This is a genomic window from Celeribacter sp. PS-C1 (assembly GCF_019429625.1).
Classification (GTDB): Bacteria; Pseudomonadota; Alphaproteobacteria; order Rhodobacterales; family Rhodobacteraceae; genus Celeribacter.
The window spans coordinates 1-42,721 of sequence record NZ_JAHXRW010000017.1 but is presented as its reverse complement, the minus strand read 5'-3'; the positions used below and the strand labels follow the sequence as shown (position 1 = coordinate 42,721).

The window sequence follows — 42,721 nt, the reverse complement described above, 5'->3', positions numbered from 1 at the left end:
CAAGTCACCCTCTCGAGCACCCCGGCCAGTCCGTCTGGCGTCCCGTGCTGCGCTGTCTGCGCCGCCGGTGAAGGGGGTTCTAAGGCGAACACCCAGAACCCGCAAGCGCTTTTTATAAGAAAAGTGAAAAAACTTGGGGGACCTCTCGGAATTCCCTTATTTCACTGGCTTTGGCGCATATTTTTTCCGCATCTTTTTTGCCCTGAAATCGCGATCAATCGCCTAATAGTCCGAAAACGGACCTCAACGCAGCGAGTCACCTCAGCTGAATCGGCCCAAATATCATCTTTAGCGTGTAAAGATTGAATACAAAAACACGCATAAGAAGATTCTCGATGAGTTTCATGACTGAATCGCCTTGAAAAGTGACTCGCAATTGAATCACGCAAGGCGCGGTAGGTCGCTCCCGCGCCTGACCTCAACCGAGTCACACATAAGAAAAGGGCGAGGTAGCCCCCCGCCCTTTCTTCAAAACACATATCTACGTGACGTCCTAACGCTTACGCGTAGCGCACCTCATCGTCGCTTTCACTCTCCAGAGGCTTCAACGCATTGATCGCATCATCCAAGGACACCGCCCCAAGCGACTCGCCCGTTCGGGAGATCACAGGGCAGGTATGATCCGGCGCCCTGGTCAGTTTCGGCAAGGCCTGCTCAATCGACATGCCACCACGCAAGGTCTCCCCCTGCCCCGTCGCGCCTTTGCGGGCGATCGAACGCAGACGCACAACCTTGGCACGGTTGATGTCGCGAATGAAGTCGGTGATGTAATCGTCCGCCGGTCGCATGATGATGTCCTGCGGATCGCCCGATTGGATGATCTGACCATCGCGCAGGATCGCAATCGAGTCGCCGATGTTGAGCGCCTCGTCGAGATCGTGAGTGATGAAGATGATCGTCTTGTGCAGCTCCTCCTGCAATTCGAGCAGGATCGACTGCATATCGGTCCGGATCAAGGGATCGAGCGCCGAGAAGGCTTCGTCCATCAAGAGAATATCCGCATCCGTCGCCAGAGCACGGGCCAGCCCCACACGCTGTTGCTGACCGCCCGAAAGCTGCGAGGGATATTGCTCCTCGAACCCAGCCAACCCAACGCGCTCAAGCCATTTGCGCGCACGTTCATCTGCTTCACCCTTGGCGACGCCCTGAATCTCCAGACCATACATCGCGTTTTCCAACACGGTGCGGTGCGGCAGCAGGCCGAACTTCTGGAACACCATCGACATCTTGAAGCGCCGCAAATCGCGGAGCTGCTCAGAAGACATCGCCAAGACATCCTCGCCGTCGATCCAGATCTCGCCCGAGGTGGGTTCGATCAGTCGGTTGAGGTGCCGGATCAGAGTCGACTTCCCTGAGCCCGACAGCCCCATGATCACCTGAATGCCCTTCGCGGGAATGTCGAGGTTGATGTTGTTGAGCCCCAAAGCGTGGCTGTGCTGATCCATCAGCTCCGGCTTGCCCATCCCCGCCTTGACTTGTTCCAGCGCACGCGCCGGGTTGTCGCCGAAGATTTTGTAGAGATTGCGGATGGAGACTTTGACCTCTGTCGTGTCCGTCGTATCAGTCATGACCGCTCTCCCGGTAAGCTTGCAGGCGTTTGCCGTAGGTCTGGCTCACCCGGTCGAAAATGATCGCCAGCGCCACGATGGCGAGACCGTTCATCAGGCCCAGCGCCAGATATTGGTTGGAAATGGCGCGCAGCACCGGCGTGCCGAGACCTTTGACCCCGATCATCGAGGCAATCACCACCATGGAGAGCGCCATCATGATCGTCTGGTTCACGCCAGCAAAGATGTTGGGCAGAGCCAGAGGGATTTGAACGCCGAAGAGTTTCTCGCGCGCGGAAGCGCCAAAAGCGTCAGCAGCCTCCATCACGTCCTTATCGACCAGACGAATGCCCAGATTGGTCAAACGCACGATGGGCGGAATGGCGTAAATGCAAACGGCCAGAAGCCCCGGCACCTTGCCGATGCCCAAGAGCATCACCACAGGGATGAGGTAGACGAACGACGGGATGGTTTGCATCACATCGAGGATCGGGGTGACGATGCGCTGCGCGATATTCGAGCGCGCCATCAAAATGCCGATCGGAATGCCGACCGCGATGCAGACGAAGGTCGCGACGGAAATCATCGCGAGCGTCGCCATCGTGTCTTCCCACATGCCGAAATATCCGATCACGAGGAACGCCAGAATGGTGCCAACGGTGATTTTCCAGCTGCGCGAGCCAAGCCAAGCCAAAAGCGCAATCGCTCCGATGACCAAGGGCCACGGCGCATTGGTCAAAAGGTGCTCAAACCAGATCAGAAACTTGAGAAGGGGGGAGAAGAAGGCTTCGAGGCTTTCGCCGAACGCCCGAGAGAAAGTGCGGAAACCGTCATCTACGGTTTGCCGCAAAGTCGAAAGGTCACGCCGCCCAAGCGACGGAAATTCGATGAGCCAGTCCATATAGAATGTCCTTATATAAGGTGAAGCATACGCGAGGGGCCGCATCCTCGGACACGGCCCCTTTGATCTGCGTGACCGCTCTTAGAGCGCGTCCTTCACTTTTTCGGCGACATCAGCCGGAACCCACTGGGTCCAGATGTCTTCCTTGGTCGCGAGGAATTCAAAAGCAGCATCCTCACCCGTCGCCTGGTTTTCATTCATATAGACCAGCATGGCGTTCATCTCGTCACCCGGGAACACACGGTTCTCGATATAGCCCATGGTCACCGCATTCTCTTCGGCGAATTGCGCTGTCACGACGGAGTGCACCACAGATTCCGTCCAGCTCGACGGCTGCGGATCGGCACATTCATCTACGGATTTCACGATGCAGCTGTCCCAATTTTCAGAACCTGCCCATTCGGCTTCGAACGGCAGCATCTGCAGGTCGTATTTGCCGATGATGGCAGTCGGGGACCAGTAATAGCCAAACCACGGTTCATCACGGTTCACCGCCTTGGCGATAGAGCCGTCGAGACCAGCAGCAGAGCCCGGATCGACGAGGACCCAGCCCTTTTCTTCCATATCGAAAGCGCGGAACATATTGGCGTTGGCCAATTGGCAACCCCAACCTGCCGGACAGCCCATAAAGGCGCCTTTGCTTTCGTCTTCGACGTAAGGGACCAGTTCCGGATGCGCGAGCATCTTTTCGACAGTGTCGATTTCCGGGTGGTCTTCCTTGAATTTCTTCGTCACCCACCAACCTTCGCCGAGACCGGTGATCGGACCTTCGAGGGCAGAGACCATGCGGCCCTCTTCAATGGCGGCCGCAAGCGGTTCACGCACTGCGTTCACCCAAAGCTCAGGCGCCAGATCCGGCTCGCCTTTTTCGTTCATCGAGGTAAAGGTCGGCGTGGTGTCACCAGAAATGATGTCCACGTCGCAGCCATAGCCTTCTTCAAGAATGATCGCATCGACATTGGCGAGAAGAGAGGCCGACGCCCAATTCATCTCGGCAATGGTGACGCTACCACATTCATCCGCCGCGAAAGCGCCGCTGGCCATGGTGCCAAGGGCCAGCATGCTGGCCGCAAAAAGTTTTTTATTGTTCATAAGGGGGACTCCCGCTTACTTCGTGTGAGTTTGCCGACCCGTCACTGAGGACACATGGGCCGGTCACCACCCCGAATTGGGCGATTTCTCCGCGCTTGCCGTTCGCTGCCCTGAAACCAAGGCGCCCCGGCCCCTACCCTGTCATGGGCACCGAGGCACGATCCGGCGGAGCGTGGCCGTAAACCAACATATCGATTTCTGGGATGCAACCAGGTAGACAAAATGTCACAAAAGCCGCGTCGCATTTATCCTCTTTAGCATGGCGCAAAAACACCACCCCAAAACAAAACCCGCACATGATCTAGGCAGCCGCGAAACATCCGGCCCGGAATTGTTGCACCCTGCGGGGCAGCACACTATCAGTCATGCACCACAACATTACTCTTTCTATATATAAGGACAGGACATGGCCGCCGACCGCACGCTCACGGATGCCGCCGAACGCGAGAAATCGAAACGGATCGGCGCGCTCGCAGAGCTCTGGCCGTTCATCCATCCCTATAAAGGTCTGATGGCCGCAGCGCTCGTGGCGCTCGTGATCACGGCTTGCATCTCCCTGATCCTGCCCATTGCGGTGCGCCGCGTGGTCGACGGGTTCCAAAACGCGGGTGTGGTCCTCTTGGATCAATACTTCGGCGCAGCGCTGATGATTGCGGGCGCTTTGGCGCTTGGCACCGGGATGCGGTATTACCTTGTGACCCGGTTGGGTGAACGTGTCGTCGCTGACATCCGCAAGGCCGTGTTCGACCGCATGATCCGCATGTCTCCCGCGTTCTACGAGAACATCATGACGGGTGAGGTTTTGTCGCGGATCACCACTGACACCACTCTTATTCTCTCCGTCATCGGCTCGTCTATTTCCGTGGCACTCCGCAACGCTCTCATCATGGTGGGCGGGCTGATCCTGATGCTCTTCACCTCGGCCAAGCTCACCGGGCTTGTTCTGTTGATTGTGCCAGTCGTGATCGTGCCGATCATCGTCTTGGGCCGCCGCCTGCGCAAACTGTCGCGCGAGAACCAGGAATGGATCGCCTCCTCCTCGGGCACCGCCTCCGAAGCCCTCCTCTCCGCCCAGACCGTGCAGGCCTTTACCGGCGAAGCACAACAGGCCGCGCGTTTTGACGAGGTCACCGAGAAGAGCTTTGTCTCCGCCCACACCCGCATCAAAACCCGCGCCGCGATGACCGTCATCGTGATCGCGCTGATTTTTTCGGGTGTCGTCGGCGTCTTGTGGATCGGCGCGCACGATGTGCGCACGGACGTGATGAGCATCGGCGAGCTGGTGCAATTCGTGATCTACGCCATCATGGTCGCGGGCGCGGCGGGCGCGCTCTCCGAGATTTGGGGCGAATTGCAGCGGGCTGCCGGCGCCACCGAACGTCTGGTCGAACTCCTGTCCTCCGAGGACCCGGTCAAAGACCCGGCGCAGCCCCTGCCCTTCCCGGAACCCGCGAAAGGCGCCGTCTCTTTCAACGATGTGCGGTTCTTCTACCCATCGCGGCCAACCACGCCCGCACTTGATGGGGTGTCCTTTGACATCCAACCCGGCGAAACCGTGGCCCTCGTCGGCCCCTCGGGCGCCGGCAAATCCACAATCATCCAACTCCTCCAGCGGTTCTACGATCCGCAGAGTGGCGTGATTTCCATCGACGGCCAGCGCATTTCCGACATGGCGCGCGGTGACTTCCGCCGCCATATCGCGCTTGTGCCGCAAGACCCGGTGATCTTCGCCGCATCCGCCGCGGACAACATCCGCTTTGGCCGCCCCGACGCCTCGATGGAGGATGTCATCAAAGCCGCCAAGGCCGCCGCCGCCGATGAGTTTCTCTCGAAACTGCCCGAAGGCTACGAGTCCTATGTCGGCGAGCGCGGCATCATGTTGTCAGGCGGACAAAAGCAACGTGTCGCCATCGCGCGCGCCATCCTGCGCGATGCGCCGATCCTTTTGTTGGACGAGGCGACCTCTGCCCTCGATTCCGAATCCGAGCAGCTGGTTCAGAAAGCCGTGGACGACATGGCCCGCACGCGTACCACGATCATCGTCGCACACCGCCTCGCCACGGTAAAGAAAGCTGACCGTATCCTTGTCTTTGAGGACGGTCGCATTGTCGCCACCGGTACCCATGAGGAATTGATCGCCGAAGGCGGGCTTTATGCGCGCCTTGCCAAGCTGCAATTCACCAACGGTGTCTAAAGGCTCGGGGAGAGAAAGTCGAAAATTTCCCGTTTTCATTCGGTTACAATCGAGGAATAGTCTCGGGTAACAACTTAAACAGGAGATGAGTGATGGGACTGTTCAGCTTTGTAAAAGACGCCGGCAAAAAGGTGTTTGGCAAAAAAGATGAAGCCGCCGATGCGGATGCCATTCTGGCCGAGATCAAGGCCCTCGGCCTCGAAGCAGAAGGCATCGAAGTCGCTATCGACGGCGACAAGGTGGTGCTCGGCGGCACCGTGGCCGACCAGGTGACCAAAGAAAAGATCATCATGGCGGCGGGCAATGTCGAAGGCGTGGCCTCTGTCGAAGACTCTCTCGAAGGCGCCGATCCGGTGTTCCACGAAGTCAAAAAGGGCGACACGCTTTGGGGGATTTCCAAAGCCGCTCTGGGCGACGGCAATCGCTACATGGAGATCTTTGAAGCCAACAAGCCGATGCTCTCCGATCCCGACAAAATCTACCCGGGCCAGATGCTGATCATCCCGCAGGGCTGATCACAGCAAAGATCGCGAAACAAGGGCGTCACATCATCGTGGCGCCCTTTCTCATGGCGCTTGGAGATGTTCCCTCCCTCAATTATTTCCATTTAGGAAACAGTTGCTTGGAGAAGCGGAAACAAACACAGTAGCATTGGTCGTGTCGTAACGAGTCAGCGGGCTGTTCATTTTGGATATGCATCAGAGGCAGGAAGGGCTCGAAGAGAGGATCACGGAGCGGCTGCTGACCGACCGGCTCAGCCCCTATGCGACGCTTCAAAGCCTGATGACCGACCCCGACTCTCCCGACCCGATGGAGGCGGTGTTTGCCCTGACGACTGTCGCCGCCGATCTATCTGGCTGGCAGGAGACCGGGCTTTACGATCTCTCCAATCACTGCTTCGCGGCGGCCACGCTTTTCATTTGCGAATTATGGTCGGAGGGCTATCGGCTTGATCCGCCAGAGGAATGAGCCATCATAGGCCAGACTTGGGCCTTTTCAGAGGCCCGCCCCAAAACAAGGCGTCGCGATGTTCGATATTCTGAGAAAACCGCTGTTGTTCTTCCGACGCTATTATCGTGCGCTCTGGCTGCGCGTAACGCTCTATGCGCTATTGTCTCTCTTGGTCTCGCTCATCACGCTGGTGCTGCGCAACTATATGCCCGAGGAATTGAGCCAGAGGATCGACACCGACGCGGTGATGCCGGTCTTGACCATTCTCGCCTCTTCGATGCTGGCGGTGTCGACCTTTACCCTCAACGTCATGGTCAGCGCGCATAGTTCGGCGGCCAGTACCGCCACGCCCCGCATCCATCGCCTGCTGCTTCAGGACACGACAACGCAATCAGTGCTCGCCGCCTTCATCGGTGCGTTCATCTTTGCGCTCAGCTCGATCATCCTGTTTCGCACCCATCTCTATGGCGATGACGAGGCCATCGTTGTTATGGCGATCACTATTCTCGCCGTCGTCATCATCATTGTCGCCATGCTGCGCTGGATCGAACATCTGAGCCAACTTGGCAGCATCGACAACAGTCTCGATCTGGCCGAACAGGAAGCCCGGCGCAGTCTGACGACCATGCGCAAGGAACCCGCTTTGGGCGCCAATCTCCTGACGCCTGAAACCCTTTTGCCCGAAGACACAGAACCGCTTCTGGCGCCAAAAACCGGATATATCCAATTCGTCGACACTCGCGCGCTGAATGACTGCGCGGGCGAGACAGGATTGATCTACGTGCTGCAACGCCCCGGACAATTCGTACTGGAAGGCACGCTTTTGGCTCAGGTCGCAGGCCTGCCGCCCAAATCAGACAAGAGCACAATGGCGCGCGCTTTTGTCATCGGCAAAACCCGCACCCATGAGGTCGATGCGGAATTCAGTCTCACCACATTGTCGGAAATCTCCTCGAAAGCGCTCTCCCCCGGCGTCAACGATCCCGGCACCGCGATCGACGCGATCACGCGCATGACTGCACTGTTTTGGGACACAGCTCGGATCGAGGTGACCGAGACGACGCGTGCGCCGCGTGTGTTCTGCCCGCCGCCGTCCTCGCAGGCCCTCATCGACGCAGCCTTCGCGGCCACCGCCCGCGACGGCGCCGGACAGATCGAGGTCACCCGCACCCTGCGCCACAGCCTGCTCGCTCTCTCGGAAGCAAAAGACGAAGCACTGGCCGCCGCTGCGACAGATATGGCAGACCGCGCGCAGGACTATGCCCGCGCCGCCTTGTCACTCGAGAGAGAAAAAGTGGAACTGGAACGCGTGTCAGCTCAGAGCTTTTCCAACACCACAGAGCCCACCGAGTAACCCGCCCCGAAGGAACAGATCAGCCCGAGATCGCCATCGCTCATCCCGTCGTGATGCTGTGCGAAGGCGATAATTGAACCTGCCGACGAGGTGTTGGCGTAGTCTTGCAAAATGTTCGGCTGTTCCTCCGGCTCAGGCGTGCGGCCAAGGACCTTTTTGCCGATGTAATCGTTCATCGACTTGTTCGCCTGATGCAGCCACATGCGTTTGAGCGAGGTCGGGTCCTGCCCCTCTTCTTCCAGATGCTGCGCGATGTGATGCGAGACCAGCGGCAGCACCTCTTTGAACACCTTGCGCCCGTTCTGCATGAACTGCATGTCACGGCGGTCGCCCATTTGGTCATGCGCGCGGCGCAGGAAACCATTGTTGTTGCGGATGTTATTAGAAAACTGCGTGGCGCAGCGGGTGGACAGCACATTGAACTGCGGCTTGGTGGCCACATCGGAGGCTTCTAACAGCACGGCGGTGGCCACATCGCCAAAGATGAAATGACAATCCCGATCGCGCCATTCGAGGTGGCCGGAGGTGATCTCCGGGCACAGAACCAACGCGCGTTTGATCGAGCCTGCGCGGATCATATCCGTCGCGGTCTGGATGCCGAAGGTGGCGGACGAACAGGCGACATTCATGTCGAACGCAAAGCCGCCCGCCCCCAGAAGCGCCTGAATTTCCACGGACATCGCCGGATAGGCGCGCTCCATATTGGAGGCCGCACAGAGGATCAGGTCAACGTCAGAGGCCTCGACGCCCCCCGCGGCCAACGCCTCTCTCGCCGCATCGGCGGCCATCTCCGCCATCATCGACGGCTCATCGTCCGAACGTGGTGCGTAACGCGGACACATGCGGGTCGGGTCCAGAATGCCGTCCTTTTCCATCACATAGCGGCTCTCGATGCCGGATGCGGCAAAGATGAACTCTGAGGACGAATGGGATTTGGCCTCGACCGTCCCCGCCGCGATCTCTTCCGCATGTTCGGCATTATAAAGGTCGACATAGGCGTTGAAGGCCTCGACCAGCTCATCATTGGAAATCGAATAGGGAGGGGTAAAAACACCCGTGCCACTGACCACAACCTCTTTCATCTCACCGCTCTCCTGCCGTATGCGTAAGTCAACGCACCCTAGTCAGACCGTGGCCCCACGTCCACTGTCGGTGCCGGATCGAACATGTGACGTCGCGTCGGGGTGACGCCCGCACAATATGACGCTGCGTTGCGGGGCCATCCCGGTCTCTTGCGTGGGGTCCGCTTTGCCAGCATCATGCTCGCGAGGAGACGGGGCACCGGTACAAACGGCGCCTTGGTAAGGATAAAAGGGAGGAAGCGATGCCGTCCGATTTCAGTTCGCTCAACGCGCGCAATCTGATCGAGGCAGAAATGCCGTGGGAGGCCCGCGATGTGCCCACCACAATCTACGAACGGCTGGTGAAAACCGCCACGACCTTCCCGGATCGCCCGGCTTTTTCCTATCAGATCACCTCCGGTCCAAAGGACAAGGCGGAGACGATGACCTGGCGCGAGACGCTGGCCAAAAGCATCCAGGCCGCAAATATGTTCCGCGCGCTTGGCGTCGGCGAAGAGGACGTCGTCGCCTATATCATGCCCAACGCCAATGAGACGGTGCTGACCTTTCTGGGCGGCATGATCGCGGGGATCGTGAACCCGATCAACCCGCTTCTGGAACCCGAACAGATCGCCGCCATCCTGCGCGAAACAAACGCAAAAGTCGTGGTGACGCTCAAGAGTTTCCCGAAGACGGATGTGGCGCAGAAGGTCGCCGAGGCGGTGCGTCACGCGCCCAATGTCAAATCGGTGCTCGAGGTCGACCTCCTGCATTATCTGACGCCGCCGAAGAAATGGATCGTGCCATTCATTCGCCCGAAGAACGACGACGCGCGGGCGCATCACGCCGATATGCTCGATTTCAACACCGAGCTGGCGAAATACCCCGCTGATCGTCTGACATTCGCAGATTCCACCGGGGACCGCGTCGCGGCCTATTTTCACACCGGCGGCACCACCGGCATGCCCAAGGTCGCGCAGCACAAATATTCCGGCATGATCTACAACGGCTGGATCGGCTCGCGCCTGTTGTTCACCGAAGAAGACAACATCATGTGCCCTCTGCCCCTGTTCCACGTTTTCGCCTGTCAGGTGATCGTGATGAGCCAATTGGCCTCTGGCGCCCATGGTGTCTACCCGACGCCCGCGGGCTATCGCGGCGAGGGCGTGTTCGACAATTTCTGGAAGCTCTGCGAGCGCTGGAAAATCTCTTTCATCATCACAGTTCCGACAGCCGTCGCAGTCCTAATGCAGCGCAAGGTGGACGCCGATATTTCCTCGGTCAAAATGGCCTTCTCCGGCTCCGCCCCCCTGCCCGTCGAGCTCTACAAACGGTTCGAACAGACCGCAGGCGTCGAGGTGGTCGAGGGCTATGGCCTGACCGAGGCAACCTGTCTCGTTTCTGTGAACCCGGTGGGCGGCGTCAAAAAAATCGGCTCCGTCGGCATTCCTTTCCCGCATACAGACGTGAAAATCCTGCGCCACACCTCCGAGGGCCCCGTCGAATGCGGTGTCGACGAAGTGGGCGAGATTTGCATCGACAGTCCCGGCGTCTTTGCCGGTTCGACCTATACCGAGAAAGACAAGAATCACGACCTCTTCCATCATGACGTCTATCTGCGTACGGGCGATTTGGGCCGCATTGATGAAGACGGCTACCTCTGGATCACGGGCCGCGCCAAGGACCTGATCATTCGCGGCGGTCACAACATCGACCCTGCCGAGATTGAAGAGGCTCTGGCCGGGCATGACGCCATCGCCATGGTCGGCGCGATCGGCCAGCCTGATGCGCATTCCGGCGAGTTGCCCTGCGCCTATGTCGAACTTGTCGACGGCGCCACGGTCACCTCGGACGAACTCATGGATTATGCGAAGATCCATATCCACGAGCGTGCCGCGATCCCGAAATATGTCGAAATTCTGGACGAGCTGCCAAAAACCGCCGTGGGCAAAGTGTTCAAACCAGACCTGCGCAAGCGTGCCATCACCCGCATCTATAATGCGGCGCTGGAAAAGGCAGGACTTGAGGCGCGTGTCGTGAGCGTGATCGACGACAAAAAACGCGGCCTCGTCGCGCAGATCGCACCAGAGGCCAAGGCCGAATCTGAACAGGTCAGTCATGTTCTGGGGCAGTTCACCAACCCCTGGGAATGGGCCAAATAAGCCCGACACGCCATCGCAGATTTTAACCTATGTCAAAGCCCCCACGGGGGCTTTGCGTGTATATACAGGCATATACTGCGTCGATTTTCCGAGAATCTGCAGAGATTAAGAGATTTTCAATGTTTGTTGGCCATCTTTATGCCCAATTCGCCACATAGCGTGGCAACAGACGAGAAGACCGCCTTATGGGACAGAGGCCTCGCAACGGTCCCAAACTTGCCTGAAAGACATGCTCGAAAGGACAGACTATGATTGCCGGATTGCTTTTACTCTCGTTCCTCACCGCAACGCTCTCGACAGTTGCAGGGATTGGAATGGTTGGACTGCCGCTTTGGACTGGCCTCATCATTTTCCCGATCGTCGGCTCTGCGACTCTTCTGGCCGCGTCCGTCTTGGTCTACGCCCAGCGCGCTGCAGCACAAAAGCAAGCGACAGAAGCGCATCAGGACGAAGCCGCCCTCGCCTGATCTCATACCGACCATTCCCGAATCTCGGCATTTGCGTGATGAGCTGCTCTCAGGCGTCTGGAAAAATTTCCGTGTGGTATAAGCCACTCGCGGCTCCTGCTGATCGGGTTTGGTTTCGTCTTTTCTCAGCCAATTGACCATAGCAGGTGGGCTGCCGCAAAGCGCCGAGTGTGGTCGTTTACGGTTCTAGACGGTCATCCATTTTCGTACGCCTACCCTCGCATCTGATCCGGTATTCCAAGCCCGTAGGTAGACACATTCGTCTTTGCGCGTCTGCCATAGACGCTCAACGACGATGTTGTCGGGAAATCGGCTCTTCCATCCATTGATATGCGCACACCCGCCGGCGTAGCCTGCCGGTCCAAGCGCAGGACGTGAACTGCGGCCCTCGATCAGTGCTCATGATCTCTTGAGGACCAAAATGCGCTAACGACAACCATTCCCCGTATCGACCCATTCCACCCCAATTCCGTGTCAGGGAAGCTCTGAGAGCATTTGTCTGTTCGACAGCCTCCTAACGAGGCCCGACAAACTACGGTTGCCTTGGTCGTGTGTCTGTACCTGCAACCATGACACCCTTAATTCAAAGGTCAGCCGTGCCGTAGCAACCTATTCGGATTCGTCAATTACGAAGCCACCCATTGCTGGACCTTATACTCTCCCTCTACGGTAGAAAAAGAGCAGAACGCGCAGTTTACGGAGAGACAATGCCGACCTTTGACCGGAACCTAATTTCGGACGTTCGTGGAATTCTCGTGGGCAATGCTGACGACGCAGGCCTCAAATCAGGCGTAACGGTTCTCACCTCCGACGCGCCGTTCACCGCATCCGTCAGCGTTATGGGCGGCTCACCTGGCACGCGCGAAACTGACCTTCTTGCACCCGATAAACTGGTGGAACAGGTAGACGCTTTGGTGCTGTCCGGTGGCTCTGCGTTCGGTCTGGACGCCTGTAGCGGGGTGTCAGAGACGCTGCGACTTCAAAATCGCGGGTACACGGCGGGTCCGGCCATTGTGCCGATTGTTCCCGGGGCGATCCTCTTCGATTTGCTGAACGGGGGCGACAAGAGTTGGTCCGAAAACCCGTATCGCGAATTGGGCCGAAACGCGTATCTCTCTGCTTCAAAGGCCTTTGATCTCGGGACGGAGGGCGCCGGCTACGGTGCCCTGACCGCAACCCTGAAAGGCGGACTTGGCTCCGCTTCGGCCCGTATTGGCGAGATTTCGGTGGGGGCCTTGGTCGCGGTGAACCCGGTCGGCTCAGTGACGCCAGAGAACAGCCGCCATTTTTGGGCGGCAGCCTTTGAGCAGAACGGAGAATTCGGCGCATTGGGGCCCGACCCCAATACAGGTCACAGCGGCGCACCCTTCGGGCACAAGATCGCCCCGCTTGAACAGCGAAATACCACCATCGCAATCGTCGCGACGGATGCGAAGCTGACCAAGGCGGAATGTTATCGCCTCTCGGTTGCGGCACACGATGGGATCGCCCGCGCGATTGTTCCTGCGCACACGCCGTTTGACGGGGATTTGGTGTTCGGAGTGTCTACAGGACATTTCGACTTGCCAGAAGACCGCGCCATCGCTTTGACGCGGATTGGTGCGCTCGCAGCGACCTGTCTTGCCCGCGCCATCGCACGCGGCGTTTATGCGGCGCGTCCAGAGGCGGGAGATCTCTTACCGACCTGGTCTGAAACCTCACCGACCTGACAGATCAGCCATGCCTCCAAGGCGGCTCTTGCTTGGCAAAGAACGCCGCGATCCCGTCCCTTGTTTCCTCGGTCTCCCAGCGGTTTGCGAGAGCGGAGGCGGAGAATTCCGCGGCGTCCTCTGGGTCGACACCTGCCAGAGCCCGACAGAGTGCTTTCGCCTCGGCCACCGCACCGGGCGCACAGTGCAACAGCGCGGCGACCTCGTTTTCGATGGCTGCGTCAAGTTCCTCGGATGGGCAGGAGCGCGCGACGACACCGGCCCGGATCAAGAAATCGACATCAAAGGGCTTCGCATTGAAAAACACCTGACGCGCGAAGGCTTCGCCCAGTCGAGCCACGACGAAGGGCCCTATCGTGGCTGGGATCAGGCCCAGACGCGTTTCCGTCAGAGCAAAGCGGGAGGTGTCTTCGGCGATGACAATGTCACAGACACAGATTAGGCCAAGCCCGCCGCCATAGGCCGCGCCATGTACACGACCGATCACGGGTTTTGGCAGGGCGTTCCAAAGTCCGAGCATACGCGCCAAGGTCATGGCCTCGTCCATCTTTCCCTGTCGGTCCTTCTCGGCCTGATCACGCATCCAGCCAAGATCGCCCCCGGCACAAAAGGTTTTCCCCTCGGCTTCAAGGACGACAACACGGACGCCATCATCCTTCGAAAGACGTTCGGCGGCTGCGGTAAGCTCCGCAATCATGACGGCATCCATTGCATTGTGTTTCTCGGAGCGCGCCAAAGTCACCGTGGCCACCTGGCGGGTATCTATCTCAATCCGGATCGTTTCATACGTCATCGCATTGTCCTCACAGGGTATCTGCCGCGATGGCGGCGACAAAGGTTTCGGCTTTCAAAAGTGCGGAACGGTCAATCCCAGTATGAAATCCGAGCTGATCGAGACGTTCCACAAGCGCGGTGGTGGAAAGATTTCCCTTGGCCCCCGGCGCATAGGGACAGCCACCCAAGCCACCGACGGCACTGTCAAACGTGCGCAGCCCCAGCGCGAGCGAGGCCTCGACATTGCCAAGCGCTTTGTCCCCAGTGTCGTGATAATGGCCCGCAAGTTCGCCTGCGCGCACAGCCTTCAGCACGCTTTCGAGCATGCGCGAAATCGTGTCAGGGGTCCCTGCCCCAATCGTGTCACCGAGAGAGATTTCATAGCATCCCATGTCTTTGAGCGCGGAGGCGACATCACGCACCGCATCGGGCGACACCGCGCCATCATAGGGACAGGCCACAACGCAGGACACATAGCCTCGCACCGGCAGGCCCGCGTCTTTTGCTGCGGCCATCAGCGGTTCGAACCGCGCAAGGCTTTCCGAAATCGAGCAATTGATGTTCTTTTGGCTAAAGCCTTCGGAGGCGGAGGCAAACACCGCCACCTCATCCGCACCAGCCTCCAGTGCGCGTTCGAAGCCTTTCAGGTTGGGCGTCAGCACAGCGTAGTCTGTCCCGCCTCGGCGCGTGATCCCCGCCATAACTTCTGCGGCGTCCGCAAGCTGCGGCACCCATTTCGGAGAGACGAAACTCGTCGCCTCGATCTTTTCGAACCCCGCGTCCGAAAGTAGATTGATCAACTCGATCTTCTGTCTTGCAGGGATGAGGCGCTTTTCATTTTGTAATCCGTCGCGGGGGCCGACCTCGTAAATGCGGACGTGATCCGTCATCTGATCCGTCATGCGGCGACCTCCTCCTCAAGCGTCACAAGGACAGCCCCGCCCTCGACGGTCTGACCCGCGGCACAGAGCACAGTGGCGATGCGTCCGGCCCGCGGTGCGATCAAGGAGGTCTCCATTTTCATCGCTTCCATGACGCCGAGCTTCATACCCGGCTCCACCGTGTCGCCCACGGAAATGTCGAGGGTCACAATCATGCCCGTCATGGGCGCCACCACGACATGACCTTCCTCGGCTGTCATGGCGCTGCCCAGACGCGCATCGAACAAAGAGAAATCGTGGACGACCCCTCCGCTCTGGACAGAGATCAAAAGCCCGTCAGGGCGAGAAGCGTGAACAGCCCGAGCTTCGATCTGCGCATTGTAGGGACCAGTGGTGGCGCGCATGTGCCCTGTCTCGATTCTGACATCACGCAGGGTCAGGTCGCGATCTCCACCGGTCAAAGTGATGGCGCCATCTGGGTGCAAGATCAGCTGACGCTCATACATATCAGTTCCGCACACCAGACCGACCGAATGCCGCGCCTCACCCCAGAGACGCCAACCGAGCCGAGGCGCGTCGGGACGAATGCCGAGACCCGACAAAGCCGCAAAAGCCAGATGTTCCTCAGAAACCTTCGTCGGCATGGTCAAACCCTCCAGTTCACGTTCGATCAGACCGGTGTCGAAAGGCCCGTGTTGAAACGCCTCGTTCAACGCGAGTGTGGCGAGAAATTCGGCGTTGGTCATGGTTCCCGCGACATGGGTGTCACGCAGTGCCGCGACCAAACGCGCGAGCGCGATCTCGCGCGTGTCGCCTGAGGTAATGACCTTTGCGATCATCGGATCATAGTAGGGGCTGATCGTATCGCCCGAGCGCACGCCGGTGTCGTTGCGAGAATTCTCTGAAAACGACAGATGCTCAAGCTTACCAGTGGCGGGGAGAAAGCCGTTCGACGGGTCTTCGGCATAGAGGCGCGCCTCGAACGCGTGACCAGAGATTGTCAGAGCCTCTTGTGCAACGGGCAAGACCTCCCCCGCAGCCACCCGCAATTGCCATGCAACCAGATCAATACCGGTGATTGCCTCGGTGACCGGGTGCTCAACCTGTAAGCGCGTGTTCATTTCCATGAACCAGAAGCCGTCCGGGCGCAAAGGCCCTGAGCCATCGACGATGAACTCAATGGTCCCAGCTCCGGCATAGTTGATGGCCTTCGCGGCCGTGACCGCAGCTTCGGTCATCGCCGCCCGAACGGTATCCGTCATCCCGGGCGCCGGGGCCTCTTCGATGACCTTCTGGTGGCGACGCTGCAAGGAGCAATCGCGTTCGAACAGATGCAGCACGTTGCCATGCGTATCGCCGAAGACCTGCACCTCGATATGGCGCGGCGAGATTATGAATTTCTCGATCAAGACATGTGGATCGCCAAAGGAGGACTGCCCTTCGCGCCAAGCGGACTCGAGGGCGTCGCGAAACTGCGCCGGATTGTCCACTTTGCGCATGCCCTTTCCGCCACCACCGGCGCGGGCCTTTATCAAAACGGGGTAGCCGATCTGCTCGGCCTGAGCCGCCAGGAACGCCGGATCCTGATTTTCGCCCTGATAGCCCGGCACAACCGGAACACCCGCCTCCTGCATCAGATCTTTTGCGGCATCCTTGAGCCCCATGGCACGGATCGCCGTCGCGGATGGGCCAATGAATGTCAGACCAGCGGCTTCCACCGCTTCGACGAAGTCTGGATTTTCGGAGAGAAAGCCATAGCCCGGATGGATCGCCTGCGCGCCGGTTGCGAGGGCTGCGGAAATAATCCGCTCCGCCACGAGATAGCTTTCAGAAACAGGCGAAGGACCGATATGGACCGCTTCATCCGCCAATTCGACATGCAGTGCATCGCGATCAGCATCGGAATAAACGGCGACGGTACGCACGCCCATCTCGCGGGCGGTTTTGATGACGCGACAGGCGATCTCGCCCCGGTTCGCGATCAGAATTTTTTCGAAAGGTGCGGTCATGGTTTACATCCTGAACAAGCCGAATTGCGTCTCTTCGACGGGGGCATTGAGGGTCGCGCGCAGCGACAAGGCGATCACGTCACGGGTTTTTCGCGGGTCGATGATCCCGTCGTCCCAAAGCCGCGACGAGGCATAGAGCGGCCGCGATTGACGGTCGAACATCTCAATGGTCGGGCGTTTGAACTCTGTCTCTTCTTCCTCGGACCAGCTCCCGCCCTTGGCTTCGATGCCGGCACGTTTGACATTGGCCAGAACGCCGGAGGCCTGTGCACCGCCCATCACGGAAATCCGCGCATTGGGCCACATCCAGACGAAGCGCGGCCCGAAAGCACGCCCGCACATGCCGTAATTGCCCGCGCCATAAGAGCCGCCAATGATGACGGTGATCTTTGGAACATTGGCGGTGGAGACGGCAGTGACGAGTTTGGCTCCGTCCTTCGCGATCCCGCCCGCCTCATATTTGGAACCGACCATGAAGCCGGTGATGTTCTGCAAGAACAGGATCGGAATTTTGCGCTGACAGCACAGTTCGATGAAGTGCGCCCCCTTGAGCGAACTCTCAGAAAACAACACGCCGTTGTTGGCAAGGATGCCCACGGGAACGCCGTCGATATGGGCAAACCCGGTGACTAATGTTGTGCCATAGCGCGGTTTGAATTCTGCAAAATCCGATCCGTCCACAATCCGCGCGATGATCTCGCGCACATCAAACGGGGTTTTGTCATTGGCCGGGACGATGCCCATGATGTCCTCTGCGGGATAGAGAGGGGCTTTCGGATCTTTCGTGTCGATATTCGGACGGGGTTTGGGACCGAGATTGGCGACGATTTCGCGCGCCAGCGCCAGCGCATGCCGGTCATCGTCTGCGAGGTAATCTGCAACTCCCGAGAGCCGCGTGTGCGTATCGCCGCCACCCAGTGTTTCGGCATCAACCTCTTCGCCCGTCGCCACTTTCACAAGCGGCGGACCAGCGAGGAAAATCGTCCCCTGTTCGCGCACGATGATGGTTTGATCGCTCATAGACGGCACATAGGCGCCGCCCGCCGTGCAAGACCCCATCACCACCGCGATCTGGGCGATGCCTTTGGCGCTCATCCGGGCCTGATTGTAGAAAATCCGCCCGAAATGGTCGCGATCCGGGAAAACCTCGTCCTGATTGTTCAGATTGGCCCCGCCGCTATCCACAAGATAAATACAAGGCAGCTTGTTTTCCTCCGCAATCTCTTGCGCGCGCAGGTGCTTTTTCACGGTCAGCGGAAAGTATGTGCCGCCTTTCACGGTCGCATCGTTGCACAGGATCATACAGTCGCGCCCCTCGACCCGGCCAATGCCTGCAATCGCTCCCGCTGCGGGAATTTCGTCATTGTAGTGCCCGCTGGCCGCAAACAGTCCGACCTCGAGAAAGGGAGAAGCGGGATCAAGCAAAGCGGCAATCCGGTCGCGAGGCAAAAGTTTGCCGCGGGCAACATGGCGCGCTCTTGAGGATTCAGAGCCGCCCTTCATGACACGGGCCGCTTCATCCGCGATCTCGTCGAATTGTGCCTGCATTGCAATCCGGTTCTCTTCGAACTCGGGGGCGTTTGAGCTGACGTTGCTGTGCAAGATCGTCATGTCATTCTCCAGTCTTATAGGCGCACCTCTCCTGTCCGGTCGCCAAAGGACAACCGGTCGGGGTGAGCTTGTTTTCGTTTTTCAGCGCAGCATCAGGCTTGGCAGCCACAGGGTGATTTGCGGGAAGAAGATGAGCAAAAGCAGAACCAGGATCTCCATGCCAAGAAAGGGCAGGATACCGCGGAAGATTTTACTGAGCGGGACACCGGTCTGGGCCGCTGCAACATAAGCATTAAGGCCAAGCGGGGGCGTGAGCAGGCCGATTTCCACTGTTTTTGTGACGACAATGCCAAACCAAATCGGATCAAAGTCCAAAGCCATGGCGGTCGGAAATGCCAAGGGCATGGCAAGCGAGAGGATCGCGAGCTGATCCATGAACATGCCCATGACAAGAAGCGTGAGGATCATGATGGCCATGATTGTGCCCCGGGACATATCGGTGGTCGCCACGAATTCCAGAAGTGCATGGGTGATCCGTGTAAAGGCCAGATAATTCGAGAAAATCGCGGAACAGGCGACGATCGCGACAATCATCACGGTCGCACGGATCGCGCCTGAGACGCAGCGGTTGAAGTTCATGAAACTCAAGGTCCGCTGAAAGATGACGATGATCAGAGATCCCATAACGCCGAGCGCCGCAGCCTCGGATGGCGAGGTCAGCCCGCCATAGATGGCGCCGATCACGAGCACCATCAGCACAATCATCGGGAACACGTGGCGACTGCTTTTCACGGCGCGCTTGAGTTCGAAAGGGTCGCCCTTCGGGGCCTGATCGGTTGTATGCGCGATGAACTTGATCACGACGGCAAGCCCGGTGGCCGTCAACAGACCGGGGACAATGCCCGCGATAAACAGCTTGCCGATGGAGGTTTCCGTGAGCACGCCGTAGACGACCAGCACGATCGACGGCGGCACAACAACCGCGAGCGTTCCCCCCACAGAGACGACGGCGGCAGCGAGGCGCTGCGAATAGTTGTGATTGCGCATTTCTGGGAAGGCGGATGCGGCCATTGCGGCGGTGGAGGCGGTCGAGCTACCGACCAGAGCGGCCAAGATGACAGAAGCCCCGACAGTGGCCATCGCGAGCCCGCCTTTGACATGCCCGATCCAGGCCTGACAGGAAATGATCGCGCGGCGCGTCACGTCCCCCGCTGTCAGGAGTTCCGCCATCAGAATGAAAAGCGGGATCGCCACAAGGATGAACGAGGCGGAACTGTCAAAGAATGTCCGTTCCAACACGGCCAATGCGGGGCGCACGCCGAGCTGGAGTGAAAGTCCCACGAAACCGGTGATGCCCATGGCGAATGCAATCGGCATTCGAAAAATCATGAGAAACGCCAGAAGGACGAGTATGGCAATGAAAGTCAGCATGAAGGGAACACGAAGTCCTTGAGAGGGCAGCCGGTCGGGTGATCGACCGCCCTGAGGTTTCGGGAAAGGTGCGTGAGGTTATTGGCTGGTGAGCGAGCGATAGGTCGCGAGAACGCCCTGCGCCTGTTCACCGCCCATGCGCGTGACCCAATCGTCCGTCACGGGCGCCATTGCCTCAGTGAGCGCCATGAGTTCCTCGTCAGTAAAGCTGTAGGTGTCGATCCCTTCTGCGGTCCATTGCGCGATGAGCGCCTCGACACTCTGGTCTTGGGCCTGCGCCACATGCAGCGCCGTTTCCTCTCCGAGCGAAATCATGGCCTCCTGCACGTCAGCATCCAGACTGTCGAAGAGCTCGGTGCGGACCACCATGATAAAGCTGTAGCCACCGAAGGAGCCGTTGACAGAAATATGGCTAACCACTTCGTTCAACTTGTATCCCAGCACGGAAGCCAGCGGGAACAGAACCGCGTCGAGGCGACCGCGTTCCACGGCGGTGTAGACTTCGGGTCCAGGGATCGAGATGCCGACGGCGCCAAGATCTCGGGCGGTCATCGCCTGCGTCGCACCGGAGGTCCGGACATCCAAGGCCGCCCAATCCGCCGGCGGACCGAGGCGCTCCTTCGCCAACACCTGATAGGGCGGCAAGGTGAACCCGAAAATCGGCGTTACACCGGCCGCGAGCACTTCGTCACGCAGTGGCCCCTCTTTCAACATCGCCTGCAACGCTTTTGTGCCCTGGACCGCGGAACCATAGTAGCCCGGCAGGCCCACGATCGAATTCAGCGGCAAGGTTTCGGCGTGGTAGGACGCGCCCAAAAGTGCAGCATCCAGAATGCCGCTTTTCACGGCATCGAGCTGTGCCTTGGACTTGGCCGCCTGTTGCGATGGAAAGTGGTTGAATGCGATTTCTCCGCCGGTGGCTTCTTCCACCGCCGCCATCCATTTGACCGTGCCCTCCACCGACACGATATGGCTGGTGGATTGGAAATCACCGAGGCTCAGTGTTTCCGCCTGCGCCGCAAAAGCGCCGAGTGCCATTACACTTGCAAAAGCGGCAAATGCTTTCCTTGCGATAGTCATTTTCAGTCTCCTCCCTGAAAAGTTTCTATGGGGTTGGCTCACGCACTTCTTTTTGAAAAGTGTCATAGAGTAGCCGCAGAGCCAGAACGCCGCATCCCAAGGGGACGACGGAATAGGCCCACCCAAGCGGCCAATCGATCACTCCGAATTCGACATCACCCTGCGAAAACGCATGGAACGCGAATGTGCCGGACATGTAGGTCACCGCGCCAAAGAAGGCGGCAGGAAGCAGCAAGCGCAGTTTCGCGATCGCTTTGCCTAAAAATCCGGGGAGATGCTCGGGCACGAAGTCGAGCGCAAGATGCCCGCCATCGCGGAACACCCGCGAAAGGGACAACGTGGCCAAAGCGGGCATCAGATAGAGTTCAGTGAACTCGAACTGAAACTGCACCGGTTCGTTAAAGAACAGCCGAAGCAGAATGTCCGCATTGACCAGCACGACGACGGTCACGAGGCCGAGGCACCCTGCGAAATGCAGGATGTCCTCAAGTTTCTTTAAGAGTGTTCCTAACACGATCAACCTCTCCTCCCAGTGGTTGACGCCCAAGACAATCGCCGGGGCTCCCTTTAGCGTTTGGGAAGCTCGACGACGGCGGAGCCGATGGCAGACAGTTCCCCGTCCTGTTGTTCGGCACGCTGTTCAATCTCCAAAAGCGCACGACCGTCCTCTTCGAACTTCCGCGTCACTTTTCCGCTGATCAGAATGATGTCGCCTTCCGGATTGTGACGGCGCACCTGCGAGTCCGCCTTGCGAAGGAAGCCGTCATCCCCCATCCAGTTGGTCACATGCTGCGTCAACCAGGAAGAGCGTTCCGGGCCATAGTCATAGGCACCCGGCGCACCAACTTCGAGCGCGAATTCTTCTTCCCAATGCACCCGTTCCGGGCAGTCGGGAATCCCGAAGCGGTTCTTCGGTCCGGCGGAAGGATGTTTCTGCTGAAGTTGCCAGGCCAGTTTGTTGGCGCGGATGTAAAGGCCACCCCAGCCCTGCGCATAGGCAATAAACCCGGTCGCAGTCATCGGTCCCTTGACGATTGTGGGGATCTCATCGCCCTCATTCACATCGTCCCAGTAGCGGGTCTCGGCACCGCGCACGGTCTCGTTTTCGTAGTATTTGTAGTATTCGTTCAGTTCATCCTGGGTCCAGACACGGCGGCCCTTTTCCTTGGCGGCGGTGTATTTGGTACCGTTCTCACGCGCCTGGTCGCGATCCGTGCGGAAGCACCAGCTGTCGGCATCGGCCACGAGATCACCGGTTTTGGCATCGAAAAAATCGACATGGTAAATCTGTTGGATCGCTTTGCCGGCAAAGCGGGTGTCGTGCTCGATCAGATCTTTCAGATAGGCCTCGGTGCGAAACTCGGTGTTGCGCGGAATAACCTTGTGCCAGTTCCAGTTCGCGCCGGACCACATGGCATGGACCCCCGGAAGACCGCCGACATAGCCGGAGATGATCCGGCTGGTAGAGAACAGAAAGCTCGGAAGCGCGATTACATCGCCATACTTTGTCGTCTTAGCATATTCCGGATCGCACCACAGCGGATTGTCGTCGCCGATCCCATGCGCATAATGGCGAATGTTGTCGCGGGTCGCTTCATAGCACCACGGCTCGACCGTTTTCTCGATCTTCACACCGATACGTTTGCGCAGATCGTCGAGACCTTCCTCCGTGATCTTCGGAAACTTTCGTGTCATCTGGTTCATCTTAATCCTCCTTGAAAGATGATTGCGCTCTATCCTTTAGTTGGCAGAGGCAAGTTTTGCGGCCTGCTGATCACGCAGGATTTTGCGGTTCACCTTGCCTGCCGGTGTCTTCGGCAGTTCGGTGACGAATTCGATTTGGCGGGGATATTCGTGACGGGCGAGCTTGGCGCGGACGTGGTCCTGAATGTTCTCTTTGAGACCTTCGCGCTCGTCCGTTTTCAGAATGATATAGGCTTTGACGACGAGGCCACGCACGCTATCAGGTGCGCCGATCACACCGCATTCGGCCACTGCCGGATGGCTCAGGATCGCGTCCTCGACTTCGACGGCACCAATGGTCCAGCCTGCGGAAATGATGACATCGTCGGCGCGCCCGCCGTGGTAGAAATAGCCATCCGCGTCGACACGGCCCAGATCCTTGGTCGGGAACCATTTTCCCGCCTTTTTCACCATCAGTTCCCCTGTCTCGCCGGGATCAGACCGCGAACCGTCATCGCGTTGGACCTCGACCTCGACACCGGGAACGGCCTTGCCCATGGCACCGTCGCGCACCTCAAGATCGTCGGCGCCGGGGTAATTCGCAATGATCACACCGATTTCGGTGGTGCCATACATGGAGCGAACTTTGGTGCCGAACAATTGTTCGACGTAAGCGGCCGTCTCACTGTCAATCGGTTCACCCGTAAAAGAGAGCTTTTCGAAGCAGTAGGAAAAGGCCTCGGCGGCACCGGAATTTCGCATCATGCGGTAGTGCGTGGCGGCGGCCGTCAGGTTGGTGATCTCGAAATCACTGAGCGCTTTCAACAGGCGGACAGGGTCGAATTTTCCCGAGAAGGTGCCTGTCGAGACCCCCATCGCCAAAGGAGCGAGAGTTCCATGCCACAGACCGTGCCCCCATGCCGGGGAAGACGGACAGAAAAAGCGGTCTCCCGGACGAATGCCCGTCGCATACAGGGCCGCGACCATGAGCGTGACAATTGAGCGGTGATTGTGGTGGACGGCCGCCGGTAGGGCGCGGGTCGTGCCGGACGTGTATTGCAACACCGCCAAGTCGTTGCCGCTCGTGTCCCAATCGAATGTTTCGGGGAGATCAGACAGGGTGTCGAGAAACGCTTGGTCGACAACGATCACGTTTTTCGCCCCGCCTTCGATGGCCTCGGGGGCTTTCTCTTCATTGGTGAAGAAGATTTCAGGCTTACAGTCACCGACGCGAAGTTTGATCCCATCTGGTCCAAACAAGGTGAACATCGGAACCGCGACAGCGCCTGCCTTCATCGCGCCGAAGATCGCGCAGTAGAACGGGAGCGACGGTTCGATCATCACCGCAACACGGTCCCCTTTTGCGACCCCCTGCGCTTTCAGGAAATGCGCAATTTGCGACGACCTGCGAGAAATCTCTGCGAAGGAAACGATTTCGTTTCGCCCATCGGAATGGGCAATCCGTAGCGCCACATTGTCCCCGTCGACGTGCCGATCAATGCACTCATGGGCGATATTGAACCGCTCACGCCTGCCGTCGAACAGATCCCACAAGGCCTCTTTCGTGTAGTGCATCTGAGCGTCCGCATAGGACGTGTACTCGGTCAGTCGGACCATCTTCCTCTTCCTCCCAATCCCGCAGCCTGCCGTCCTCTCCGGCATCCTGCTCGTTGACAACTACGGTAGGGAGGTGAATAGATTATTGTCAATACGCTATTATTATTGTATATATACAATGAATTTGAAGCGTAAGCAGAGGTTAAAATGGTCAAAGACGACGAAACTCAGACGACGAAACGACAGGTGCCCGCGGTCACACGCGCCCTTGCTATCATGAGGTTTTTGGCCCGCTCGAACGATCCCGTGGGGGTCAACCCTATGGCCCGTGAGTTGGGTTTGGTGCCGAGCACCTGCTTGCACATTCTGCGCGTGCTGCAGGATGAGGGCATGGTGGAATTTGATTCGAAGACGAAGCGATATTCCATCGGAATCGGCATCCTGCCGCTGGCGCGTTCGGCGCTGCAAAAGAACACTTTCTCCGTGATGATCCAGCCGAGGCTCTCTGAATTGTCGTCTCGTTTCGGCGTTACGGGCATTGCGACGCAGCTCGCTGAACCGTCTCAGATGGTGGTTGTTGCGCTCTCGCAATCCTCCCTGCCGTTCCGTCTTCAGGTCGATCTCGGATCTCGTTTCCCACTTTTGATTTCTGCAACGGGCCGTCTCTTTGCCGCGTTCAACGATCTGGACGAAAGCAAGTTGAAAGCAGAGTTTTCCAAACTTGTCTGGGATCATCCGCCCTCCTTCGAGGAGTGGCTCAGCGAAGTCGCTGAGGCCCGAAGCCGCGGCTATGCCGTGGACACCGGCACCTACATTTCCGGCGTCACGGTTGTCGCCGTGCCCATTTTCAACGAACGCCACGAGATGATCCGTTCGCTCGTCGCCATCGGCATCTCCGAGCGGCTGAACGCGGGCGAAATTCCGAAACTCGCCGCCGCGCTTAGGGAGGTGCGCGACGCGATTGAAACCATGCAAATTACAACAGGGAGTTAGAGGAAAACGCCAATGAGGGAGGAAATCACATGGAAGCCACTGAAAGCCGGCGGTCTGATGGATAAAATCGGGCCCGTGATGTCGGCGCGAGATGAAGAGGGAGGCTTTGTCTACGCGCTGGAAACCACAGCGGAGCACAGCAATGCTTTGGGCTTGGTTCATGGAGGGGTCATCACATCCCTTTTGGATCAGGCCATTGCATTGGTGGCATGGAACGCTGCGGACAGGGCGCCCTGCGTCACAGTTCAACTGGACACGCGTTTCGTCAGCGCCGCAAAACCCGGGGCGCGTTTGGATGCGCGCGCGACGGTGCGAGAGACCTCGGGCTCCATGATGTTTCTCGATGCCGAGGTGCTCGACGGGGCGCGGGTCATCGCGCTCGCCACCGCTGTCATGAAAATTTCCCGTAAGGTGGCCTAAGATGACCGAACCACATGACACGACTTATCGTGGTCCCCTCGCCGGCATAAAAGTTCTCGATTTCTCGCGCATTCTCTCCGGCCCCTACGCAAGTATGGTCTTGGCCGATCTCGGCGCGGAAATCATCAAGGTTGAACCTATTGAAAAGGGCGATGAAACGCGAAACTTCCCGCCCTTCAAAGGTGGCATGAGTCATTACTACATTGCTCTCAACCGCTGCAAAAAGAGCATCGCACTTGATCTGAAATCTCCCGAGGGCGCTCAAATCGCAAGAGAGCTCGCCGCACAGAGCGACATCGTACTCGAAAACTTTCGCCCGGGCGTCATGGACCGACTGGGTCTCGGCTACGATGCACTGAAAGCGGACAACAAAGGGCTGATCTATTGCTCGATCACCGGATTTGGCAAAGATAGCCCCCATGGTGACAAACCCGCGTTTGACATCGTGGCACAAGCGCTCTCAGGCATCATGAGTGTTAATTGTGAACCAGGACAGGCCCCGAACAAGCTGGGCATCCCGATGGGAGATATGGCCGGCAGCATCTTCTCTCTCTTCGGTTTGCTTGCCGCGCTTCACGAGCGCAATGTGACGGGACAAGGTCGTCACGTCGAAATCGCAATGCTCGACAGCCTGATCGCACTCCAAGGCTATTTGTCGCAAATCTATTTTGTCACTGGCGAAAGTCCGAAGCCCGTCGGCACACAACACCCCAGCATCGTTCCCTATGGATCGTTTCCGACCGCCGATGGCCACGTGATAGTGGCCTGCTTGACCGAGCGCTTTTGGCACAATTTCGCGCGCTGCCTGGGACGGGACGATCTGATCGAAGACCCGCGCTTTGCCCTTTATGAGGCGCGACTCGCCAACCGAAAAGAACTTGAACCCATCATTCATGAGAGAATGACCCAAGACGACACGGCGTATTGGCTGGAGCGTTTGACGGAATTCGACGTTCCCAATGCTCCCATTCTCTCGATTGGAGATGCCCTATCGCAGGAGCATGTCGCAGCACATGGTTTGATCGAGGAAGTTTCCCACCCGGAAATCGGCACCATGAAAGTCGTGCGAGGCCCTATCAGGTTTGACGGAAGAGGCGCCGGCCCTGCCTCAGCGCCGTCACTTTTGGGCGAAAACACCCATGAGGTTCTTCGTGAGGCACTGGGATATTCCGAGGAAAAGGTCGATCAATTGTGTCGTCGCTCAGTCATCGGTGGTCGAACCGCAGTCAAGGATCCGCTTTAGGCATTCAGGAAAAATGGAAAGGCGAGAAATCGCCTTTCCTTCTCCACTGAGAAGTCTTTCAAGCTGAAAACTGATGGGCCGGCGGCAGGGCAACTCTGCAGATCTTATCGGTTTCAAGATGTAAGACGCGTTCACCGCATCTAGTAGGATCGACTGCCCCCTTGGCATCGGTTGCTGCGATTTGGCGTATCGAATGCGCATGGCTCTAACGTCCGAAACACGAAGGAAGGCCCCGCCAGAGCGTCCGAATGTTGAAGAAAGGAAAAGCGGTTAGAACCTGTTTGAAACAAACCCTATTCCACCACATCTGCGAATTCCAACATATCAACCGGAGGCCAAACTCCGATCTCTCGGGCGAAACTCAGGTTTATCGTCAGGGCAAATTCGTCCATTTTTGCAACAGGAAGCGCCCCGGGCAGTTTCCCATCCAAGAGTATGTCCGCGACCTGACGGCCCGCAAGACGCCCGACGTCGTAATAGCGGGCTGCAACCGATATCAGCGCGTTCCCGTCCTGAACCATTTCTTCGTATGAACTTATGACCGGCAGATTTTCAGCTTTGGCGGCGGCACCGAGTATCGCGGCATTCGAGCGAAGAAAGGACGAACTTCCAACATAAAGCGCATCAGAACCGGCTTGCTTTAACCGCCTCACATGGACGCCGATGTCCTCGGGCATGGGGGCTCCATTTTCGGACAGTTCGAAACCATAGTCGACGAGTTCGATCCCGATGCTGGGAAGAAGATCTGCCAATTCGTCACGCTTTCCGACAGAGTTCTTTTCGTTCGCATTATAAAGAAGCCCGAGCTTCTTTAAATTCGGAACAAAGCGCTGCAAAGTGTCCACCGTCACTGTTTCCGGCACCCTGTTATATGTTCCGGTCAAGTTCTCGCGCCCAGTGTCTTCGAGGCTCTTGGCGATCCCAGATCCAACCGGGTCAGCGACAATCATGAAGACCTGAGGGATATCATGGTTAAAATTCGCATCCTCTAGCTGTGCAAGGGTTCCGGCAGTGGCGAGCGTGACAGTCGTTCCCCACGATATGATGAGGTCGACACCCTCCGCGCGCGCGTCTTCGACAAGCCCCTTTAACCGCGCCTTGTCGCGGCCAGCGTCGCGTACTGATATCCTGACATCCGGAGCAACCTCCTCAAGATAGTCTTTGACGCCTTGGCAAGATTCCTCACAGCCACGCCAGGTCGCAAACAGAACCGTCTGATCTTTCGCGACGGCTTGCGCGGCGAGTAACAGACAGGTCGAGGCAACGAATACGCAAGTGCGGATACCCATTATACCGGCGTCTCCCTTCTTTTCGTTCTGCTTGATGAAATCATGCCGAAAATGACCGCGCCGGACAACGACAAGATGCCGAGAGAGGCAAAGATCAGGGATGGATCAGAATTTTCAGGAGTGGCGAAGAAAATTGCGACAAAGGCGACAATTGCGCCAAGTCTTTCAGCAAACCGGTATCCCGCGATCCACGACGCTTTTCGGCCGCAGTAAAAGACAACAAGTGCGTAGAGGGGCGCGCGAAGAATGGCATGGCCAAAGCCAAGCAGCGCTACGACGAAAATTGGTCCAAGAGACGCAAAACCTGCTCCGAGCAACGCAACCGCAGCCAAAATGGCTCCCATAACGGCCGCGAGCCTTTCATTAAAACCGATGGCGTTCGAAAGGTAACCGGCAAGAGGGGCGATCAAGATTGCTGATAGGTAATACAACATCACGATCCTCGCGATGATCGTGGTCTCATATCCTTGCTGTGAAAGGGTCATCGGCACGAGATACCAGACGACAATGGCCGTCGCCGCGCTCATTGGCACGGCAAGGCAAGCCACAGTCAAGAAAAACGACAGTGGAGATTGCTTTTCAACACCTGCCGCCCTGTTGCTGTGCCTGACAGCGCCGGCGGGACCTGACAGGCCCCAGCGCGCGGCAAACCACGCGCAGATTATTGTAGCCGCGCCGAGTAAAATCGCCGCGGAATAGCCGACCTCAAATGCAATAACGCCGCCAATCACGGATCCTGCGAGAACGCCACCATATAGTGCGGTATTCAGGGAAGCTTGGGTTTCCGCTGCGGCGCCGTGCTCTCCAGCGCGCAACATATATGCTGAACAAGAAACTGCCGCCAATGTATATCCGGCCCCCACGATCATCCGACCGAATGCAATACCGGCAAGCTCGGAAGACACGGACATAACGACGAGGCCCGTTATGATCGGGGGAACGGCACAGAAAAACGCCTTCTGCGGCCCGACCCGCGTGATCACGCGCGACGCGAGAGGGGCAGAGACCGCCGCTGCGAGGAGGTAAAGGATCAGAGGGAGTGCGGCCGCAACCGCGCCGGGAAGTGCGGCCATCCGCTCCGCATTTCTGGCCATGACCGGCAAGAAAGAGGCCGTCGTTTCTGTCCCGAGGGCCAAGAGAAACATGGGAAGGCGACCGGACAAGGGCAAAGAAATTTCGAACCGTCTCGGATCCGCCTTTTCCCGTGAGTTCAACCGCGCAAGGTGCAACGCCCTGTCGTTCAGACGCTCAGCGAGCCGTCTCATCTGCCCTCCAGAGGGCACATCGATCACTTTATCAAAACAGCCACGGCGTTGTTCTTCCAATAGACCTGTGACAGCCAAACGTGGAATCCAGATATTGCGCGCCGCGAGCGCTAGGATGACCTCAACACCAAGGAAAATGATTGCAAGAGCAATCACGCTGATATCCAAAAGCGCCCGCAGTAAGCGGGTTTCAATCTGGCGCGGGTCACCAGACAACTCGATTTCGGCAACAATTCTGCTTCGGGCGAGGACCGAAAAAGTGTTCGTCCAAGTCTGCGCCCCCAAAACGTTTTGTAATCCGCCGCCCGCGTCACCATTTTCGAGATCGAGCAAAACTTCACGATTGTTTGCGACGATTTTCACCCGTCGGATCTCCGGGAAGTCGGCCACCGTCTCAGCCACTTTCTCGTCAAACCCCGCAACCGCATCGATTGGAATACCAAGCTCCAACGTTCTCTGGAGATCATCGCGCAACATCGTGCCAAGAAGATCCATCCTCTGCCGAAGCTCTGGCTCGATGGCATCGTCGTAGGCGCGAATGACCACGGTCGAGAAGCTGGCGATGGTAAAGGCAATAACCAGTGTTAATGCCAAGGTCACACGCAGACGCAGTGTCTTTTGTGAGGGGGCGCCACGGTTTCTCAACGCGTGCCGTCCCGCGCATTCAGGTATTGCAATTCAGCCTCATGCATTGCCGAGGCGATCCCCTCATGTCCCCCGTCTTTTCGATTGATCGTATCCCCACGCCACAAATGTTGGGACGCTTCAAAATCAGCCGTTAGGAATTCTTGATCAAAGCGAAGTTCGTGCTTGAAAACACTTCGGACCATCCAGGCCGAGATCACGCTACTGATCACACAAAAGCCGAGCGCCCATGTCGCAAGTCGACCCGCCATTGCCCAAACGGCTGTCGTCGCGGTTGCACCGGAGTATTCAATCATCAGAGCTCCGGCAACGTCTCCGGAACTTTGCTTGAATGCCGCGAGATACCGATAATCGCCACGTTCCTTGTAAATCGCACTGGACGCCCCTTCTGCCAAAAGCTGACCAATTTCAGCTCTTTCGGCGTCAAGAACACTGCCTGAAGTGCTTCTGACAATCGCACCATTCCGATCAAGCACATGCAGCGCGGTGATTGCATCGTCAGCCTGCCGCGCCCGCTCCAGGACAGCATCAAGGTTCCGGACAGTCGAGAGTTCCAAACCAATCATCGCCGCAGAGCCCAATGGCTCAGAAACACGATCCGCGATGACCTTCAGACGCTCCTGTTCCAAGCCTGTGCGGACCTGATCGAATTGCAGCACGGAGAGAAATACGAAGACAACCAAAACAGCCACGTTGATTGCCACCGCTGACAGGATAAGCTCTCTATATGTAAAGATCTTTGGCCCCATCTGAGAATTGTTACGGGGACCCAGTCTCTGCTGTCAATAAAAGGATCAGAAACGGGGAAGCCGTTTGGAGCGGGAGGCGATCCAAACGCAAGATAAGAGCCTTTTTTGGAAAAGCGCCTTGGCCATAAATTCCTGTGCTCGACAATCCTGATAGGAAATTACTCGCGACGGAGCACCCCTTTCATATGAAAGGTAAGGAAAGCATTGGGTCACTCTTGCTTCGGACTTCTCAGAACAGCCTCGCCAATCGCGCAACTCGCCATAACGAAAATACCACCGAACTTCGGCACATCCTCAAGTACAAATCCTAAACGAAGCAGGAAACCTTCCAAGTTGCTCGACAATGGCAGCAGAGCAACCAGCAAACCCCAGAACAAATCAACAGAAACAGAGGCGACAAATACTGCAATGGCCATAAAAATTGGCCAACTCAGGCGACTTGCAGTCTTACTAAAAAGGACGAAAACGAGGAGTGCGAGAAGCCCGTAAATCGCGAAAAAGGCAGCCTGCCATGGCCCCAGCGCCTCATGAATAAGAAAGGCATCATCGACCGCAAAGAGACAACAAAACAGCGCCAAAGTTGCGAGTGGTAAATCGCTTCTCTTCCAAGCCGCAATGGCAGCTGCGACAGCGGCGACAGCCATGAGGAGGATCCCGAGATCGCTTATCAGTCCAGCTTCCGGAAGAGTGCTTAAAGAACGGTCCCTCAATGCTGCAACAGCGTCAAATCCAAGCCAAAAGAGCGTCAACACCATCAACGAGGCTGCGATCAAACCAATTAAGAGAACCACAGTGGAATGGCTTGCTCCACTTTTGCGCGTCAGAAGAACAAAACGCATCTCGCTCAAACGCCTCGTCACTGAATTTTAGCTGACTCACCATAGTCACACAGAGAGTTGTGTCGACGATAATTATTCACAGCTTAAGAATTATACATCCAACTCATCTGAAATAGCCAAGGGCCACCATGGGCAGTCCGCTTCGCCCGCACAGCGGACTTTGGCCTAGCACCGCAGGCTGCACGGAGTCGCGGACGATTGGGAAAGGAGGATCGCGCTCAACAGGAAGTCACAGAGTTGGGCTTTACCCCCATCACACGATGATAGACACGGCCTGCTAAGCTTACGATCTGCTTCAAAGGTAACGGTTCGGGTCTCGCCCGGAGTGTCGCCCAGCGCTTCTGAAGAATGGCATATTCCGCCGCGAAACGTTCCTTCGCCTCAAGAGGCTCTCGTGTTCGCAGAGATTTCGAGACCTCTGCTCGCCCAATTACGGCGAAGAGATCGGCGGGGACTCGAACGCGAATGTAGAAAATTCCGCTCTTTAGGTCTTTGACTGGCTTCAGCATAATCAACGCCATTGTGTAGGCCACCTGTGTAGGAGACCGAATACATAAGGCGCTGTTATCACGCAACTATTTGTAATTCCCATGGAAGTGATGGTGCTGCTGGAGAGAATTGAACTCTCGACCTCTCCCTTACCAAGGGAGTGCTCTACCTCTGAGCTACAGCAGCGCCGGGTGCGTCAGGTGCGCCATGTCACCGTCGCCGTGGGCGGCTAATTAGACGTGATCGCATCGTTGCGCAAGCGTATTTTCGATAAAAATTTCCATCCGGGCAAAGTTTCTTTTGCAGGTGCGATCTTTGGCGGCAATCTCATCGCAGCAGCGCCCTCAGGAAAGCGCAGAAACCACTCGAAAACTGCAACCCGAAGACTGACGGATGTGCCGTGGGATTCGGCATCCGTCAGCGGAACGCTCTCGCCCTGTGGAAACGACAGCCATTGTAAATGCGCCTCATGCTGAGACCACGTTGGCGCTGAATGCTAGTCCGCTCGAATATGAATGCCGCAAGAAATTGCAACCGGCCACGCCCTTCATTGGGCTGGCCGGTCGACGGTTTAGATTCCGAGGATCGCCATTGCTTCGGCGAGGGCGTCGACGGAAGCTTGGTGGTTGCCAGCATTGTGTTCGGTCTCCCCGATCATGCGGAGATCTTTGACGCGGGCCATGTCTTCCGTGCTGAGCTCCGCGGTTTCCAGCGCGGCGTCGATGGCGGCCATGTCGGCGGGGCAGTGGAAGGCCAGCGCGGGGCTCGCGATGGCGGCGAGGAATGCGGCAGTGAGCAGTTGTTTCATGATGTCCTCCCTGATCATATTTGCCGACTTTACCACGACAGCGGGGCGTCGAGTTTCACTTTCCCGTGCCTCTCCCAGCGACCTTCCCCCACCAACACTGGACGGGCGGAACGGCATTGGCTACATGGAACACCATGGACAACAAGACCGATCCCTCACGGAAACCTGCAAAACCCGCGCCGAAAAGCCGGGATGAGCGCTTGAAAGCCGCGCTGAAGGCCAATCTTCAGCGGCGCAAGGCACAGGCGCGCGCACGCACCACTTCCGATGAGAGCGACGACGGCAAGGACGAGTAAGGCAAGAGCATGGATTCTATTCTGGTGCGGGGCAACGGGCCTCTGAACGGTGACATCGAGATTGCGGGGGCGAAAAACGCCTGTCTCGCGCTGATGCCGGCCACGCTTTTGTCGGATGAGCCGCTGACGCTGACCAACGCGCCGCGCCTGTCGGACATCAAAACGATGACTGCACTTTTGGCCTCTCTGGGCGCCGAAGTGACCGCGCTGCAAGAGGGCAAGGTGCAGGCCATGTCCTGTCACGGCGAGATCAACCCGGTCGCCGACTACGAGATCGTGCGCAAAATGCGGGCCTCGAATCTGGTGCTCGGCCCCCTGCTCGCCCGTCTCGGTCATGCAGTCGTGTCGCTGCCGGGCGGCTGCGCGATCGGTGCGCGTCCGATGGATTTGCACACCACGGCTCTGGAAGCGTTGGGCGCCGAGATCGAATTGAGAGACGGCTACCTGCACGCCAAGGTCGCGGGCGGTCGCCTCAAGGGCGCCGTACACAAAATGCGCTTCCCGTCGGTGGGCGCGACGGAGAACTTCCTGATGGCTGCGTCTCTGGCCAAAGGCACGTCGGTTCTGGAAAATGCCGCGCGTGAGCCGGAGATCGTCGATCTGGCCGACTGCCTCAACAAAATGGGCGCGCAAATCGAGGGCGCGGGCACCTCGCGGATCGAAATTCAGGGCGTCGACCGCCTGCATGGCGCGACGCATCCGGTGGTGACTGACCGGATCGAGCTTGGCACCTTCATGTTGGCGCCCGCGATCTGTGGCGGCGAGGTGACCTGTCTCGGCGGCAAGCTGTCGCTGGTCGAAAGCTTTGTTGAAAAGCTCGAACTCGCGGGCGTCTCTGTAGAGGAAAACGAGCGCGGCCTGACCGTGTCACGCAAGAACGGCCGAGTGAAGGCCGTCGACGTGACGACCGAGCCTTTCCCCGGTTTTCCCACCGATTTGCAGGCCCAGATGATGGCGCTTCTGTGCACCGCCGAGGGCACATCGGTCTTGGAAGAAACCATTTTCGAGAACCGCTTCATGCACGCCCCGGAACTCATTCGCATGGGCGCGAACATCGAAGTGCATGGCGGTCACGCGACCGTCCATGGCGTCGACAAGCTCAAAGGCGCACCGGTGATGGCGACCGATCTGCGCGCGTCTGTTTCGCTCATTCTGGCAGGGCTGGCGGCAGAGGGTGAAACCGTGGTCTCGCGGGTCTACCACCTCGACCGCGGCTATGAGTTCATCGAGCGCAAGCTCTCCGGCATCGGCGCGCAGATCGAGAGGATCAAAAGCTGATGGTCGAAGACGCGAGATTCGAAGACGGCGGTGAGCGACCGCTGGCGCTCAAGGCGATAGATGTGGACGACCTGACGGTCATGTCTGCGCTTGTGCAGGACGCCATCGTGCCGATGGGAGAGATATCCTACGACGCCAACCGTCGCCGTTTCGCGTTTTTGATCAATCGCTTTCGTTGGGAAGACGTGGAGGCCGCCGAGCGCCGGGGCCGCCCGGTCGAACGCGTTCAAGCCGTTTTGGTCTTTGACGACGTCATGTCCGCGCGCTCGACGGGGGTGCCCTCGGGCGACAAGGACATGATCCTGTCGCTGCTGTCGATCACCTTTGCCGCAAAAGAGGACGGCATGGGCACAGTCGAGATCACTTTGGCTGGCGACGGCACGATTGCGCTTGAGGTCGAGGCGCTGGATGCTACGCTCAAAGATGTCACACGGCCTTATGTGGCGCCATCACATAAGGTACCGCGGCACAACGAATAAACGACTACTCTTTATTTTGAAGGACATTTTATGAAGACCTTTTTGACAGCAGGCCTCCTGGCCTGCGCCCTTGCCACGAATGCCTCCGCTGAACAGGTGACAGGCACCTACCCAATCGACAAAGACTTTGCGCAACACGAATTGAACTGGCAACCGCGCGGCAAAACGGTGATCCGCTGGACTGTCATCAATGACAACGGGTATATCGCCGTGTGTGGTGGATATTCCACCACGGGTGGCGGCATGGCCTTCAAAGCCTCCGGCGATATGCTCGCCGCTGCGGGGGTGAAAATGAATGACGAGTCGATCCTCAAGAATCTGCGGTATTTTGCCCAACTGAAAAGCAATCAGCAAAGCATCGGGCATGTCGGAGAGCAAGCCAACTGTGTTCGCACAACGGCGCCCGCCCCGAAATCGCAAGTGTCCTTCGAGTTGTATTCGACCAAATCCGATTTCCGGTACTAAATGCGGACTTCCATTCCGACGCCCCCGAGGCCTCAAGTAGGGATGGAAGCGGATAAGTTCAGCCACGCAGGTGCTCAACAGCTTGAGCGTTGTGCCAACCCGCGCTATGTCGGTCTCCAAACGCGCATCTCTGGTGCGTTGTGCCCCGCCCTCTCCCTGCAACGGGCCAAAGGCGGAGCGCTATAAGGAGACCGACATGCCCCACTTCCTGTCCACCACGGATTCTGATTTCGAGACCCGCTTTGCCGCGCTTTTGACCATGAAGCGTGAGGACAGCCCGGATGTCGATGACGCCGTGGCCGCGATCATCAAGGACGTGCGCACGCGCGGCGATGCAGCTGTGTTGGAGCTGACGGCGCGCTTCGACCGGATGGTGCTCACCACCGACCAACTTCGGTTCTCCGATGAAGAAATCGATACGCTCTGTGCACAAGTGTCGGCTGAGGAACGCGACGCGCTGGAACTCGCGGCGCAACGCATCCGCGCCTATCACGTCCGCCAGATGCCCGACGATCAGATGTGGACCGACCCGGATGGCGCCACTTTGGGGTGGCGCTGGACGCCCGTTTCGGCGGCGGGGCTTTACGTACCGGGCGGGCTGGCCTCCTATCCGTCTTCCGTTTTGATGAATGCGATTCCCGCAAAAGTCGCCGGTGTAAACCGTCTCGCCATCACCGTGCCGACCCCTGACGGGATCGCCAATCCGCTCGTGCTGATGGCCGCGCGCATCGCAGGGGTGGACGAAATTTACCGCATCGGCGGCGCGCAAGCGATCGCCGCACTTGCTTACGGCACCGAAACGATCGCGCCCGTCGACAAGATCACCGGTCCGGGCAATGCCTTTGTGGCCGCTGCCAAGCGCCGCGTCTTTGGCAAGGTCGGCATCGACATGATCGCTGGTCCGTCGGAGATTCTGGTCATCGCCGACAAGCACAACGACCCGGACTGGATCGCCGTCGATCTGATGTCTCAAGCCGAACATGACGAAAGCGCGCAGTCCATTCTGATCACCGATGATGCGGAGTTCGGCGTGGCCGTGGCGAAGGCTGTTGAGGCGCGCCTTGAAACGCTCGAGCGCCGCGCGATTGCCGGCAAAAGCTGGGAAGATTTCGGTGTCGTGATCACCGTGCGCGATCTGGATGAAGCGGCCCTGTTGTCGGATCGTTTCGCCCCCGAACACCTTGAACTCTGCGTCGAGAACCCGGATGCGCTGTCCGCGAAGATCCAACACGCTGGTGCGATTTTCCTCGGCGCCTGGACGCCGGAGGCCATCGGCGACTATGTCGGCGGCCCGAACCACGTCCTGCCCACCGCGCGCTCCGCTCGTTTCTCGTCGGGCTTGTCGGTTTTGGACTTCCTCAAACGCACGACATTGGCCAAGATGTCCCCTGAAGCGCTCAAGGCCATTGGCCCTGCAGCAGAGCGTCTGGCGAAATCCGAAAGCCTCGAGGCGCATGGCCTGTCTGTGCGCGCGCGGCTGGACCGGTTGAACGCAGACAAGTAAGAGGGTGTGATGAGTAAACTGATCGCCGTTGAGATCGACGATGCGGGGCTTGCGGCGCCCACGCCTGAGATTGAACAGGAACGCAAGGTTGCGATTTTCGACCTGTTGGAGGACAACTCCTTCACCCTGCCCGCGCGCGAGGACCGCGACGTGCCCGAGGGGCCGTTTAAACTTGGCCTCGCGATCCGCGAGCGGCGTCTGGTCTTTGAACTGAGCACGGAAAGCGGGGATAAAGCGGCGGAGTTCCACCTCTCGCTTGGGCCGTTCCGGCAGGTCGTGAAGGACTATTTCCAAATCTGCGAAAGCTATTTCGACGCCGTCAAAAAGATGCCGCCCTCACAGATCGAAGCCATCGACATGGCCCGACGCGGCATTCACAACGAAGGCGCGCGGGTGCTGCAGGAGCGGCTCGAAGGCAAGGCGGACGTCGACATCGACACGGCGCGGCGGTTGTTCACCCTGATTTGCGTGTTGCACTGGGGGTAAGGGCGTGGCGGCAGAATTCCCTCATTCGGTTCTGTTCTGCTGCGACCACAACGCGGTGCGTTCGCCCATGGCGGAAGGGTTGATGAAGAAATTCTACCCCGGCAAGGTCTATGTCCAATCCGCAGGCGTGCATTCCGATCTCGATGTCGATGGGTTCGCCGTCGCCGTCTGTGAGGAACTGGGCATTGAGTTGCACCGCCACCGCTCCCGCTCTTTTGACGATCTGAAAGACTGGGGCGATGACATTTCCTCCTACGACTTGATCATCGCACTGTCGCCCGCTTCCCAGCGCCAAGCGCTTGAACTGACACGGTATTACCACCTCGATGTGGAATATTGGCCGATCATGGACCCGACTGGCATAGGCGAGACGCGTGACGCGAAACTCGATGCTTACCGTCAGGCCCGCGATCAAATCATCACCCGAATGCAGGCCCGTTTCGGCCCCGCCCACGCTTAAACACCCCACCTCTTCAAGGATCTTCCCATGACCCAGAACCGCGTTGAAACGCTGGCCCTGTTGACCCGCTATTACGAGGCGTTCGCAGCCCATGATCACGCCACCATGCTCGACTGCCTCACAGACGACATCGAGCACCGGATCAACCAAGGCCCCGTAGAGCACGGCAAGGAGGCCTTCGCAGCATTCATGGTCACGATGGACACCGCCTATCAGGAAACGCTGGCTGACATGGTGCTTTTCGCCAATGACGAAGGCACCCGTGCCGCCGCTGAATTCCGCGTGCTGGGCAAATACCTCAAAACCGCAGAGGGCTACCCCGAAGCGCACGGCCAATCCTACGACCTGCCTGCTGGCGCGTTTTTCGACATTCGCGACGGCAAGATCGCCCGCGTCTCGGTCTATTACAACGCCGAGGACTGGGTGGCGCAGGTCTCCTGAGGAGAGCACAATGACGCTGAGCTTTCGCACCCTGAAAGGCGCCGAGGTCGAGGCCGCGCTGGATGATCTGGCGCGGCTGCGGATCGCGGTGTTCCGCGAGTGGCCCTATCTCTACGACGGCTCGCTCGACTATGAGCGCAATTACATGGCGAGCTATGTCGGCAATGACCGTGCCGTTCTAGTGGCCGCCTTTGACGGCGACCGCATTGTCGGGGCTGCTACCGGATCACCACTCGCGGAACATGCCGAAGACTTCGCGTCAGCCTTCGCCCATGTAGAAATGCCGATGGACAGCGTGTTCTATTGCGCCGAGTCGGTGCTCTTGCCGGAGTATCGCGGTCATGGCGCGGGGCATGCATTCTTCGACGCCCGCGAAGCTCATGCCCGCGCCTTGGGGCTCTCGTATTCGGCCTTTTGTTCGGTCATCCGCCCGGAAAATCACCCCTTGCGTCCCAAGGGCGCCCGCAGTCATGATATATTCTGGCGCAAGCGGGGGTATGTTCCGATGGAGGGCGTGATCGCGCATTTCGCCTGGAAAGACGTGAATGAAACGGAAAGCTCCGATAAGTCTCTGCAATTTTGGGGAAAAACGCTTTGAAACTGATCGCATTCTCGTGGCAACCCGATTGGGCACAAACACCGGATCATTGGCTGGATCGCTACCGGGCCGCCTTGGCCGATGCCGATGCGGACCGCGACAGCTTGGTCGTCTTCCCGGAATACGCCGCCTTGGAGGCCGCGTTTTATGGCGATGTCACCTTGGACGCGCGCGGCTGGATGACCCGTGGCGCGGATCATTTCGACGCCTATTGCGACGGGATTCGCACGTTGGTGGCGGAGACCGGCGCGACCATCCTCGGCGGCTCTGGCTTTGCACGGTCCGGCGACCAGATCGTCAATCGCGCGCTATTTTGCGGCCCCGAGGGCGAGGGCTTCGTCGAAAAACGCACCCCCACCCCCTATGAGCGCGCCATCGACATGGCCGCCGGCGCCCCCACACCGCTGTTCGAGACACGTTTCGGCAAGGTCGCAGCGCTTATCTGTTACGACAGTGAATTCCCGCTCTTGTCGCGTCGCTATGCCGACGAGGGCGCTGAGATCCTCTTGGTGCCCTCTTGCACCGACACCGAACATGGCGCCATGCGGGTCGAGATCGGCTGCCGCGCACGTGCCCTCGAAGGTCAGATGATCGTCGCCATGTCCCCATTGGTGGGCGAAGTGCCGGAATGCGAGGTCGTCGACGTGAATTTCGGCCAAGCGGGCATTTTCGCGCCCCCCGATGGCGGCTTCCCGGCCTCCGGCGTTCTCGCCACAGGCACCAAGCATTTCCAAAGCACCGCCGTGCTCGACACCTTGACCGAGTCGGTCGCAGAGGCCCATCGAGGCGGCGCCGTCAGCGTCAAAACCCACTGGCCAGAGAGCGAAACCGGCCAGAAAGCGGTCGAAACGCTGAAATTCGCTTAAATCCTCCTTGAAACTGCACCGTTAAAGGCGCATTTACTAGCGCGCCCGTACATCAGGCGGGTGAAACAACGATGGAGTGACCATGGCCAAGGAAGAAATGCTCGAATTTCCCGGTGTCGTTAAGGAACTCCTGCCGAACGCGACATTCCTGGTCGAGCTGGAAAACGGCCATACGATCATCGCGCATACGGCAGGCAAAATGCGGAAAAACCGCATCCGTGTTCTGGCTGGCGACAAAGTGCAAGTCGAAATGACCCCCTACGATCTGACCAAGGGTCGGATCAACTACCGCTTCCGCTGAGCGGTTCTGGCTTCTATGAAGCTTATTCTCGGTTCAGGCAGCCCGCGCCGGAAGGAACTTCTGGCGCAGCTGGGCCTCACCCCCGACGACATCCGTTCTCCCGACATCAATGAGGACCCGGCCAAGGGCGAATTGCCCCGGCCCTATTGCGCACGTATGGCGCGTGAAAAGGTTCTGGCCGTGCCGCGGGCTGAGGATGAGGTCGTGCTTTGTGCCGACACCACGGTGGCCTTGGGCCGCCGCATCATGGGCAAACCTGCCGATGAAAAGGAATGTGCCGAATTTCTTTTGGCCATGTCCGGTCGGCGCCATACGGTGATCACCGCCGTGGCCGTCGCCCATGGCGATCGCGTTTGGGAGACCGACGTGGTGACCACCGTGAAAATGAAGCGCCTCTCTGACATTGAGCTGAACAGCTATCTCGCCTCGGGCGATTGGCACGGCAAGGCGGGCGGCTACGGCATTCAGGGCCCCGCCGGCGCTTTTATTCCTTGGATTCAAGGCAGCTATTCCGCCGTCATGGGCCTTCCCGTGGCAGAGACGGCCAATTTGTTGATGGCTGCGGGCTATCCGATTTATGGAGTGCACTCATGAAGGGTACCGTTATCGCCTTGGGCGAAGTTCAGGGCAAACGCGCCGCCGCCTTCATCCGCGACGGCCTGCTCGACGATTTTCTGGTGGACGCGGGCGAGGATGCCCCCCCTGTCCCCGGTGCGATCTTTCGCGCCAAAGGCGGGCGTAGTCTCAAAGGCATGGGCGGCGCTCTCTTGGACCTGCCGAACGGCGAGAAAGCCTATCTGCGTGGCAACAAGGGCCTAAAGCCCGGCGCGCCGATGTTGGTGCAAGTCACCCATATCGCCGAGGAAGGCAAAGCCGTCCCCGTCACGACGCGGGTGCTGTTCAAATCGAAATTCGCCATCGTCACGCCGGATGCGCCGGGGCTGAACATCTCGCGTCAAATCTCGGAAGACGAGGAACTCATCCGCCTGCACGATCTGGCCGCTGAGGGCATGGAAGGCGCCGATGAGACCATGGGTCTGATTCTGCGCTCTGCGTGCGAGGGCGCGACGGACGACGAAATCGCCGAAGACATCTCCGCCATGCGCGGGCTTTGCGAAGCCGTGCTCGCGGACCTCTCGGGCGAGCCGGAGCTTTTGGTGGACGGATCAGACGCCTGGGAGGTCGCTTGGCGCGACTGGCCCAAAGCCGACATCTTTGACGACAGCGGCGATGCCTTCGACAACCACGGTGTTCATGAGCTGATCGACGCAGCACTCGACCCGTGCGTACCGCTCAAAGGCGCAGGGTCCATGTTCATTGAACCGACCCGCGCGCTTGTCGCCGTAGACGTAAACACCGGCGGAGACTTTTCCACCGCAGCAGGGCTGAAGGCGAATATCGCTCTGGCGCGCGATCTGCCGCGACAGTTGCGCTTGCGCGGCCTTGCGGGGCAAATCACCCTCGATCTCGCCCCCATGGCAAAAAAAGACCGCCGCCAGTTCGAACACAGCCTGAAAGCCGCTTTCAAACCCGAAGGCCACGACACGGTGCTGGCTGGCTGGACCCCGCTCGGGCATTTCGAGATTCAGAAAAAGCGTGAGCGCGTGCCGATTGCCGAGGTTCTGCGATGAGCTGCCCGATCTGCGGCGGCGACACGGCGCAAAAATACCGCCCCTTCTGCTCAAAACGCTGCGCGGATGTGGATTTGGCGCGTTGGATGAACGGCTCATATGCCGTTCCGAGCGGCCGCGAAGAGGACCCGGAAGAGATCGCCGAGGCAATGGAAGAGGCTTTGCGCGAACAGTTTGAGGCGCTGACGAAAAAACCTCACTAATGAGGTGATTTTCCTCTGGACAGTCCCGCGCCCCCCGACTAGAACCCCGCTACCCGAACGAGAAGTCGTTCAGCGAGAAATCGCTCCCGTTGCCCGGGTAGCTCAGGGGTAGAGCAGTGGATTGAAAATCCTCGTGTCGGTGGTTCGATTCCGCCCCCGGGCACCATTTTTCAAAAGAAAAATAAACATAACTTAATGATATCATTGAGTTTTATACTTTTCCCAATGTATTCAGGCCTAATTTGCTACACAATTTGCTCCCGATTTTGCTACACATTTCCGTTTAAATTTGCTTTCGAACACGATCCCCAGGTCACCCCGGAAATCGCACCATTCATATTCGAGACGCCGATATCACCGCTCTTCAAGCAGTTGCTCGGCCGTGCGGGACGCCAGGACATGATCGCGGGCGTCCCGAAGAGCGCGCCGAAGCGCTTTAAAAATTTCGATCAGATGCGAGAGTTGCGCCATCCTATCCGACATCCCAAAGTCCTCGCTGGTATCCCTGAGCATCGCGCCATCTCCAAAACCGGGCTTGATCTCATTGAGCTCTCGCCGGATTTCGTCGC

The 42,721-nt window shown here is 58.4% G+C and carries 44 protein-coding genes and 2 tRNA genes; 25 read left to right on the top strand and 21 right to left on the bottom strand.

Annotated elements, in window-relative coordinates; genetic code table 11:
• Positions 1 to 500: 500 nt before the first annotated feature.
• The 3 genes from J5Y17_RS17980 to J5Y17_RS17970 form a co-directional block, all read right to left on the bottom strand.
• Positions 501 to 1,568: a glycine betaine/L-proline ABC transporter ATP-binding protein gene (locus tag J5Y17_RS17980; protein WP_255572204.1), complete on the bottom strand. Its 1,068-nt coding sequence runs from the start codon at positions 1,566 to 1,568 to the stop codon at positions 501 to 503.
• Positions 1,561 to 2,448 (bottom strand): proline/glycine betaine ABC transporter permease, encoded by an 888-nt coding sequence (locus J5Y17_RS17975; RefSeq protein ID WP_219787244.1) that lies wholly within the window; start codon positions 2,446 to 2,448, stop codon positions 1,561 to 1,563. The genes J5Y17_RS17980 and J5Y17_RS17975 overlap by 8 nt, the downstream gene beginning before the upstream one ends.
• Positions 2,449 to 2,529: 81 nt before the next feature.
• On the bottom strand, positions 2,530 to 3,540 hold the full coding sequence (locus tag J5Y17_RS17970; protein ID WP_219787243.1) for an ABC transporter substrate-binding protein: 1,011 nt from the start codon (positions 3,538 to 3,540) through the stop codon (positions 2,530 to 2,532).
• A 406-nt stretch (positions 3,541 to 3,946) separates the two neighbouring features.
• Here J5Y17_RS17970 and J5Y17_RS17965 point away from each other — a divergent pair, with 406 nt between their 5' ends.
• The 4 genes from J5Y17_RS17965 (at position 3,947) to J5Y17_RS17950 (ending at position 8,039) form a co-directional block, all read left to right on the top strand.
• Positions 3,947 to 5,734: an ABC transporter transmembrane domain-containing protein gene (locus tag J5Y17_RS17965; protein ID WP_219787242.1), complete on the top strand. Its 1,788-nt coding sequence runs from the start codon at positions 3,947 to 3,949 to the stop codon at positions 5,732 to 5,734.
• A 92-nt stretch (positions 5,735 to 5,826) separates the two neighbouring features.
• Entirely contained in the window at positions 5,827 to 6,249 is a 423-nt protein-coding gene (gene lysM / locus J5Y17_RS17960; protein WP_219787241.1) for a peptidoglycan-binding protein LysM, read from the top strand.
• 178 nt (positions 6,250 to 6,427) lie between these two features.
• Entirely contained in the window at positions 6,428 to 6,703 is a 276-nt protein-coding gene (locus tag J5Y17_RS17955; protein WP_219787240.1) for a hypothetical protein, read from the top strand.
• Between the two features lie 58 nt (positions 6,704 to 6,761).
• Complete coding sequence (locus J5Y17_RS17950) at positions 6,762 to 8,039, top strand: DUF2254 domain-containing protein (protein ID WP_219787239.1); 1,278 nt, start codon at positions 6,762 to 6,764, stop codon at positions 8,037 to 8,039.
• Here the strand turns inward: J5Y17_RS17950 and J5Y17_RS17945 are convergent.
• Positions 8,003 to 9,121 (bottom strand): beta-ketoacyl-ACP synthase III, encoded by a 1,119-nt coding sequence (locus J5Y17_RS17945; RefSeq protein ID WP_219787238.1) that lies wholly within the window; start codon positions 9,119 to 9,121, stop codon positions 8,003 to 8,005. The genes J5Y17_RS17950 and J5Y17_RS17945 overlap by 37 nt on opposite strands.
• A gap of 242 nt (positions 9,122 to 9,363) precedes the next feature.
• On the opposite strand from J5Y17_RS17945, the gene J5Y17_RS17940 reads away from it, so the two are divergent.
• From J5Y17_RS17940 to J5Y17_RS17930, 3 genes are all read left to right on the top strand, one after another.
• Positions 9,364 to 11,262 carry an acyl-CoA synthetase gene (locus J5Y17_RS17940; protein ID WP_219787237.1) on the top strand — a complete coding sequence of 633 codons (1,899 nt, stop codon included), beginning with the start codon at positions 9,364 to 9,366 and terminating at the stop codon, positions 11,260 to 11,262.
• Positions 11,263 to 11,510: 248 nt separating this feature from the next.
• Positions 11,511 to 11,729, top strand: a complete 219-nt coding sequence (locus J5Y17_RS17935) for a hypothetical protein (protein ID WP_219787236.1) — start codon at positions 11,511 to 11,513, stop codon at positions 11,727 to 11,729.
• Positions 11,730 to 12,436: 707 nt separating this feature from the next.
• Positions 12,437 to 13,438 carry a P1 family peptidase gene (locus J5Y17_RS17930; RefSeq protein WP_219787235.1) on the top strand — a complete coding sequence of 334 codons (1,002 nt, stop codon included), beginning with the start codon at positions 12,437 to 12,439 and terminating at the stop codon, positions 13,436 to 13,438.
• Between the two features lie 4 nt (positions 13,439 to 13,442).
• Here the strand turns inward: J5Y17_RS17930 and J5Y17_RS17925 are convergent, their stop codons facing one another.
• The 9 genes from J5Y17_RS17925 to J5Y17_RS17885 all read right to left on the bottom strand — a co-directional run bounded on the left by J5Y17_RS17925 (position 13,443) and on the right by J5Y17_RS17885 (position 24,464).
• The gene (locus J5Y17_RS17925) at positions 13,443 to 14,231 is read right to left on the bottom strand and encodes a crotonase/enoyl-CoA hydratase family protein (RefSeq protein WP_219787234.1); all 789 of its coding nucleotides are present in this window, start codon (positions 14,229 to 14,231) and stop codon (positions 13,443 to 13,445) included.
• Between the two features lie 10 nt (positions 14,232 to 14,241).
• Positions 14,242 to 15,102: a hydroxymethylglutaryl-CoA lyase gene (locus J5Y17_RS17920; RefSeq protein WP_219787246.1), complete on the bottom strand. Its 861-nt coding sequence runs from the start codon at positions 15,100 to 15,102 to the stop codon at positions 14,242 to 14,244.
• Positions 15,103 to 15,110: 8 nt separating this feature from the next.
• Positions 15,111 to 17,102, bottom strand: a complete 1,992-nt coding sequence (locus tag J5Y17_RS17915; protein ID WP_219787233.1) for an acetyl/propionyl/methylcrotonyl-CoA carboxylase subunit alpha — start codon at positions 17,100 to 17,102, stop codon at positions 15,111 to 15,113.
• 3 nt (positions 17,103 to 17,105) lie between these two features.
• Positions 17,106 to 18,713, bottom strand: coding sequence for a carboxyl transferase domain-containing protein (locus J5Y17_RS17910; protein ID WP_219787232.1), 1,608 nt, complete (start codon positions 18,711 to 18,713; stop codon positions 17,106 to 17,108).
• Between the two features lie 81 nt (positions 18,714 to 18,794).
• Positions 18,795 to 20,084, bottom strand: a complete 1,290-nt coding sequence (locus tag J5Y17_RS17905; protein WP_219787231.1) for a TRAP transporter large permease — start codon at positions 20,082 to 20,084, stop codon at positions 18,795 to 18,797.
• A 78-nt stretch (positions 20,085 to 20,162) separates the two neighbouring features.
• A complete protein-coding gene (gene dctP, locus J5Y17_RS17900) occupies positions 20,163 to 21,164 on the bottom strand; it encodes a TRAP transporter substrate-binding protein DctP (protein WP_219787230.1) in 1,002 nt (333 codons plus the stop codon).
• 25 nt (positions 21,165 to 21,189) lie between these two features.
• Entirely contained in the window at positions 21,190 to 21,678 is a 489-nt protein-coding gene (locus J5Y17_RS17895; RefSeq protein WP_219787229.1) for a TRAP transporter small permease, read from the bottom strand.
• A gap of 53 nt (positions 21,679 to 21,731) precedes the next feature.
• Positions 21,732 to 22,868, bottom strand: a complete 1,137-nt coding sequence (locus tag J5Y17_RS17890; protein WP_219787228.1) for a MaoC family dehydratase N-terminal domain-containing protein — start codon at positions 22,866 to 22,868, stop codon at positions 21,732 to 21,734.
• Between the two features lie 36 nt (positions 22,869 to 22,904).
• A complete protein-coding gene (locus tag J5Y17_RS17885) occupies positions 22,905 to 24,464 on the bottom strand; it encodes an acyl-CoA synthetase (RefSeq protein WP_219787227.1) in 1,560 nt (519 codons plus the stop codon).
• A gap of 147 nt (positions 24,465 to 24,611) precedes the next feature.
• On the opposite strand from J5Y17_RS17885, the gene J5Y17_RS17880 reads away from it, so the two are divergent.
• Genes J5Y17_RS17880 through J5Y17_RS17870 form a run of 3 tightly spaced genes read left to right on the top strand, consistent with a single transcriptional unit; the run spans position 24,612 to position 27,060 of the window.
• The gene (locus J5Y17_RS17880) at positions 24,612 to 25,397 is read left to right on the top strand and encodes an IclR family transcriptional regulator (protein ID WP_219787226.1); all 786 of its coding nucleotides are present in this window, start codon (positions 24,612 to 24,614) and stop codon (positions 25,395 to 25,397) included.
• 12 nt (positions 25,398 to 25,409) lie between these two features.
• Positions 25,410 to 25,817 (top strand): PaaI family thioesterase, encoded by a 408-nt coding sequence (locus J5Y17_RS17875; RefSeq protein WP_255572202.1) that lies wholly within the window; start codon positions 25,410 to 25,412, stop codon positions 25,815 to 25,817.
• 1 nt (position 25,818) lies between these two features.
• Positions 25,819 to 27,060, top strand: a complete 1,242-nt coding sequence (locus J5Y17_RS17870; protein ID WP_219787225.1) for a CaiB/BaiF CoA-transferase family protein — start codon at positions 25,819 to 25,821, stop codon at positions 27,058 to 27,060.
• A 293-nt stretch (positions 27,061 to 27,353) separates the two neighbouring features.
• Here the strand turns inward: J5Y17_RS17870 and J5Y17_RS17865 are convergent, their stop codons facing one another.
• The 7 genes from J5Y17_RS17865 to J5Y17_RS17840 all read right to left on the bottom strand — a co-directional run bounded on the left by J5Y17_RS17865 (position 27,354) and on the right by J5Y17_RS17840 (position 33,144).
• A complete protein-coding gene (locus J5Y17_RS17865) occupies positions 27,354 to 28,349 on the bottom strand; it encodes an ABC transporter substrate-binding protein (protein WP_219787224.1) in 996 nt (331 codons plus the stop codon).
• Positions 28,349 to 30,214 (bottom strand): MFS transporter, encoded by a 1,866-nt coding sequence (locus J5Y17_RS17860; protein ID WP_219787223.1) that lies wholly within the window; start codon positions 30,212 to 30,214, stop codon positions 28,349 to 28,351. Before J5Y17_RS17860 ends, J5Y17_RS17865 begins: the two co-directional genes overlap by 1 nt.
• 41 nt (positions 30,215 to 30,255) lie before the next feature.
• The gene (locus J5Y17_RS17855) at positions 30,256 to 30,951 is read right to left on the bottom strand and encodes a hypothetical protein (protein ID WP_219787222.1); all 696 of its coding nucleotides are present in this window, start codon (positions 30,949 to 30,951) and stop codon (positions 30,256 to 30,258) included.
• Between the two features lie 266 nt (positions 30,952 to 31,217).
• Positions 31,218 to 31,856: a hypothetical protein gene (locus tag J5Y17_RS17850; RefSeq protein WP_219787221.1), complete on the bottom strand. Its 639-nt coding sequence runs from the start codon at positions 31,854 to 31,856 to the stop codon at positions 31,218 to 31,220.
• Positions 31,857 to 32,065: 209 nt separating this feature from the next.
• Positions 32,066 to 32,356, bottom strand: coding sequence for a DUF6538 domain-containing protein (locus J5Y17_RS19355; protein ID WP_370629005.1), 291 nt, complete (start codon positions 32,354 to 32,356; stop codon positions 32,066 to 32,068).
• Between the two features lie 91 nt (positions 32,357 to 32,447).
• Positions 32,448 to 32,522 (bottom strand) — tRNA-Thr (locus J5Y17_RS17845).
• A gap of 385 nt (positions 32,523 to 32,907) precedes the next feature.
• Positions 32,908 to 33,144 carry a hypothetical protein gene (locus tag J5Y17_RS17840; protein ID WP_219787220.1) on the bottom strand — a complete coding sequence of 79 codons (237 nt, stop codon included), beginning with the start codon at positions 33,142 to 33,144 and terminating at the stop codon, positions 32,908 to 32,910.
• Positions 33,145 to 33,278: 134 nt separating this feature from the next.
• Here J5Y17_RS17840 and J5Y17_RS17835 point away from each other — a divergent pair, with 134 nt between their 5' ends.
• From J5Y17_RS17835 to J5Y17_RS17765, 15 genes are all read left to right on the top strand, one after another.
• Entirely contained in the window at positions 33,279 to 33,440 is a 162-nt protein-coding gene (locus J5Y17_RS17835; RefSeq protein WP_219787219.1) for a hypothetical protein, read from the top strand.
• A 9-nt stretch (positions 33,441 to 33,449) separates the two neighbouring features.
• Positions 33,450 to 34,718, top strand: a complete 1,269-nt coding sequence (murA, locus tag J5Y17_RS17830) for a UDP-N-acetylglucosamine 1-carboxyvinyltransferase (protein ID WP_219787218.1) — start codon at positions 33,450 to 33,452, stop codon at positions 34,716 to 34,718.
• On the top strand, positions 34,718 to 35,197 hold the full coding sequence (locus J5Y17_RS17825) for a DUF2948 family protein (protein WP_219787217.1): 480 nt from the start codon (positions 34,718 to 34,720) through the stop codon (positions 35,195 to 35,197). The genes murA and J5Y17_RS17825 overlap by 1 nt, the downstream gene beginning before the upstream one ends.
• A gap of 30 nt (positions 35,198 to 35,227) precedes the next feature.
• Positions 35,228 to 35,662, top strand: a complete 435-nt coding sequence (locus J5Y17_RS17820) for a hypothetical protein (RefSeq protein WP_219787216.1) — start codon at positions 35,228 to 35,230, stop codon at positions 35,660 to 35,662.
• Positions 35,663 to 35,858: 196 nt separating this feature from the next.
• Positions 35,859 to 37,166 carry a histidinol dehydrogenase gene (gene hisD / locus J5Y17_RS17815; protein WP_219787215.1) on the top strand — a complete coding sequence of 436 codons (1,308 nt, stop codon included), beginning with the start codon at positions 35,859 to 35,861 and terminating at the stop codon, positions 37,164 to 37,166.
• 9 nt (positions 37,167 to 37,175) lie between these two features.
• Positions 37,176 to 37,652: a UPF0262 family protein gene (locus J5Y17_RS17810; RefSeq protein ID WP_219787214.1), complete on the top strand. Its 477-nt coding sequence runs from the start codon at positions 37,176 to 37,178 to the stop codon at positions 37,650 to 37,652.
• Between the two features lie 4 nt (positions 37,653 to 37,656).
• Entirely contained in the window at positions 37,657 to 38,112 is a 456-nt protein-coding gene (locus J5Y17_RS17805; RefSeq protein WP_219787213.1) for a low molecular weight phosphatase family protein, read from the top strand.
• Positions 38,113 to 38,139: 27 nt separating this feature from the next.
• Positions 38,140 to 38,553 (top strand): ketosteroid isomerase-related protein, encoded by a 414-nt coding sequence (locus J5Y17_RS17800; protein WP_219787212.1) that lies wholly within the window; start codon positions 38,140 to 38,142, stop codon positions 38,551 to 38,553.
• Between the two features lie 10 nt (positions 38,554 to 38,563).
• Positions 38,564 to 39,151 (top strand): GNAT family N-acetyltransferase, encoded by a 588-nt coding sequence (locus tag J5Y17_RS17795; protein WP_219787211.1) that lies wholly within the window; start codon positions 38,564 to 38,566, stop codon positions 39,149 to 39,151.
• Positions 39,148 to 40,017, top strand: a complete 870-nt coding sequence (locus J5Y17_RS17790) for a nitrilase-related carbon-nitrogen hydrolase (RefSeq protein ID WP_219787210.1) — start codon at positions 39,148 to 39,150, stop codon at positions 40,015 to 40,017. The genes J5Y17_RS17795 and J5Y17_RS17790 overlap by 4 nt, the downstream gene beginning before the upstream one ends.
• Positions 40,018 to 40,099: 82 nt before the next feature.
• A complete protein-coding gene (gene infA / locus J5Y17_RS17785; RefSeq protein ID WP_009573923.1) occupies positions 40,100 to 40,318 on the top strand; it encodes a translation initiation factor IF-1 in 219 nt (72 codons plus the stop codon).
• Between the two features lie 15 nt (positions 40,319 to 40,333).
• The gene (locus J5Y17_RS17780; RefSeq protein WP_219787209.1) at positions 40,334 to 40,912 is read left to right on the top strand and encodes a nucleoside triphosphate pyrophosphatase; all 579 of its coding nucleotides are present in this window, start codon (positions 40,334 to 40,336) and stop codon (positions 40,910 to 40,912) included.
• The gene (locus J5Y17_RS17775; protein WP_219787208.1) at positions 40,909 to 41,949 is read left to right on the top strand and encodes a ribonuclease E/G; all 1,041 of its coding nucleotides are present in this window, start codon (positions 40,909 to 40,911) and stop codon (positions 41,947 to 41,949) included. Before J5Y17_RS17780 ends, J5Y17_RS17775 begins: the two co-directional genes overlap by 4 nt.
• Positions 41,946 to 42,152: a DNA gyrase inhibitor YacG gene (locus tag J5Y17_RS17770; RefSeq protein ID WP_219787207.1), complete on the top strand. Its 207-nt coding sequence runs from the start codon at positions 41,946 to 41,948 to the stop codon at positions 42,150 to 42,152. The genes J5Y17_RS17775 and J5Y17_RS17770 overlap by 4 nt, the downstream gene beginning before the upstream one ends.
• A gap of 91 nt (positions 42,153 to 42,243) precedes the next feature.
• Positions 42,244 to 42,318 (top strand) — tRNA-Phe (locus tag J5Y17_RS17765).
• 188 nt (positions 42,319 to 42,506) lie between these two features.
• Here J5Y17_RS17765 and J5Y17_RS17760 read toward each other — a convergent pair.
• The coding region (locus tag J5Y17_RS17760) for a hypothetical protein (RefSeq protein WP_219787206.1) at positions 42,507 to 42,721 on the bottom strand (215 nt) is incomplete at its 5' end.

Excerpts from the sequence above, each read along its gene's own strand:
- J5Y17_RS17980 (WP_255572204.1), bottom strand. The coding sequence starts at position 1,568 with ATGACTGATACGACGGACACGACAGAGGTCAAAGTCTCCATCCGCAAT.
- J5Y17_RS17975 (WP_219787244.1), bottom strand. The coding sequence starts at position 2,448 with ATGGACTGGCTCATCGAATTTCCGTCGCTTGGGCGGCGTGACCTTTCG.
- J5Y17_RS17970 (WP_219787243.1), bottom strand. The coding sequence starts at position 3,540 with ATGAACAATAAAAAACTTTTTGCGGCCAGCATGCTGGCCCTTGGCACC.
- J5Y17_RS17965 (WP_219787242.1), top strand. The coding sequence starts at position 3,947 with ATGGCCGCCGACCGCACGCTCACGGATGCCGCCGAACGCGAGAAATCG.
- lysM (WP_219787241.1), top strand. The coding sequence starts at position 5,827 with ATGGGACTGTTCAGCTTTGTAAAAGACGCCGGCAAAAAGGTGTTTGGC.
- J5Y17_RS17955 (WP_219787240.1), top strand. The coding sequence starts at position 6,428 with ATGCATCAGAGGCAGGAAGGGCTCGAAGAGAGGATCACGGAGCGGCTG.
- J5Y17_RS17950 (WP_219787239.1), top strand. The coding sequence starts at position 6,762 with ATGTTCGATATTCTGAGAAAACCGCTGTTGTTCTTCCGACGCTATTAT.
- J5Y17_RS17945 (WP_219787238.1), bottom strand. The coding sequence starts at position 9,121 with ATGAAAGAGGTTGTGGTCAGTGGCACGGGTGTTTTTACCCCTCCCTAT.
- J5Y17_RS17940 (WP_219787237.1), top strand. The coding sequence starts at position 9,364 with ATGCCGTCCGATTTCAGTTCGCTCAACGCGCGCAATCTGATCGAGGCA.
- J5Y17_RS17935 (WP_219787236.1), top strand. The coding sequence starts at position 11,511 with ATGATTGCCGGATTGCTTTTACTCTCGTTCCTCACCGCAACGCTCTCG.
- J5Y17_RS17930 (WP_219787235.1), top strand. The coding sequence starts at position 12,437 with ATGCCGACCTTTGACCGGAACCTAATTTCGGACGTTCGTGGAATTCTC.
- J5Y17_RS17925 (WP_219787234.1), bottom strand. The coding sequence starts at position 14,231 with ATGACGTATGAAACGATCCGGATTGAGATAGATACCCGCCAGGTGGCC.
- J5Y17_RS17920 (WP_219787246.1), bottom strand. The coding sequence starts at position 15,102 with ATGACGGATCACGTCCGCATTTACGAGGTCGGCCCCCGCGACGGATTA.
- J5Y17_RS17915 (WP_219787233.1), bottom strand. The coding sequence starts at position 17,102 with ATGACCGCACCTTTCGAAAAAATTCTGATCGCGAACCGGGGCGAGATC.
- J5Y17_RS17910 (WP_219787232.1), bottom strand. The coding sequence starts at position 18,713 with ATGACGATCTTGCACAGCAACGTCAGCTCAAACGCCCCCGAGTTCGAA.
- J5Y17_RS17905 (WP_219787231.1), bottom strand. The coding sequence starts at position 20,084 with ATGCTGACTTTCATTGCCATACTCGTCCTTCTGGCGTTTCTCATGATT.
- dctP (WP_219787230.1), bottom strand. The coding sequence starts at position 21,164 with ATGACTATCGCAAGGAAAGCATTTGCCGCTTTTGCAAGTGTAATGGCA.
- J5Y17_RS17890 (WP_219787228.1), bottom strand. The coding sequence starts at position 22,868 with ATGAACCAGATGACACGAAAGTTTCCGAAGATCACGGAGGAAGGTCTC.
- J5Y17_RS17885 (WP_219787227.1), bottom strand. The coding sequence starts at position 24,464 with ATGGTCCGACTGACCGAGTACACGTCCTATGCGGACGCTCAGATGCAC.
- J5Y17_RS17880 (WP_219787226.1), top strand. The coding sequence starts at position 24,612 with ATGGTCAAAGACGACGAAACTCAGACGACGAAACGACAGGTGCCCGCG.
- J5Y17_RS17875 (WP_255572202.1), top strand. The coding sequence starts at position 25,410 with ATGAGGGAGGAAATCACATGGAAGCCACTGAAAGCCGGCGGTCTGATG.
- J5Y17_RS17870 (WP_219787225.1), top strand. The coding sequence starts at position 25,819 with ATGACCGAACCACATGACACGACTTATCGTGGTCCCCTCGCCGGCATA.
- J5Y17_RS17865 (WP_219787224.1), bottom strand. The coding sequence starts at position 28,349 with ATGGGTATCCGCACTTGCGTATTCGTTGCCTCGACCTGTCTGTTACTC.
- J5Y17_RS19355 (WP_370629005.1), bottom strand. The coding sequence starts at position 32,356 with ATGCTGAAGCCAGTCAAAGACCTAAAGAGCGGAATTTTCTACATTCGC.
- J5Y17_RS17840 (WP_219787220.1), bottom strand. The coding sequence starts at position 33,144 with ATGAAACAACTGCTCACTGCCGCATTCCTCGCCGCCATCGCGAGCCCC.
- J5Y17_RS17835 (WP_219787219.1), top strand. The coding sequence starts at position 33,279 with ATGGACAACAAGACCGATCCCTCACGGAAACCTGCAAAACCCGCGCCG.
- murA (WP_219787218.1), top strand. The coding sequence starts at position 33,450 with ATGGATTCTATTCTGGTGCGGGGCAACGGGCCTCTGAACGGTGACATC.
- J5Y17_RS17825 (WP_219787217.1), top strand. The coding sequence starts at position 34,718 with ATGGTCGAAGACGCGAGATTCGAAGACGGCGGTGAGCGACCGCTGGCG.
- J5Y17_RS17820 (WP_219787216.1), top strand. The coding sequence starts at position 35,228 with ATGAAGACCTTTTTGACAGCAGGCCTCCTGGCCTGCGCCCTTGCCACG.
- hisD (WP_219787215.1), top strand. The coding sequence starts at position 35,859 with ATGCCCCACTTCCTGTCCACCACGGATTCTGATTTCGAGACCCGCTTT.
- J5Y17_RS17810 (WP_219787214.1), top strand. The coding sequence starts at position 37,176 with ATGAGTAAACTGATCGCCGTTGAGATCGACGATGCGGGGCTTGCGGCG.
- J5Y17_RS17800 (WP_219787212.1), top strand. The coding sequence starts at position 38,140 with ATGACCCAGAACCGCGTTGAAACGCTGGCCCTGTTGACCCGCTATTAC.
- J5Y17_RS17795 (WP_219787211.1), top strand. The coding sequence starts at position 38,564 with ATGACGCTGAGCTTTCGCACCCTGAAAGGCGCCGAGGTCGAGGCCGCG.
- infA (WP_009573923.1), top strand. The coding sequence starts at position 40,100 with ATGGCCAAGGAAGAAATGCTCGAATTTCCCGGTGTCGTTAAGGAACTC.
- J5Y17_RS17780 (WP_219787209.1), top strand. The coding sequence starts at position 40,334 with ATGAAGCTTATTCTCGGTTCAGGCAGCCCGCGCCGGAAGGAACTTCTG.
- J5Y17_RS17775 (WP_219787208.1), top strand. The coding sequence starts at position 40,909 with ATGAAGGGTACCGTTATCGCCTTGGGCGAAGTTCAGGGCAAACGCGCC.
- J5Y17_RS17770 (WP_219787207.1), top strand. The coding sequence starts at position 41,946 with ATGAGCTGCCCGATCTGCGGCGGCGACACGGCGCAAAAATACCGCCCC.